Annotated in this window: 46 protein-coding genes and 5 pseudogenes (1 of these 51 cut by a window edge); 26 read left to right on the top strand and 25 right to left on the bottom strand. The window is 70.0% G+C overall.

Features of this window, described 5'->3' with window-relative positions:
* Both ACNPQM_RS20035 and ggt read left to right on the top strand, forming a co-directional pair.
* On the top strand, positions 1-1,685 hold the 3' portion of the coding sequence (locus tag ACNPQM_RS20035) for a S8 family serine peptidase (RefSeq protein ID WP_418085085.1). The gene continues 2,539 nt to the left of window position 1, outside the view; 1,685 of the gene's 4,224 nt are visible here — the last part of the coding sequence; its start codon lies beyond the left edge, outside the window; it ends in the stop codon at positions 1,683-1,685.
* 469 nt (positions 1,686-2,154) lie between these two features.
* On the top strand, positions 2,155-4,014 hold the full coding sequence (gene ggt / locus ACNPQM_RS20030) for a gamma-glutamyltransferase (RefSeq protein ID WP_358861748.1): 1,860 nt from the start codon (positions 2,155-2,157) through the stop codon (positions 4,012-4,014).
* 385 nt (positions 4,015-4,399) lie between these two features.
* Here the strand turns inward: ggt and ACNPQM_RS20025 are convergent, their stop codons facing one another.
* From ACNPQM_RS20025 to ACNPQM_RS20015, 3 genes are all read right to left on the bottom strand, one after another.
* A complete protein-coding gene (locus tag ACNPQM_RS20025; protein ID WP_418085084.1) occupies positions 4,400-4,900 on the bottom strand; it encodes a nucleoside deaminase in 501 nt (166 codons plus the stop codon).
* Between the two features lie 139 nt (positions 4,901-5,039).
* Positions 5,040-5,510: a cyanase gene (gene cynS, locus ACNPQM_RS20020; protein WP_358861742.1), complete on the bottom strand. Its 471-nt coding sequence runs from the start codon at positions 5,508-5,510 to the stop codon at positions 5,040-5,042.
* Positions 5,511-5,631: 121 nt separating this feature from the next.
* Positions 5,632-6,225 (bottom strand): carbonic anhydrase, encoded by a 594-nt coding sequence (locus tag ACNPQM_RS20015; RefSeq protein WP_418085083.1) that lies wholly within the window; start codon positions 6,223-6,225, stop codon positions 5,632-5,634.
* 124 nt (positions 6,226-6,349) lie between these two features.
* On the opposite strand from ACNPQM_RS20015, the gene cynR reads away from it, so the two are divergent.
* The gene (gene cynR / locus ACNPQM_RS20010; protein WP_418085082.1) at positions 6,350-7,258 is read left to right on the top strand and encodes a transcriptional regulator CynR; all 909 of its coding nucleotides are present in this window, start codon (positions 6,350-6,352) and stop codon (positions 7,256-7,258) included.
* A 405-nt stretch (positions 7,259-7,663) separates the two neighbouring features.
* The gene (locus ACNPQM_RS20005; protein WP_418085081.1) at positions 7,664-9,922 is read left to right on the top strand and encodes a M4 family metallopeptidase; all 2,259 of its coding nucleotides are present in this window, start codon (positions 7,664-7,666) and stop codon (positions 9,920-9,922) included.
* Between the two features lie 2 nt (positions 9,923-9,924).
* Here ACNPQM_RS20005 and ACNPQM_RS20000 read toward each other — a convergent pair whose 3' ends face one another.
* On the bottom strand, positions 9,925-10,200 hold the full coding sequence (locus ACNPQM_RS20000; protein WP_418085080.1) for a hypothetical protein: 276 nt from the start codon (positions 10,198-10,200) through the stop codon (positions 9,925-9,927).
* Positions 10,201-10,322: 122 nt separating this feature from the next.
* On the bottom strand, positions 10,323-11,732 hold the full coding sequence (locus tag ACNPQM_RS19995) for an FtsW/RodA/SpoVE family cell cycle protein (protein WP_418085079.1): 1,410 nt from the start codon (positions 11,730-11,732) through the stop codon (positions 10,323-10,325).
* 736 nt (positions 11,733-12,468) lie between these two features.
* Between ACNPQM_RS19995 and ACNPQM_RS19990 the strand changes: the two genes are divergently transcribed.
* Positions 12,469-13,125, top strand: a complete 657-nt coding sequence (locus tag ACNPQM_RS19990) for a TOPRIM nucleotidyl transferase/hydrolase domain-containing protein (protein WP_418085121.1) — start codon at positions 12,469-12,471, stop codon at positions 13,123-13,125.
* A 271-nt stretch (positions 13,126-13,396) separates the two neighbouring features.
* Here the strand turns inward: ACNPQM_RS19990 and ACNPQM_RS19985 are convergent.
* A pseudogene (locus ACNPQM_RS19985) lies at positions 13,397-13,927 on the bottom strand (RNA-guided endonuclease InsQ/TnpB family protein); the annotation flags it as partial.
* Positions 13,928-13,944: 17 nt separating this feature from the next.
* Here ACNPQM_RS19985 and ACNPQM_RS19980 point away from each other — a divergent pair.
* The 4 genes and pseudogenes from ACNPQM_RS19980 (at position 13,945) to ACNPQM_RS19965 (ending at position 18,455) form a co-directional block, all read left to right on the top strand.
* Positions 13,945-14,850: a helix-turn-helix domain-containing protein gene (locus ACNPQM_RS19980; protein ID WP_418085078.1), complete on the top strand. Its 906-nt coding sequence runs from the start codon at positions 13,945-13,947 to the stop codon at positions 14,848-14,850.
* Positions 14,851-15,319: 469 nt separating this feature from the next.
* Positions 15,320-15,697 (top strand): annotated as a pseudogene (locus ACNPQM_RS19975) (IS1380 family transposase); the annotation flags it as partial.
* A 112-nt stretch (positions 15,698-15,809) separates the two neighbouring features.
* Entirely contained in the window at positions 15,810-16,940 is a 1,131-nt protein-coding gene (locus ACNPQM_RS19970; protein ID WP_418085077.1) for a serine hydrolase domain-containing protein, read from the top strand.
* Between the two features lie 91 nt (positions 16,941-17,031).
* A pseudogene (locus ACNPQM_RS19965) lies at positions 17,032-18,455 on the top strand (IS1380 family transposase).
* A 123-nt stretch (positions 18,456-18,578) separates the two neighbouring features.
* Here the strand turns inward: ACNPQM_RS19965 and ACNPQM_RS19960 are convergent.
* Complete coding sequence (locus ACNPQM_RS19960; protein WP_418085076.1) at positions 18,579-18,875, bottom strand: penicillin acylase family protein; 297 nt, start codon at positions 18,873-18,875, stop codon at positions 18,579-18,581.
* Positions 18,876-18,927: 52 nt separating this feature from the next.
* Between ACNPQM_RS19960 and ACNPQM_RS19955 the strand changes: the two genes are divergently transcribed.
* Positions 18,928-19,650 carry a VOC family protein gene (locus ACNPQM_RS19955; protein WP_418085075.1) on the top strand — a complete coding sequence of 241 codons (723 nt, stop codon included), beginning with the start codon at positions 18,928-18,930 and terminating at the stop codon, positions 19,648-19,650.
* A gap of 77 nt (positions 19,651-19,727) precedes the next feature.
* Here the strand turns inward: ACNPQM_RS19955 and ACNPQM_RS19950 are convergent, their stop codons facing one another.
* Positions 19,728-21,059, bottom strand: coding sequence for an RNA polymerase sigma factor (locus ACNPQM_RS19950; RefSeq protein WP_418085074.1), 1,332 nt, complete (start codon positions 21,057-21,059; stop codon positions 19,728-19,730).
* A complete protein-coding gene (locus tag ACNPQM_RS19945; protein WP_418085073.1) occupies positions 21,032-21,451 on the bottom strand; it encodes a YciI family protein in 420 nt (139 codons plus the stop codon). The genes ACNPQM_RS19950 and ACNPQM_RS19945 overlap by 28 nt, the downstream gene beginning before the upstream one ends.
* A 133-nt stretch (positions 21,452-21,584) precedes the next feature.
* On the opposite strand from ACNPQM_RS19945, the pseudogene ACNPQM_RS19940 reads away from it, so the two are divergent.
* Positions 21,585-21,991 (top strand): annotated as a pseudogene (locus ACNPQM_RS19940) (zinc ribbon domain-containing protein); the annotation flags it as partial.
* A 34-nt stretch (positions 21,992-22,025) separates the two neighbouring features.
* Here ACNPQM_RS19940 and ACNPQM_RS19935 read toward each other — a convergent pair.
* On the bottom strand, positions 22,026-23,519 hold the full coding sequence (locus ACNPQM_RS19935) for an MFS transporter (RefSeq protein ID WP_418085072.1): 1,494 nt from the start codon (positions 23,517-23,519) through the stop codon (positions 22,026-22,028).
* 257 nt (positions 23,520-23,776) lie between these two features.
* Between ACNPQM_RS19935 and ACNPQM_RS19930 the strand changes: the two genes are divergently transcribed.
* Both ACNPQM_RS19930 and ACNPQM_RS19925 read left to right on the top strand, forming a co-directional pair.
* Positions 23,777-24,148 carry a YciI family protein gene (locus tag ACNPQM_RS19930; protein ID WP_418085071.1) on the top strand — a complete coding sequence of 124 codons (372 nt, stop codon included), beginning with the start codon at positions 23,777-23,779 and terminating at the stop codon, positions 24,146-24,148.
* Positions 24,145-25,410, top strand: a complete 1,266-nt coding sequence (locus ACNPQM_RS19925) for an RNA polymerase sigma factor (protein WP_418085070.1) — start codon at positions 24,145-24,147, stop codon at positions 25,408-25,410. Before ACNPQM_RS19930 ends, ACNPQM_RS19925 begins: the two co-directional genes overlap by 4 nt.
* A gap of 50 nt (positions 25,411-25,460) precedes the next feature.
* On the opposite strand, the pseudogene ACNPQM_RS19920 reads toward ACNPQM_RS19925, so the two are convergent.
* Positions 25,461-25,628: pseudogene (locus ACNPQM_RS19920) on the bottom strand (nucleoside deaminase); the annotation flags it as partial.
* A gap of 175 nt (positions 25,629-25,803) precedes the next feature.
* Positions 25,804-26,718, bottom strand: a complete 915-nt coding sequence (locus ACNPQM_RS19915) for a class II fructose-bisphosphate aldolase (protein ID WP_418085069.1) — start codon at positions 26,716-26,718, stop codon at positions 25,804-25,806.
* Between the two features lie 338 nt (positions 26,719-27,056).
* On the opposite strand from ACNPQM_RS19915, the gene ACNPQM_RS19910 reads away from it, so the two are divergent.
* The 7 genes from ACNPQM_RS19910 to ACNPQM_RS19880 all read left to right on the top strand — a co-directional run bounded on the left by ACNPQM_RS19910 (position 27,057) and on the right by ACNPQM_RS19880 (position 36,437).
* Positions 27,057-28,013, top strand: a complete 957-nt coding sequence (locus ACNPQM_RS19910) for a GlxA family transcriptional regulator (protein ID WP_358862728.1) — start codon at positions 27,057-27,059, stop codon at positions 28,011-28,013.
* 103 nt (positions 28,014-28,116) lie between these two features.
* A complete protein-coding gene (gene gap, locus ACNPQM_RS19905; protein WP_418085068.1) occupies positions 28,117-29,115 on the top strand; it encodes a type I glyceraldehyde-3-phosphate dehydrogenase in 999 nt (332 codons plus the stop codon).
* 282 nt (positions 29,116-29,397) lie between these two features.
* Positions 29,398-31,080 (top strand): NAD-dependent malic enzyme, encoded by a 1,683-nt coding sequence (locus tag ACNPQM_RS19900; protein WP_418085067.1) that lies wholly within the window; start codon positions 29,398-29,400, stop codon positions 31,078-31,080.
* Complete coding sequence (gene fumC / locus ACNPQM_RS19895; protein ID WP_418085066.1) at positions 31,077-32,540, top strand: class II fumarate hydratase; 1,464 nt, start codon at positions 31,077-31,079, stop codon at positions 32,538-32,540. The genes ACNPQM_RS19900 and fumC overlap by 4 nt, the downstream gene beginning before the upstream one ends.
* A 428-nt stretch (positions 32,541-32,968) precedes the next feature.
* On the top strand, positions 32,969-34,186 hold the full coding sequence (locus ACNPQM_RS19890) for a hypothetical protein (RefSeq protein ID WP_418085065.1): 1,218 nt from the start codon (positions 32,969-32,971) through the stop codon (positions 34,184-34,186).
* A 65-nt stretch (positions 34,187-34,251) separates the two neighbouring features.
* A complete protein-coding gene (gene argG, locus ACNPQM_RS19885) occupies positions 34,252-35,697 on the top strand; it encodes an argininosuccinate synthase (protein WP_366137716.1) in 1,446 nt (481 codons plus the stop codon).
* A gap of 158 nt (positions 35,698-35,855) precedes the next feature.
* Positions 35,856-36,437 (top strand): hypothetical protein, encoded by a 582-nt coding sequence (locus ACNPQM_RS19880; protein ID WP_418085064.1) that lies wholly within the window; start codon positions 35,856-35,858, stop codon positions 36,435-36,437.
* 62 nt (positions 36,438-36,499) lie between these two features.
* On the opposite strand, the gene ACNPQM_RS19875 is transcribed toward ACNPQM_RS19880, so the two are convergent.
* The 3 genes from ACNPQM_RS19875 to ACNPQM_RS19865 form a co-directional block, all read right to left on the bottom strand.
* A complete protein-coding gene (locus ACNPQM_RS19875; RefSeq protein ID WP_366137717.1) occupies positions 36,500-37,018 on the bottom strand; it encodes a hypothetical protein in 519 nt (172 codons plus the stop codon).
* Between the two features lie 399 nt (positions 37,019-37,417).
* The gene (locus ACNPQM_RS19870; RefSeq protein ID WP_418085063.1) at positions 37,418-37,885 is read right to left on the bottom strand and encodes a lamin tail domain-containing protein; all 468 of its coding nucleotides are present in this window, start codon (positions 37,883-37,885) and stop codon (positions 37,418-37,420) included.
* A 418-nt stretch (positions 37,886-38,303) separates the two neighbouring features.
* Complete coding sequence (locus tag ACNPQM_RS19865; RefSeq protein ID WP_418085062.1) at positions 38,304-39,290, bottom strand: ArsR/SmtB family transcription factor; 987 nt, start codon at positions 39,288-39,290, stop codon at positions 38,304-38,306.
* Positions 39,291-39,412: 122 nt separating this feature from the next.
* Between ACNPQM_RS19865 and ACNPQM_RS19860 the strand changes: the two genes are divergently transcribed.
* Positions 39,413-40,369, top strand: a complete 957-nt coding sequence (locus tag ACNPQM_RS19860) for an SMP-30/gluconolactonase/LRE family protein (protein ID WP_418085061.1) — start codon at positions 39,413-39,415, stop codon at positions 40,367-40,369.
* Between the two features lie 102 nt (positions 40,370-40,471).
* On the opposite strand, the gene ACNPQM_RS19855 is transcribed toward ACNPQM_RS19860, so the two are convergent.
* The 4 genes from ACNPQM_RS19855 to ACNPQM_RS19840 are packed head-to-tail and all read right to left on the bottom strand — an operon-like array spanning position 40,472 to position 43,995.
* Positions 40,472-41,242, bottom strand: coding sequence for a type 1 glutamine amidotransferase (locus tag ACNPQM_RS19855; RefSeq protein ID WP_418085060.1), 771 nt, complete (start codon positions 41,240-41,242; stop codon positions 40,472-40,474).
* Positions 41,239-41,982 (bottom strand): amino acid ABC transporter ATP-binding protein, encoded by a 744-nt coding sequence (locus ACNPQM_RS19850; protein WP_418085059.1) that lies wholly within the window; start codon positions 41,980-41,982, stop codon positions 41,239-41,241. The genes ACNPQM_RS19855 and ACNPQM_RS19850 overlap by 4 nt, the downstream gene beginning before the upstream one ends.
* A gap of 1 nt (position 41,983) precedes the next feature.
* Entirely contained in the window at positions 41,984-43,096 is a 1,113-nt protein-coding gene (locus ACNPQM_RS19845; protein WP_418085058.1) for an amino acid ABC transporter permease, read from the bottom strand.
* Entirely contained in the window at positions 43,093-43,995 is a 903-nt protein-coding gene (locus tag ACNPQM_RS19840; RefSeq protein ID WP_418085057.1) for an ABC transporter substrate-binding protein, read from the bottom strand. Before ACNPQM_RS19840 ends, ACNPQM_RS19845 begins: the two co-directional genes overlap by 4 nt.
* A gap of 190 nt (positions 43,996-44,185) precedes the next feature.
* Here ACNPQM_RS19840 and ACNPQM_RS19835 point away from each other — a divergent pair, with 190 nt between their 5' ends.
* Both ACNPQM_RS19835 and ACNPQM_RS19830 read left to right on the top strand, forming a co-directional pair.
* Entirely contained in the window at positions 44,186-45,226 is a 1,041-nt protein-coding gene (locus ACNPQM_RS19835; protein WP_418085056.1) for a LacI family DNA-binding transcriptional regulator, read from the top strand.
* Between the two features lie 230 nt (positions 45,227-45,456).
* Positions 45,457-46,200 carry an SAM-dependent methyltransferase gene (locus ACNPQM_RS19830; protein WP_418085055.1) on the top strand — a complete coding sequence of 248 codons (744 nt, stop codon included), beginning with the start codon at positions 45,457-45,459 and terminating at the stop codon, positions 46,198-46,200.
* A gap of 135 nt (positions 46,201-46,335) precedes the next feature.
* Here the strand turns inward: ACNPQM_RS19830 and ACNPQM_RS19825 are convergent, their stop codons facing one another.
* Positions 46,336-47,352: a serine hydrolase gene (locus ACNPQM_RS19825; protein ID WP_418085054.1), complete on the bottom strand. Its 1,017-nt coding sequence runs from the start codon at positions 47,350-47,352 to the stop codon at positions 46,336-46,338.
* A gap of 107 nt (positions 47,353-47,459) precedes the next feature.
* The gene (locus ACNPQM_RS19820; RefSeq protein ID WP_418085053.1) at positions 47,460-47,591 is read right to left on the bottom strand and encodes a hypothetical protein; all 132 of its coding nucleotides are present in this window, start codon (positions 47,589-47,591) and stop codon (positions 47,460-47,462) included.
* A gap of 123 nt (positions 47,592-47,714) precedes the next feature.
* Between ACNPQM_RS19820 and ACNPQM_RS19815 the strand changes: the two genes are divergently transcribed.
* Positions 47,715-48,011, top strand: coding sequence for a hypothetical protein (locus ACNPQM_RS19815; protein WP_418085052.1), 297 nt, complete (start codon positions 47,715-47,717; stop codon positions 48,009-48,011).
* Positions 48,012-48,026: 15 nt separating this feature from the next.
* On the opposite strand, the gene ACNPQM_RS19810 is transcribed toward ACNPQM_RS19815, so the two are convergent.
* A complete protein-coding gene (locus ACNPQM_RS19810) occupies positions 48,027-48,512 on the bottom strand; it encodes a lamin tail domain-containing protein (protein ID WP_418085051.1) in 486 nt (161 codons plus the stop codon).
* Positions 48,513-49,297: 785 nt separating this feature from the next.
* Between ACNPQM_RS19810 and ACNPQM_RS19805 the strand changes: the two genes are divergently transcribed.
* Positions 49,298-50,317, top strand: coding sequence for an alcohol dehydrogenase (locus ACNPQM_RS19805; RefSeq protein WP_418085050.1), 1,020 nt, complete (start codon positions 49,298-49,300; stop codon positions 50,315-50,317).
* 466 nt (positions 50,318-50,783) lie between these two features.
* Here ACNPQM_RS19805 and ACNPQM_RS19800 read toward each other — a convergent pair whose 3' ends face one another.
* Both ACNPQM_RS19800 and ACNPQM_RS19795 read right to left on the bottom strand, forming a co-directional pair.
* A complete protein-coding gene (locus tag ACNPQM_RS19800; RefSeq protein WP_418085049.1) occupies positions 50,784-52,628 on the bottom strand; it encodes a glycoside hydrolase family 15 protein in 1,845 nt (614 codons plus the stop codon).
* A gap of 184 nt (positions 52,629-52,812) precedes the next feature.
* Positions 52,813-53,871 carry an NAD(+)/NADH kinase gene (locus ACNPQM_RS19795; protein ID WP_418085048.1) on the bottom strand — a complete coding sequence of 353 codons (1,059 nt, stop codon included), beginning with the start codon at positions 53,869-53,871 and terminating at the stop codon, positions 52,813-52,815.
* A gap of 345 nt (positions 53,872-54,216) precedes the next feature.
* Between ACNPQM_RS19795 and ACNPQM_RS19790 the strand changes: the two genes are divergently transcribed.
* Positions 54,217-54,372: a hypothetical protein gene (locus ACNPQM_RS19790; RefSeq protein WP_418085047.1), complete on the top strand. Its 156-nt coding sequence runs from the start codon at positions 54,217-54,219 to the stop codon at positions 54,370-54,372.
* A 413-nt stretch (positions 54,373-54,785) separates the two neighbouring features.
* On the opposite strand, the gene ACNPQM_RS19785 is transcribed toward ACNPQM_RS19790, so the two are convergent.
* On the bottom strand, positions 54,786-55,412 hold the full coding sequence (locus ACNPQM_RS19785) for a hypothetical protein (RefSeq protein ID WP_418085046.1): 627 nt from the start codon (positions 55,410-55,412) through the stop codon (positions 54,786-54,788).
* Between the last annotated feature and the right edge of the window lie 1,676 nt (positions 55,413-57,088).

Raw genomic sequence — 57,088 nt, 5'->3', positions numbered from 1 at the left:
ACAACGGCACCTCCTGGCGCCAGTTGGGGCGTCTGCCCGTCGCGGACGGCACGGGCCCGCTCGTGGTGGACGCGAAGAATCCCGACCGCTGGTGGTACGCCGTGAACAGCGTTCGCGACGGCAGTCGCCGGGGCGCCATCCTGCGCACCGATGACAACGGGCGGACCTGGCGCACGCTCGACGTCCCGGACACCCGCATCGCGGCGCTCGCCGCCGATGAACAAACCCGCACCCTGGTCGCGGTCACCTCGGACGCACTGCTGGTCAGCACGGACGCGGGCGACCACTGGACGACGTATCCGACCGGCGTCACCGGCGGCATCACCGCCGCCGTCGTCACCGGTGACACCCTCTATATGACGACGTATCACGGCGTCTGGGTCCGCTCCGGCATCGGCTCGGGAAACCCCGGCGAGGCACGCCTGCTCTTCGACCCGGCCGGCGAGACCGTCGGCGGGCTGGCCGCCGACTCCTCGGTCGTGGCGGTGTATGTCCCGGGCCGGGGAGTTGTCGGTTCCCGTGACGGCGGGGAGACCTGGACCACCCTGCTGTCCATGACGAGCGGCGGCCTCCGCCTGACCATCTCGGGTGACGACCTGTACCTGAGCACGCTGTCCGGCAGTGGCCGTCTCAGCCGCGACCACGGGCAGACGTGGACCACGGTCGCCGCGCCGTCGCGCGCAGCGGTACCGATGGACTACGACCGTTGGGCCGACGGTTCCGTCACCGTCTCCATGGAGCAGGACGGTCTCTATCGGGGTGCCGCGGACGGCACCGGATACCGGCGGATCGGCGTCCAGGGACTGACCGTCAACGATCTCGCGGTCAGTGACGGCCATCTGCTCGCCGCCACCGACAGCGCGGTCTACCGCACCGCCCTTCCCGTCGCGAGCCCGGGGTGGGGCCAGTCGGGCGGCGAGGGCATGAGGGGCGTCACCGTCCCGCAACTTGCCGTGTCGGCCAAGGATCCGAAGGTGGTCTGGAAGGTGCGGCGCACCGCGTTCGGCTCATTCACCGTCGAGCGCAGCGGCGACGGCGGTGCCACCTGGGAGGAGAGGGGCAGTTCGTCGGAGGTGCCGACGGCGCTCCTGGTCCACCCGGCCGACCCGAACCGGGTCATGGTCAGCTTCCAAAGCCTTCTGGGCCGGGGGCTGTTCGCCACCAGCGACGGCGGCGCGACGTGGAAGAACCTCTACCACGAGCGTTCCTTCGCCACTATCGCGGGCGATCCCGCAAATCCGCTGCGCCTGTGGCTCGGCAACACCGCCGGTCTCTACCGGTCTGACGACGGCGGGGTGACCGTCACCAAAGTCGTAGACGGTCCGGTGACCGCGATCGACCTCGACGGACGGCGTCTCGTCGTCGGCGGCGAGAGCGTCCGCGTCAGCACCGACGGCGGCCGGACCTTCCGCACCGCGGACACCGGCGCTCTCGCGATCCATGTCTCCGACCTGCTCCGGGTCGAGGACACGCTCTACGCGGCCACCACCAGCTCCGGGGCCAGCGGCCTCCTGCAAGGCGGCCGCGGCGTACTGCGCAGCACCGACCACGGTCTGAGCTGGCACAACATCTCAACCGGCCTGCAGAACACCGACACCACCAAACTGGCCGCGAGCCCCGACGGCCGCACGCTCTACGTCGGCACTGTCGACGGCGGCGTGCACCGTCTCGACCTGCGTCACTAATCACTACGGACCGGGCGCCCGGACGGAACCTGTGTCCGGGCGCCCGGTCCACGCGTTGACGGGGCCGGTGGATCAGCGCTACGACCACGACGGCCGGGCCGCCCGGTGTGGGGGGCTTCAGCGGCGGTTTCGGTGCGGCATCCGGACCGGCTGGTGTTCCAGGGCGCGCATGCAACATCAGGCGCGGACGTCATCGGCAGCAGTCCGCAGCATCGCGAGGACGTTCGTGACGGTCGGACAGGCCGGACGGAGCAGCACAAGCGGTCATCATGCCGTCCTCACTGACGTAACTGTCACTGGGATGACCTGGGCAGACGCGGATTCCGTCAAGCGCAGGGCCGTTGAACCGCACTGGTTACTGCCGAGGAACCTCAGATGTTCCGCAAAGATCTCCAAGATCCATTGCCGATGAGACCGGCTGTTGCCAAAGTGCCAGCAATCACCCTCGCCCGACGCCCTCGGAGGCTCGATGATCGCCCGCCGTGCCCTGGTGTCTGCCGTGTCAGCGGCAGCCCTCGCTCTTCCTCTGCTCCTCCCCACCGCAGCCGCCGGCTCATCCCCGGCAGGCGGTGTCGCAGCACCCTCCGGCTCGCGTCTCCAGCCGCCGCCCAAGCAGGCCGTCGCCACCGGCAGCGGGGGCGCAGTCTCCAGCGTGAACCCCTACGCCTCGCAGGCCGGCATCGAGGTGCTGCGGCGCGGCGGCAACGCGGTCGATGCGGCGGTGGCGACCGCGGCCGCGCTCGGAGTGGTCGAGCCGTACTCGGCAGGCGTAGGAGGCGGCGGCTATTTCGTGTACTACGACGCCGCCAAGAAGAAGGTGCACACCATCGACGGCCGAGAGACGGCCCCGGCCCGGATGCACTCCGACTCCTTCATCGACCCGTCCACGGGCAAAGCCATCCCGTTCCAGGAAGCGGTCAACTCCGGCCTGTCCGTGGGAGTTCCGGGCACCCCGGCGACCTGGCAGAAGGCCCTGGACGACTGGGGCACCGTCTCGCTCGGGCACGCACTGCGCCCGGCCACCCGGATCGCCGACGCCGGCTTCGTGGTCAACGACGAATTCCGCGCCCAGACGGCGATGAACGAAGCCCGCTTCCGGGACATCACCTCGACCTCCGAGCTGTTCCTGCCGAACGGTGAACTCCCCGTGGTCGGCAGCCGTTTCCGCAACCCCGACCTGGCCCGTACGTACCGGGAACTGTCCCGCAAGGGCATAGGTGCGCTCTATCACGGCGACATCGGCCGTGATGTGGTGCGCACCGCCCAGAACCCGCCGGTGGCCGCGGGCTCCGACCGTACGTTCTGGCCCGGACTCATGGAGCGGCGCGACCTCGCGAACTACGCGGTGGTGCGCCGGGACCCGACCCGCACCACCTACCACGGGCTGGACGTCTACTCCATGGCGCCGTCCTCCTCCGGCGGCACCACCGTCGGCGAAGCGCTCAACATCCTGGAGAACTTCCCTCTGTCGTCCGCCGACCGGGTCCAGGCGCTGCACCACTACCTGGAAGCCAGCCGGATCGCCTTCGCCGACCGCAACCGCTGGGTGGGCGACCCCGCCTTCTCGGACGTGCCCACGAAGGCGCTGCTGTCCAAGGAGTTCGCGAAGGACCGGGCCTGCCTGATCCGGCCCGACGCGACGCTGACCAGCCCGCTGGCCCCGGCGGACCCGCGCGGCGCGACAACCGGCTGTGTCCGGGGGAACGGCACTCAGGAGCCTTACGAGGGGCCCTCGACGACCCATCTGGTGACCGCCGACCGTTGGGGCAACGTGGTCTCGTACACCCTGACGATCGAGCAGACCGGAGGCTCGGCCATCACCGTGCCCGGACGTGGCTTCCTGCTCAACAATGAGCTCACCGACTTCGACTTCACTCCGCTCACCCCCGGGGTACCCGACCCGAATCTGCCCGCGCCGGGCAAGCGTCCGCGCAGCAGCATGTCGCCGACGATCGTGCTGCGGGACGGGAAGCCGGTGATCGCGGTCGGTTCGCCGGGTGGCGCGACCATCATCACCACGGTGCTGCAGACTCTCGTCAACCGTTTCGACCTGGGCATGTCGCTGCCCGATGCGGTCGCCGCTCCGCGGATCTCGCAGCGGAACCGGACCACGACCGACGCCGAACCCGCCTTCCTCGACTCACCCGAGCGCACCGCGCTCGAAGGCCTCGGCCAGCACTTCGTCCTGGCCCCACAGACCTTCACCCCCTCCCCGGAGATCGGAGCGGTGGCCGCACTGGAGTTCCAGCGCGACGGGAAGGTCACGGCGGTCGCCGAACCCAAGCGGCGAGGTGGCGGCTCGGCCATGGTGGTCAACGAGAGCCGTTGACACGGCGGACGCTGCATCACTCGGGCCCCGCGCAACGCCTCGGTGCTTACGGCGGGCGTGTTTCGAAGGGAGCGTCGTCCGCCGGTAGGGCGGGCCAGGCGGCATCCGGTGCGTGCGATCGCGAGGCGGAGGCTCGCCCCGATACGGCCAGTATCGGGGCGAGCTCGACAACGCAGCGAGCGTGCGCCAGGCGCCGCCTGGCAGACGGGCTTTCGAAACACGCCCTAGGACTGGTCCGAGAGCCAGGCGGGCCGGTCAGCGCCCCACGGGTGCGCCTCCTCGAGCTGGGAGGCCAGGCGGATGAGCAGGTCGTCGCGGCCGTACGCGGCGGCGAGCTGAACGCCGATCGGGAGGCCCTGGGCGTTGCGGTGCAGAGGCAGGCGCCTCAGCCGGCGGTCGGGACGCCCGCGACGCGGCGCTCGCCGCCGTTGCGCTGCTGCCAGAACCGGTACACCTCGACGGCGTCCTCGCGCTGCTCGTAGCGCATCGGCAGCCGGCGCTCCTGCCAGGGCTTGGCGAACTCGTCGTAGAAGGTGTCCAGCTCGAAGTACTTGCGGTCGTCCACGTAGTGGGGCTCGTAGGCGTCGCGGGTGGTGAGGAAGACGACCTCGTCCGGCGAGCAGTAGTACAGCGAGCCCAGGCACATCGGGCAGGGGTGGGCGAGCACGTAGATGGTGGTGCCGGTCAGGTGCTCGGTGCCGAGCTTGGTGCAGGCTTCGCGGATCGCGAGGATCTCCGCGTGCGCGGTGGGATCGCCTGTCTGGGCGACCTTGTTCGGGCTCTCGGCGAGGATCTCGCCGTCCTTGACGATGACGGTCGCGAACGGGCGGCCGCCCTCGGCGACGTTCTGGCGGGCGATGTCGATGGTGCGCTGGACGAAGTCCATGAAAGATCCTCCAAAGACAAAAGGGGATGCGAGGCCCCGGCAGGCGGCTTCGCAGGGTTCGGGGAACGGGGCGGGGCGGGCCGGAAGACTGTTTCCGGCCCGCCCCGTTGCCGTCCGCGTGACGCGGTATCGGCGCCGGTCAGAAGGGCTTGGTCGGCAGGTACTTGCCGTCCAGGGTGATGACGGCGCGCTCGCCGCCCTCGGGGTCGGCGACCTTCTTCACGTCGAGCTTGAAGTTGATCGCGGAGATGATGCCGTCGCCGAACTCCTCGTGGACCAGGGCCTTGAGGGTGGTGCCGTAGACCTGGAGCATCTCGTAGAAGCGGTACATGGTCGGGTCGGTCGGGATCCGGTTCGGCATCGAGCCACGGACCGGGATGGTCTGCAGCAGCAGCGCCGCGTCGTCATCCAGACCGAGCAGCTCGGCCACGGCCCTCGCGGAGTCCTCCGGCAGCGGGTGCTGACCGAGGACGGCGGCGGTGGTGAAGGCCACCGACAGGCCCGAGGCCTCGGCGATCTGCTTCCAGGACAGGTTCTTGACGGTCTTGGCCTCCACGGCCTTGGCCGCCAGGGCCTCACGAGCGGTCTGCTCGAACTGGGCGTGCACCATGATCAATACGTCCTTTCAGGGGACCACTTCACCGGGCGGGGGTGGGGGTGAAGTGGCGGGTGGGTGGGGGTGGAAGGGGCTCCCGGCGGGCTGACGCGGGCGGGAGCCCCAAGCCGGGGGGTCAGGCCGCGAGCGCGGCGCCGGTGGCGGTGGCGGTCAGGTCCTCGACGCGGCCGGTGGGGATGTCGTAGACCCAGCCGTGCAGGGCGACCTTCCCTTCCGCCATTGCCTTGGCGACCGAGGGGTGGGTGGCCAGGTTCGCCAGCTGGGCGAGCACGTTCTGCCGCACCAGGGCGGGCACGTCACCGTCGTCGGCGGTACGGGCCATCGAGGCGTCGGCGAGCCGCAGCCAGTCGGCGACCGCCGGGGCACCGCTGAGGTCGTGGCCCTCGGCCAGGGCGGTCATCGCGCCGCACGCGGAGTGACCGCAGACGACGATGTCCTTCACTCCCAATGCGGCAACCGCGTACTCGATGCTCGCCGCGACCCCGTCGGCCCCGGGGGTGTAGGCGGGCACCAGGTTGCCGGCGGTGCGGATGACGAAGAGGTCACCCGGCTCGGTGCCGGTGATCAGCTCGGGAACGACGCGGGCGTCGGAGCAGCTGATGAACAGCGTGTGCGGGCTGTGATGCGTGGCCAGATGGGCGAAGAGCTCCGCCTTGGCCGGGAAGACGTCCCTCTGGAAACGGGCGACGCCCTCGGTGAGGTCCTGCATGGTCACTCCCCTCGGGTGGTGATCGGCCCTGTGAGCTGGTGAGATCCACCATGCATGACCTGTGCCTATAGTGTCCAAGAGCCGTTGACCATATAATCTATTGCTCACATCTATAGTTGTTTCCATGGCTGTTCTCGAACTGCGTCATCTGCGCTATCTGCTCGCCGTGGCCGAACACGGCAACTTCACTCGCGCCGCCGAGGAGCTGCACATCTCGCAGCCCACGCTCTCCCAGCAGATCAAGCAGCTGGAGCGGACCCTGGGTGTGCAGCTGCTGGACCGCACCGGCCGCACGGTCCGGCTCACCGACGCCGGCGCCGTCTACACCGACCACGCCCGGCGCGCACTGCGCGACCTGGCCGCTGCCGAACGCGCCGTCCACGACGTCCAGGACCTCTCCCGCGGCCACCTGCGCCTGGGCGTCACCCCCACCTTCACCGCCTACCTGATCGGCCCGCTCACCGCCGAGTTCCACGCCCGCCACCCCGGTGTCAGCCTCACCCTGGCGGAGATGACCCAGGACCGCATCGAAGCGGCCCTGCTCGCCGACGACCTCGACGTGGGCATCGCCTTCGCCGGCGCCCACCTGCCCTCCATCACCGCCGCCTCGCTGTTCACCGAGACCCTCAGCCTCGTCACCGGCACCCCGCGCGCCCAGGCGATGCCCAAACCCCTACCGGTCCGCGCCCTCAAGGACGAGCAACTCGCCCTTCTCAGCGGAGACTTCGCCACCCGCAGCCACATCGACACCTACTTCACCCGCCACCGGACCGCCCCCCGCGTCACGATCGAGGCCAACTCCATCCAGGCCCTCACCGAAATCGTCCAGCGCACCCCGCTCGCCACCGTCCTGCCCGACGCCATCACTCACGACCACCCCCACCTCTCCCCCGTCCCGCTCGACCCGCCCCTGCCCACCCGCACCGTCACCCTCCTGCACCGCGAGGGCGCCTACCAAAGCGCCGCCACCCGCGCTTTCACCGAGCTCACCCACGACCTCGTCCGCACCCGCGGCTACGCCCCGCCCCTGTGAACTGCCCGCCCCGGGGCGGGGTTCTTGCGGGAGAAGGCCCCTGACGGACCGGATCCGGAGGCCGGTCGGCGCAGCGCCGACGTGAAGGCGGGCCCGGCGGTGCGGAAGATCCGGCGGGGGCCGGAGTACTGCCGCGGCACCACCGTGCGCGACGACCAGGACCGGAGGGAAGCACCCGGGCTGTCGGAATCCGGATGTCAGGAACCCGACACCATCAAGGACGTGACATGCACAGGTCGACAATGGCAGGCTCTTCTCCGGCCGCGCGGGGCTGGACGTTCCCCACAGGGATCTCGCACCGCTGCGGTCATGTCCTCCTCACCGCACCACCAGCTCTACTCGGGCAGTACCCCCTGCCCGGGCTGTCACCGGCCGCAACCCCGGCCGCCGCAGAAGGAGTTCCGAGTGAGAACGACCCCCCGCAAAGCTGTTGCCGCGAGCGCGCTCATCGCGGCCGCCGCGATGATCGCCGTTGCGCTCCCCACGCCCGCCACCGCCGGCACCCAGGCCGACGCGCCCAAGGCGAAGGCCCGGGCCGGCGCGATGCAGGTCCAGCTCAGCGCGAGCGAGCGCGCCACGCTGCTCGCCGACGCGCAGGCCACCGTCGCCACCACCGCCAAGACCCTGGGCCTGGGCGGCCAGGAACAACTGCTGGTGAAGTCCGTCCTGAAGGACGCCGACGGCACAGTGCACACCCGCTACGAGCGGACCTTCGCGGGCCTGCCGGTCCTCGGCGGCGACCTCGTCGTCCACGCGGCGGCGAACGGTGCCGTCAAGAGCGTCAGCAAGGCGACCAAGGCGACGGTGAAGGTCACCTCGACCACCGCCGTGAAGAGCGCCGACTCGGCGAAGACCTTCGCGCTCGACCGCGCCAAGGCCGAGGGCGCCACCGCCCCGAAGGCCGGCACCGTCCGCAAGGTCGTCTGGGCCGCCTCCGGCAAGCCCGTGCTGGCCTGGGAGTCCGTGATCGGCGGCGTGCAGCACGACGGCACCCCGTCCGAGCTGCACGTCATCACCGACGCCACCACCGGTGCCAAACTGTTCGAGTACCAGGGCATCGAGACCGGCACCGGCACCGGCCAGTACAACGGCCAGGTCACCCTCGGCACCACGCTGTCGGGCTCGACCTACGAGATGACCGACGGCACCCGCGGCGGCCACAAGACGTACGACCTGAACGGCGGCAGCTCCGGCACTGGCACGCTGTTCACCGACGCGGACGACGTCTGGGGCAACGGCCTGCCGAGCGACCGTCAGACCGCCGGTGTTGACGCCGCGTTCGGCGCCCAGGCCACGTGGGACTACTACAAGAACGTCCACGGCCGCAACGGCATCAGGAACGACGGCGTCGGCGCCTACTCCCGCGTGCACTACGGCAACGCCTACGTCAACGCCTTCTGGTCCGACTCCTGCTTCTGCATGACCTACGGCGACGGCTCCGGCAACACCAAGCCGCTGACCTCCCTCGACGTGGCCGCCCACGAGATGAGCCACGGCGTCACCTCCAACACCGCCGGCCTGATCTACAGCGGCGAGTCCGGCGGCCTCAACGAGGCGACCTCGGACATCATGGCCGCGGCCGTCGAGTTCTACGTGGACTCCGCGACCGACCCGGGTGACTACCTGGTCGGCGAGAAGATCGACATCAACGGCAACGGCACCCCGCTGCGCTACATGGACCAGCCGAGCAAGGACGGCACGTCCAAGGACGCCTGGTACTCCGGCATCGGCGGCATCGACGTCCACTACTCCTCCGGCCCGGCCAACCACTGGTTCTACCTGGCCTCCGAGGGCAGCGGCGCCAAGGTCGTCAACGGCGTGAGCTACAACAGCCCGACCTCCGACGGCCTGCCCGTCACCGCGATCGGCCGCGACGCCGCCGCGAAGATCTGGTACCGCGCACTGTCGACCTACATGACCTCCTCCACCAACTACGCCGCCGCCCGCACCGCCACCCTGCAGGCGGCCGCCGACCTGTACGGGCTCGGCAGCGACACCTACAACAACACCGCCAACGCCTGGGCCGCCATCAACGTCGGCAGCCGCATCGTCCAGGGCGTGACGGTCACCGACCCCGGCCTCCAGACCACGCTGGTCAACAAGTCCGCGAGCCTGCAGATCCAGGCCACCAGCACCAACCCGGGCGCGCTGACCTACACGGCCACCGGCCTGCCGGCCGGCCTGTCGCTCGACGCCTCCACCGGCCTGATCTCCGGCACCCCCACCAAGCTGGGCACCAGCACGGTCACGGTCACGGTCACGGACTCGACCAACGCCTCCTCCACCGCGACGTTCACCTGGAACGTCGTCAGCGTGATCAAGACCTTCGAGAACACCACCGACGTCGCCATCCCCGACGGGGGCGCCGCGGTCTACTCGGACGTCAACGTCACCGGGATCGCCGGCAAGGCACCGAGTGCCCTCAAGGTCGACGTGGACATCAAGCACACCTGGCGCGGTGACCTGGTCATCGACCTGGTGGCCCCTGACGGCACGCTGTACCGCCTGAAGAATTCCAACATCAACGACTCGGCCGACGACGTGCTCGCCACCTACACCGTGAACGCCTCCAAGAAGACCGCCAACGGCACCTGGAGGCTCAAGGTCCAGGACATGTTCCGCGGCGACAGCGGCTTCATCGACAGCTGGAAGCTGAACTTCTGACCTCAACAGCAGCACACTGAGGCGGCGGGACTCCTCCCGCCCGGGCCCGGCCGGCCATGACCGGCCGGGCCCGAACGCTGCTCCGGGCTGCGGGCCACGAGACCCGCGACGAATTGCAGATCCACCTGGCCCCTGTGCTGCCGGGCGGTGGAGTGCGGCTGTTCGGAGTGCGGCTGTTCAAGGAGATGGGCGACCGCACCCGCGAGTTCGAGACCACCAGGGTCATCGACCTCTCCGGGGGCGCCCACCTCCGGCTGCGCGACTGCGGCTACGGCCATCAGCGACCTCCAGGCTGGATGCGGCTGCGCGCCGTGAGCGAAGGCCGACGGTCCCCCGCGCGCCCCACTGCAACCGGAAGCCGAACCAGTCCACCTGTCGCGGAAGAACACGCTGGGCTTGTTCACGGGCGCATTGTTTGGGGCATCTCGGGGGCGGGCGCGGGGCGGCGTGCGGTGTCGCTGATGCGGATCAGGATGCCGATGAGGGCCCAGTTGGCGATGACGGAGGAACCGCCGTACGCCAGGAACGGCATCGTCATACCGGTCAGCGGGATCAGGCCCATCACACCGCCGGCGACGACGAAGACCTGCAGGGCGAACGCGCCCGACAGGCCGATGGCGAGCAGTTTGCCGAATGGGTCGCGGGCCGCGAGGGCGGTGCGTAGGCCGCGCTCCACGATCAGGCCGTAGATCAGCAGGATTGCCATGCCGCCCGTCAGGCCCAGTTCCTCGGCGAAGGTGGCGAGGATGAAGTCGGAGTTGGCGGCGAACCCGATGAGGTCGGAGTGACCCTGCCCGAGGCCGGTGCCAAGAGTGCCGCCGGAGCCGAACGCCCACAGCGCCTGCATCGACTGCTCGGAATGACCGGCCACGCCCTGGTGGCTGAGCGTGTATTCGCGCATGGGGTCGAGCCAGGCCTGGACACGTTGCTGGACATGCGACTCGAAGGAGGCGACGCCGACGGCGCCGGCCGCGGACATCAGCAGACCGAAGACGATCCAGCTGGTCCGCTCGGTGGCGACATACAGCATGATGACGAACATTCCGAAGAACAGCAGCGACGTGCCGAGGTCGGTCTCGAAGACCAGGATCAGGATCGAGAGGAACCAGATGACCAGGATCGGGCCGAGGTCGCGGCCGCGTGGCAGGTACAGGCCCATGAAGCGGCGGCTGGCCAGAGCCAGCGCGTCGCGCTTGACCATCAGGTAGCCGGCGAAGAAGACCGCGAGCACGATCTTCGCGAACTCACCGGGCTGGATGCTGAAGCTGCCGACGTGGATCCAGATCTTGGCACCGTATATGTCGGCGCCCAGGCCCGGGACCAGCGGCAGCAGCAGGAGGAAGAGCGCGCCGACCATGGAGATGTAGGTGTAGCGCTGCAGGACGCGGTGGTCCTTGAGGAATATCAGCACCACGATGAACAGCGCGATGCCCATCGCCGTGTACATCAGCTGCCGTGGCGCGGCTGTTCCCGCCTGCTTGATCGACTGCAGCAGCTTGGACTGGTCCAGTCGCCAGATGACGACCAGGCCGAGCCCGTTCAGCAGCGTGGCCAGCGGCAGCAACAGCGGGTCCGCATGCGGGGCGGACTTCCGTACGACGAGATGGGCGACGCCGGCCAGTAGGCCCAGGCCCAGGCCGTAGCTCAACAGGCCGGACGGCACTTGGCTGTTGACGGCCAGGCCCACGTTGGCGTAGGCGAACACCGGGATGACTACGGCGAACACCAGCAGCGCGAGCTCGGTGTTGCGCCGGCTCGGCGCGCCGATCGTGTTCGTGTGGTGCGTCGACGTGTTCGATGTACTGGTCATCGTGTGACGGGGCCTCTCACGGCTTGCGTGCTGCTGACCGCACAGCGAGGAGACGACCTTCTGCTCTCCTGCGACAGGCCGGGGCCGGAGCCGGGCCTGGGAGTGGGTGCGGTAGTGGTCTGGGACGGCGACGTCGAAGTCAGCGGAGTCGGCGGCGCTGTTGCCTTGATATCGCCTTAGACGTGAAGGAAGCGTGTGTGGTTCCTGTGGTGCCTGTGGCACCACAGGCCTTGCCCTGGCCCGTCCTGGTGTTGTTCTGGGACTCGGTATCGTGCTGTCGTTCCCGGCCCTTGCGAGTCCTTCGAACCGTTCCTGTCCAGTGCGCATGGGTGAGCCCTGGACCCACTGCTGTGTACTGGGCGCATCCGGAACCGTGTTGGATGCTCTGGGTTCCCGCTTTCGCGTCCCGTTCGGTGACGGCTCTCCAGGGGGCCGGTCCGTGGCACTCCGCCGTGCCGCATCGGGCAGTCGCCATGCGCGACTTCAGCAGCCGGCGATGTCACAGCTCTACGCCGCACCGGACCGCAGTGCGCACTACGTCCTCCCCCATGGGAAGGGGTGAGGTGCCCAGGGTCGACCTGCGCGCGTCGCGCTGCGGGCCACGCAGGTGGCAGCGAAGAAGAACGGCGGCTACGCGAAGCCGCACCTCCTCCGATTTCTTGAGTCGTCGCCCCAAAAAACGTGCGTGCGTACGGGGTTTCGGCCGTGCCAGGATGGCGTGGGGAAGCGAGGTCTCGTGGACGAGTTGAGGCGTTTTGGCCTGGCGCTGGTCGCGTGGGCGGCCGGCGGAGCGGGGGCGGGTGCGGCCGCCACGGTGGCGCGGGAGCTGGCCGGCTGCGGTGTGCGCATGGTCGTGCTCGTCGAGGGGAGCAGTGATCAGGTCGCGCTCGAAGCGCTGGCCACGCGCTACGGCCGCGATCTCGGTGCGGAGGGCGTTGTGGTCGTACCGCTCGGAGGTGCGATGAGCATCGGGCGCTTCCTGGACGTGTGCGGTCCTCCGGGGCTCGGCCTCCCGCTGGCCGGTCTCTGTGACATCGGCGAGGAGCGGCACTTCCGGCGTCACCTGGAGCGGGTCGGACTCGGGTCCGGTCTCACGCGCGCGGGACTTGAGACACTCGGTTTCCATGTGTGCGTCGCCGACCTGGAGGACGAGTTGATCCGTGCTCTCGGGGCCGAGGGTGTGCAGCAGGTGATCGAGGCCCAGGGTGAGATGCGCCCCTTCCACACCTTCCAGGGCCAGCCGGCCCAGCGGGAACGGCCTGTGGAGCACCAGCTGCGACGCTTCATGGGCACGCACAGCGGTCGCAAGGCGCTCTACGCGCAGGCGCTGGTCGCGCATCTGGACCCCGGGCGCGTTCCCCGGCCTCTGGAGCGCCTCCTCGCGCACGTCTGAGACGGCCATCACCATCGCCGTCGCCGTCGCCGTGTGCGGCCCCCTTTCAGAGGATCGGCACCGGCGGGACAGCCCTTAGGGTTGCCGATGGCGGTCGGATAGGGGGAGCTGAGCGTTGGACGGGCCGGCGAGTGTGGACAGCGAGGTGCTCGCCGCTGTGCGAGCGGCGGACGGGGCGGCGTTCGCCGGGCTCGCCGAGCGGCATCGGTGGGAGTTGCGGGTGCACTGCTACCGGGTGACTCCTCCCCCTCGTAAACGAGGGGGCTTCTCGCTATGCCGGTTGGGCTTCGCGACGGACCAGCCCGGCCCGTAGGACGTTCAGGGCGCCCACCGTGTCCGCATGCGCGTGGTGGCCGCACGAGACGCAGTGGAACTTCTCCTGGGTGGGCCGGTTCTCCTTGGCGGTGTGCCCGCACCGAGGGCACCGCCGGGAGGTGTTGCGGGGGTCCACGGCCACCACTTCCCGTCCGGCGCATTCTGCCTTGGCGGTGAGGATCGTCAGGAACACCCCCCATCCGGCATCAGCGATCGAACGGTTCAGCCCGGCCTTCGCGGCGGCCCCGTTGGGCAGGAAACTGCCCGGCGTCGCGGGATCCGGCTTCGGAGCCGGGGCCTTGCTCATGTTGCGGACCCTTAAGGCTTCGTGCGCGATGAAATCGTGGTCACGCACCAGGTTCAACGCGGTCTTGTGCGCGTGGTCCAGGCGCTGACGGCGGACCTTGCGGTGCAGCCGCGCCACCACCTCTACGACCTTACGGCGACGCCTGCTGCCGCGCTTGCACCGGGCGAGGGCTTGGCCGGCTCACGTAGCATGGGCGGATGCGGACTTTCATGCATGGTGCGGCTGCGTGGGACGTCGCGTGCCCGCAGCGGCCCAGCAGGGTGGCCGGTCTCACCATGGCCGGGTTCAGTGTCCGTGACCTGGACACAGTCCGGATGGTCCCGCACCCGGCGGTGACGCTGCTCCTGGAGTTCGGCGCCGCTTCGCCCGTCCTTGACTGTGCCGCCGGGCAACAGCGACGGGGAAGCATCGTCGCCGGGCCCGGGCTCGGGTCCGGAGGCGCGATCCGGGCGCGGGGAGAGAACATCGAGTGCGTGCAGGTGCGCCTGTCCCCGGTGATCGCACGCGCGGTTCTGGGCGCCTCCCCCGCCGACCTCGACGGCGCCGTCGTGTCGCTGGGCGACCTGTGGGGCCGGGAGGCGTCACGGATCCGCGAGCAACTCGGCGATGTCTCGTCGTGGCAGGATCGCTTCGCGTTGACGGACGCGCTGCTCGCCCGCCGGTATGAGGCGGGCCCGCCGGTGGACCCGGAGGTGGCCTGGGCCTGGCACCGGATCGCTGTCAGCCGTGGCCTGGCCCGGGTCGACGGACTCGCGGCCGAGGTCGGGTGGAGCCGTAAGCGGCTGTGGTCCAGGTTCCGGTCGCAGCTCGGCCTGCCGCCCAAGCGCGCCGTGAAGCTGGTCCGCTTCGACCATGCCGCCCACCGCCTGGTCGCGGGTGAAGGCGCGGCCCAAGTCGCGGCCGACGCCGGCTACGCCGACCAGTCCCACATGCACCGGGACGTCATGGCGTTCACCGGGGTGACGCCCGCGACCGTGGCCGGCGAGCCGTTTCTCGCCGTTGACGACATCGCATGGCCCAGCCGCGGAACACCCGCCAAGCCTCACGTCTCCAGGGATCTCCGGCTCGGGCGCCGGCCGGAGGCGAGACGGCTAACGCTGTGAACGTCGCCGCAGTCACCTGCGCTGGGCGGGTCCGGCACCGCTCAACGGTCGAGGGCGCCGGCCGTACCGGTCAGACCGCGATGTACCTTCTTGCTCTTCGGTAACAGCGGTTCCAGCGCTGCCCATTGCGCGTCCGTCAGATCCCCACATGCCACGAACCGAGATCATCCCACGCTCAAGATCCACTTTCGATACACGCCCTAGCCGTGACACCCCCAGCGGTCGCCGCGACCGGCGACCGAACGGTGCGTCAGTGGGTAGCCGCCGCCGGGCGTGTTTCGAAAGTCCCGCCTGCCGGGCGGCGTCTGGCCCGCCCTACGGGCGGACGACGCTACTTTCGAAACACGCCCTAGCCGTTTCACTTGCCACGGTGTCCCGATCTTGAGCGGGAACGCGAAAGTGCCTTCTGAGCTGGGACGATGAGGTAACTCTAAGGTCTCCGTCGTTCCAGCAGGAAGGCACTTTCTGCGTGCACACTACCGGGTCGCGTCCCAAGCCGGTCGTCTCGTCCGACGGGCGCGGGGTGATCAACCACGCTGGGTCCCGTCTGCTGGCCGATCTCGCCGATGCCACCGGCCTGACCGCATCCTTCACCGACGCGCTGCGTCGGCTGCGGCCACGCGGCAACAGGCACGCCCCTGGAAGAATCGCGGTGGATCTGGCGGTGATGCTCGCCGACGAGGGCGAGGCCATCACGGACCTGGCTCTACTGCGCGATCAGGCCGAGGTGTTCGGTCGGGTGGCCTCCACTGCGACCGCCTGGCGGCTGCTGGCCGGCATCGATCCTGCCGCCCTCGCGGCACTGCGGGCGGCCCGCGCCGCCGCCCGCGAAGTCGCCTGGATGCAGGCCCCAGCCCCCGGCAGCGACGAGGCGGTCCGAGAGCGGAACATTTCTTCAAGACGGCTGGCTGTGCGGTTGCGATGCTGGCGGTCAGGCCTCGTCATGAAGGAGAACGCTCATGTGGTTAAAGCGTTGTGTCGCTCTGGTCATCGCTGCGCTGATCGGAGTTGCCACCTCGTCGTCAGCGCGCGCGGTGGGTGAACCGTCCCGCGATGCCTGGTTGCGGGCAGAGATCCAGAGTCTCGTCAATGTCGACGGCGTTCCCGGCGTAGCTGCGGTCACGAGCCACGACCGGCAGCCAGTGCGGCGGATGGCTGCAGGTCTCGCGGACATCCCCGCGGACCGGGCGATACGGCCCAACGACCAGTTCAGGATCGCTTCCATAACCAAGACCTTCGTGGCCACGGTGGTATTGCAGCTGGTCACGGAGCACCAGCTCGCACTCGACCAGTCGATCGCGGGGCTCCTGCCTGAACCGGTACCGCACGCCGACCAGATCACCGTGCGGGAACTGCTCAACCACACCAGCGGACTCTACGATTACTCGGAGACTCCTCACTTCGACCCCGGCGCCACCTACACCCCCGCGCAGCTCATCGCCTTGGGCGTAGAGCATTCGCCGTACTTCACACCTGGGAGCGGCTTCCACTACTCGAGCACCAACTACATCGTCCTCGGCGAGATCGTTCATCAGGTCACCGGTCACGCGATCCAGGACGAAGTGCAGACGCGTCTGATCCACACCCTCCACCTGAGCAGTACGACCTTCCCCACCACGACCACGGTTGCCCCCCGGCAGGCACGCGGCTACGTTTTCGCTGCTCCTCTGCCGCCTCGTTCCGGTCCCGCACTCGACGTGACCACCCGGACAAGCGCCAGCGCGGCCGGGGCGGCGGCAGCGATGGTGTCGACAGGCGACAACGTCGAACGGTTTCTTGGAGCGCTGCTCGGCGGGGAACTCTTCTCGCAGCACCTGCTTACAGAGATGAAGCGGCCCACGCCAGGAGCCGATGCGTTCTTCGCCGGTGCCGGTGTCCCCGGCCTCAGCTACGGCCTCGGCCTGATGATCGCATGGACTCCGTGCGGAACGGCCTACGGCTCTTTCGGAGGCATCGACGGGTACACCTCCATCGTGATGCAACTCGGCCATCGCCGGGTCGCGCTGCTCATGAACACTGACTCTCTGGGGCCCTCGCTGCGCCAGCAGACGCTCTCTATCGCCGAGCAGGAGCTCTGCCGCGCCAGCTAGCCTCCGTGTTTCACTTGCGGTGGCGTCCGAATCTTGAGCGGAAACGCGAAAGTGCCTTCTGAGCTGGGATGATGAGGCTTGTCTAGGGCTTCTGTCACCACAGCAGGAAGGCATTTTCTGCGTGCACACTACCGGGTCGCGTCCCAAGCTTGTCGTATCAGCCGACGGTCGTGGGGTGGTCAGCCATGCCGGGTCCCGTCTGCTGGCCGATCTCGCCGATGCCACCGGCCTGACCACGGCCTTCACCGACGCGCTGTGCCGACTGCGACCGCGCGGCACCGGTCACACCCCCGGCCGGATCGCAGTGGACTTGGCGGTGATGCTGACCGACGGCGGGGAGGCGATCGCTGACCTGGCCCTGCTGCGTGATCAGGCCGAGGTGTTCGGCTCGGTCGCATCCGCTCCCACCGCATGGCGACTACTGGCGAACATCGATCCGGCCGCACTCGACGCTCTGCGCGCGGCTCGTGCCACCGCCCGCGAGATCGCCTGGCTGCAAGCCGACGAGAGCCGGGAGGCAATACCGGCCTCACACGCAGGCGGACGCGAGCTGCCGGGTCTGGTCCTGGACATCGACGCCACTCTGGTCACCTGCCACTCCGAGAAGGAAAACACGGCGCCGACCTACAAACACGGCTTCGGCTACCACCCGCTGCTGTGCTTCCTCGACAACACCGGCGAGGCCCTGGCCGGCCTGCTGCGGCCCGGCAACGCCGCGGCCAACACCGCCGAGGACCACATCACCGTGCTCGACGCCGCACTCGCCCAGCTCCCCGACGCCCACCGCCACGGCGCCAACATCCTCATCCGCGCGGACAGCGCCGGATCCGCCAAAGCGTTCCTGGCCCACATCCGCAGCCTCCGCTCGCGCGGGATCCACACCTCCTTCTCCGTCGGATGGTCCATCACCGAACCGGTACGCCGAGCGATACGCCAACTGCCCAACCAGGTCTGGCACCCTGCCCTCGAACAGGACGGCACTCTACGACCAGGCGCCCAAGTCGCCGAGCTCACCGACCTGGTCGACCTACCGGGCCTGCCCGGGAACACTCGGATCATCGTCCGCCGCGAGCGCCCACACCCCGGCGCCCAGCTGTCCCTGTTCGATCTCGACGAGGGCATGCGCCACCAGGTCTTCCTCACCGACACCCCCTACGGCGAAGGCTCATTGCAACACCTGGAAGTCCGCCACCGCGCCCACGCCCGCGTCGAGGACCGCATCCGCTGCGGCAAGACAACCGGCTTCGGCCGCTTCCCATCCCGACACTTCCACGTCAACCAAGCGTGGCTGGAGCTGTCCCTGACCGCCCTCGACCTGCTCGCCTGGACACGCATCCTGCTGCTGGGAGGCGAACTGACAGCCGCCGCGCCGAAGAAGCTCCGCTACCGGCTGCTGCCCGCATCACCCGCGGCGGCCGCCGCATGCGCCTAAGGATTGCCGCGACCTGGCCCTGGCGAAACGAACTGACCAGCGCATTCGCCCGCCTAGCGGCACTGCCACGGCCAGCCACCTGAACCTCGGCACCGTCCCTGCACACCCACGACCGAGGAACCCTGGAGAACCCGACCGGTGCGTCGGGCCTCGACCATGCCCACCCGGCAGCCAACAACCAGAACCCCCACTACACGGCCGTCACATCAACACAGCCACCCGAAGCGAAACGCGGAGGCTAGTGCTGCCTGAAACAGGTTCACCGGAACGCTTTGGAGAACGATTCGTTCGAGGCGGTGGCGACGGTGTTCTTCTCTTCCGGCGAGCTGCTCGGTCGCGGCGCGGGCCGCTGCCGCCAGCCCCAGGTGGCAGTACGCGGTGTCCCACGGCACGGCGGTGCGCCCCCACACCTCCGCGGCCCGTCCGCTTCCGGTGCGGCGCACGAGGTTTAACCGGAAGCCACGGTCATACCTCTTCGTGTAGCCTCCCTGGGCTGCGCCCACGGGAGGGACGAGGCGCCGTATCGACCGTCAGTGGATCGGAGATGCCCGGGGTATGACCAGTCAACTGTTCGCGATCTGCTTCAATGCGAGCCGGCCATCGAGCCTGGCGCGGTTCTGGTCCGGGGTCCTGGACTGGGAGTTGGCCGGCGGTTCGGACGACGGCGTCGCGATCCTGCCTCCTGATCCCGGCGGTTTCCGCATCCGTTTCCTGCCGAGCCAGGAGCCGAAGACCGGCCAGAACCGGGCGCATTTCGACCTGACGAGCACCTCCCCGGAGCAACAGCAGCAGACGGTGGCCAGGGCGCTGGAATTCGGCGGGAAACACATCGACGTGGGCCAACTCCCCGAAGAGGGGCATGTGGTGCTCGCCGATCCGGACGGCAACGAGTTCTGCGTCATCAAAGCGGGCAACAAATTCCTCGCCGACACCGGCTTCATCGGAGCGGTGGCCTGCGACGGTACGCAGAAAGTCGGCTACTTCTGGAGCGAGGCGCTGCAGTGGCCGCTGGTCTGGGACCATGACCAGGAGACCGCGATCCAATCGCCGAACGGCGGTACGAAGATCACCTGGGGTGGTCCTCCGGTGGCGCCGAAGACAGGCACGAACAGGCTGTACTTCGAGCTGGCGCTCCCCGCCGACGCCGACTGGGAAGCGGAGGTCGACCGCCTGATCTCGCTCGGCGCGACGCGCACCGACATCGGCGAGAACGACGGCGGCCGGGTGCTGATGCTCGACCCCGACGGCAACGAGTTCTCCGTACAGAAGCCTTGGTAGCGGGGCTTCTGTACGGATGGGCCGTATTCGGTCCTGTCGATCGGCCGGGCGAGGCGGCCGCATGGTGCGGGTGGACATCACTCCAATGCAGCCGCCTTGCGCAGCAGCACTGACCGCTCGCGGGCGTTGCGACACAGCCGGGCGGCAAGCTCCAGCTCAGCCCGGGCCTCGGCGGTCCGGCCGAGCCGGACCAGCAGTTCGCCGCGCACGCTCGGGAGCAGGTACGACCCCGACAGGCGGCCGGAGACGGCCAGTTCGTCGACCATGCACAGCGCCTGCTGCGGCCCGCTTGCCATCGCGACGGCCACGGCCCGGTTGAGCTCGACCACGGGTGAGGGGGCCACGCGGCCGAGCGCCTCATAGAGAAGCACGACACGCTCCCAGTCGGTCTCCTGCACCGAGGGTGCCGTCGCGTGGCAGGCGGCGATCGCGGCCTGCAGACCGTACGGTCCAAGGCCCCGCCCGACAGCCGTGGCCCGGCCGAGCACGGCCAGACCGCGACGGATCGCCGACCGGTCCCACAGACGCCGGTCCTGGTCCTCCAGGAGCACCGCCTCCCCGTCGGGCCCGGTACGTGCCGGAAGGCGCGCGGCGGTGAGCTCGAACAGCGCGAGCAGTCCGTACACCTCCGGCTCAGCGGGCAGCAGGGCAGCCAGCATCCGGGCCAACCGAACAGCCTCGTACACGAGATCGGGGCGCAGCAGGCGGTCACCGGTCGTCGCCGTCGAGCCCTCCGTGAAGATCACATACAGGACGCTCAGGACACCGCCGAGCCGCTCGCGCCGCTCTTCGGACGGCGGCAGCTCGAACGGCACTCCCGCCGCGGCGATCGTCTTCTTCGCCCGGGTGATCCGGGCCTGGACGGTCGCAGTGGGCACGAGGAATGCCCGGGCGATCTCCTCGCTGGACAAGCCGCCCACCACGCGCAGTGTGAGTGCCACCCGGGCCTCGGGCGAGAGCACCGGATGGCAGGCGGTGAACATGAGCGCGAGGACGTCGTCGTCGACCCGGTCGGGATCCCACGGCAGGTCGGCCGGCCGGCCGAGCGCGGACACCGTGCCCGAGCTGAACTCGCCCTCGGCCAGCTGGCCCGCGAGCATGGCGTACCGCTCGTCGAGTGCCGACTTGCGGCGGTAGGCGTCGATGGCCCGCCGCCGTGCGGTCGTCAGCAGCCAGCCCACCGGGTTGGTCGGTGCACCGTTGCGCGACCAGGTGACGAGTGCCTCCGCCAGCGCCTCCTGCGCGACATCCTCGGCGAGCGCGAAGTCCCCGGTGTAGCGGGCCAGTGCACCGACGATCCGTGCGGACTCGATCCGCCAGAGGGCCTCGACGGCCCGCCGCGCCGCCTCGGCGCCCGGCGGGCCGTCGGCGGCCGCGGGCCTCAGAGCTGGCCGGTCCGCTCGCGCCACGCCCGCTCCTTGATGATCCACTCGTTGTCCTGCGGGAACTCGTCGATGCCCGGCACGCGGCGGATCTCGCACTTCGAGCCGGTGATGGCCGGGAGCCGCTTGGCCCATTCGACAGCCTCCTCCTTCGAAGCGACGTCGATCACGTAGAAGCCGCCGAACAGCTCCTTCGTCTCGCCGTACGGACCGTCTGTGACCACCGGGGTCTGTCCGCTGAAGTCGACCACCACTGCCTGGGACGGGTCGTCCAGCCCCTCGGCGGCGACGAGCACGCCTGCCCTGATCAGCTCCTCGTTGAAGCGGCCCACCGTCTCGAGCATCTCCTCGAAGGGTGTCTCCATCATCTTCGCGACGGATTCGTCCGTGCCTCGCATGATCAGCATGTATTTCGCCATCTTCGGTCTCCTCGATACAGCGGTCGCCTCTCGACCCTCTCTATCCCAGGTCGAACGGCGTAGTCGCGGATCGACACAGCAGACGGCCGGGACTCCACCCACGACTAACTGATCGTTTCAGAATGAGTTGAGCCTCACCATCACGAACATGGTCAAGTCGGCCAAGGGAACCATCGAGGAGCCAGGGAAGAACGTTGCCCAGAAGTCTGGGCTGAACCGTTCCATCAGCGGCAAGGCATGGGGCCGGACGGTCACCATGCTGACGTACAAGACCGCCCGGCTCGGCGGCGCCCTGCACAAGGTCCCCGCCCCGGCACCTCCCAGCGCTGCTCAGCGTGCGGATTCACCACGCCCGGCAACCGGGAGAGCCAGGCCGTGTTCGTGTGCAAGAACCCGGACTGCGGCTGGTCGGGCAACGCCGACCACAACGCAGCCCGGAACGTCTTGCACCTGTACCGGATGGGCCTCGCGCTCATCCCGGCTGCCGGGAGGGCAGTCGTCAGGCGCGCGAAGCGCGTCAAGCCCGCTGCCGCAAGGTAAGCAGGAATCTCCTGGCTTCAGCCGGAAGAGCACTTCAAGAGTGAGTCACCTCGTAGTCAGGGAGTGCGGCCTGAGTGGTCCGCGTTGCCGGGCGCATGGTCAGGATCAGTACAGCCAGCCCGGCGAAGATGACCGCGGCGACGACGCCGGTGACGTGCAGACTGGCGGTGAACGCCTCCCGCGCGGTGTGCAGCAGTTGAGCGCCCTGGCCGGCGGGAAGGTGCCGGCTGGCGGCGACCGCGCCGGCCAGCGAGTCGGACGTGCCGTCCATCCGGCTGCGGTAGACCACTGCGGCCACCACTCCGAGCAGCGCGAAGCCGAGCGAACCGCCGAAGTAGTTGCCGGTCTCCGACATCGACGCCGCCGAGCCGGCGCGCTGTGGCGGTACGGACCCGACGACCAGCCCGGTGCCCAGCGCGAACAGCGGGCCGGTGCCCAGCGCCAGTACGGCGATGCCGGTCATCACCAGTGGCAGGGCGCTCGCACCGTCGACGCCGACCAGCAGCAGGCTGCCCAGCGCCGACCCCGCCAGCCCGCCGGCGATCGCGGTCGTCTGCTTCATCCGCCGGGCCAGCGCCGGCGCGGCCATGGTGCCGATCGCGACGCCCAGGCCCATGGGTGCGAACAGCATCGCCGACACGACCGGAGAGAAGCCCAGCACGCTCTGCAGGTACTGGGTCACCAGCAGGCCCGTACCGGCCATGGCGATGCCGGCGAAGACCAGCGCGACGAGTACGGCCGTGAACGGGCGGTTGCGCAGCAGCCGCAGGTCCAGCAGCGGCGTCTGAAGCCGCAGTTGCCGGCGTACGAAGAGGCATCCGATGGCCGCGCCGACAACGAGGGCCACCGCGGGTACGGCCGGCGCGCTCTGGAGGGTCAGCTGCTTGATGCCGTAGACCATCAAGAGCACCGCCGCGAGCGAAAGGCCGACGCTGACGGGGTCCAGCCGGCCGGCCTGGTCGTTGCGGAACTCCGGCAGCAGGACCGGCCCGGTGAGCAGCAGCAACGCCATCGCCGGCACGGCGACCAGGAACACCGATCCCCACCAGAAGTACTGGAGCAGGAATCCGGCGAGTACGGGTCCCAGCGCGCCGCCGGTGAACTGGCAGGTCGCCCAGATCGCGATGGCCTGCCCGCGCTGCCGTTCGTCGCGGAACATGTTGGTGATCAGGGCAAGTGTGGACGGCGCCAAGGTCGCACCCGCGACACCCAGCAGCGCACGCGCGATGATCAGCATCAGCGGGCCGGCCGCGAAGGCCGCCACGACCGACAGCACCGCGAACGCCGCTCCGCCGATCATCAGCAGCCGCCGGCGGCCGATCCGGTCGCCGAGCGTACCCATCGTGATGACCATGCCGGCCACCATGAATCCGTAGCTGTCACTGATCCACAGCTGCTGGACGTTGCCGGCACCCAGGTCGGCGCTCAGCCGTGGGAGCGCGAGGAGCAACGCCGTCATGTCCATCGCGACCAGCAGTGTCGGCAGCGCCAGGACGACCAGTCCCAGCCATGCCCGGTTGACCTGCATATCCGAAGCTCCTTGTTCTCTCGATGTTTCGCCGGTTGGTCGGAGCGGTCGGCGCCTTCTTGACATCGGTACGGTCGGAAATCTCGCGTGTCTGCCACGGTGGGGCGTCACCGGACGTGGCGGCCTCGCGGTCCGGGCGGTGCGACGGCGACAAACTCATGCGAATTTTTCGGCGGGGGACGTCAAGACGGCGACGGCGGCTCCGACCAACCGGTCGAAGGGCCCGGCCGGGGCCCGCGAACCACAAGGAGTACGAGATGCAGTTCCTGATCAGCATGCACATCAACCCGGCAGTGCTGGACGCGCTGACCGACAAGGAGAAGGCGGCGATCGGTGAGGGCCACGGCACGTTCATCGAGGCGCTGAAGAGGTCCGGCGAGCTGATCACCACGCAGGCGCTGGTCGACCCGTCGCAGGCCGTCGTGGTGACCGTACGAGGCGGCCAGCCGGTGGTGACCGACGGGCCTTTCCTGGAGTCCAAGGAGTATCTGGGCGGCTTCTACCTGATCGACTGCGAGAACAAGGAGCGGGCGATCGAGCTGGCAGCGCAGATCCCGGACGCCGCGATCGAGGGTCTGGGGATCGAGGTGCGGCAGGTGATGTTCGCTGACGGACAATTGGAGGCATGACAGCACCAGCACCCGTCATCGAGGACCTGCTGCGTGAGCTCACGCCGCAGGTCCTCGGCACGTTGGTACGTCGGCACGGCCAGTTCGAAGGGTGTGAGGACGCCGTGCAGGAGGCTGTCCTCGCCGCCACCGTGCAGTGGCCGGCCGAGGGAGTGCCGGACAATCCGCGCGGCTGGTTGACGACGGTCGCGTCCCGGCGGCTCATCGACCAGATGCGCAGTGACCACGCGCGCCGCGAGCGGGAGTCGGCGACAGCCACCGAGGTGGTGCCCGAGGACGTACCGGACACCGACGACACGCTCGTCCTGCTGTTCCTGTGCTGCCATCCGACGCTGACCGCGGCCTCTCAGACCGCCCTGACGCTGCGCGCGGTCGGCGGCCTGACCACTGCCGAGATCGCCCGCGCGTTCTTGGTGCCGCAGGCCACGATGGCGGCCAGGATCAGCCGGGCCAAGCAGCGCATCAAGGCCGCCGGCAGCTCGTTCGCCCTGCCGGACGGCGCGGAGCGCGAGGCGCGGCTACCGGTCGTCCTGCACGTGCTCTACCTGATCTTCAACGAGGGCTACACCGCCTCCTCGGGCAGCGAACTGCACCGTGCCGACCTCGCACACGAGGCGATCCGGCTGGCCAGGATGGTGCACGCGCAGCTGCCCGAGGACGGCGAGGTGACCGGGCTGCTCGCGCTGATGCTGCTGACCCACGCCCGCCGTCAGGCACGTACGACGGCGGCCGGCGACCTGGTGCCGCTGGACGAGCAGGACCGTACGAAGTGGGACCGCGGGCTGATCGGCGAGGGCGTCGCGCTGGTCAAGGCGTCGCTGGCCGGCCCGGCGCTGGGGCCCTACCAGCTGCAGGCCGCCATCGCCGCCACGCACGCCGCCGCGGCCACGGCCGAGGAGACCAACTGGCGGCAGGTGCACACTCTTTACCTGATCCTGGAACGGATCGCTCCCAACCCGATGGTCACCCTCAACCGGGCGGTCGCGCTCGCCGAGACCGAGGGCCCGCCGGCCGGGCTGGCCCTGCTGTCCGCCTTGGACAATGACGAGCGGATGGCCGGGCATCACCGGCTGCTGTCCGTACGGGCGCATCTGCTGGAGAAGACCGGCGACACGGCCGGGGCGTACGAGCACTACCGGCGCGCCGCGAAGTCCACTGCCAGCATCGCCGAGCAACGCTACCTGGAGTCCCGGGCCGGCCGGGTGGCACGCCTTTGCACCACAGGTGTTGCGGTCAATACAGTGCCGAGTCACAGCCCGTGAGCCTCGAGGACTTTGTTGCGAGTCCGCCTCGGGACCGTCAGCCGGCGCTCTCAGTCACGGCGGTAGTAGGCGTCGATGGGGGCGCGTGCCTCGTCGAACAGGGTCGGGCCGTCCTGCGCCACCGTCGGCCAGGCTCCTGAATTCGGGTTGAGTTCGATGAGTTGCTCAGTGGAGAGCGCGTAAACGACACGGCCGAGTCCGGAGCGGACGATGCCGCCGGGCTCGGGCGGTGGCTGCGCCCACGCAGAACGCTCGGCTGGAAACCCCAGCCGAGCGCCTGCATGAACTTCTCACGGGGTGACCAGCCGACCACGTGTGACAACGGCCGACGGTACTGATGTCCGGCGCAGGACATGAGCGCCTGTCGCCAGGGGCGAGCCGGTCCGTCAGGCGTCAATGCCGTCCGGCGTGGTGCTTTGCAGCAGGGGAGCACGGGCGCGGCCCGGTGTCCGGGCCCTCCAGGGTCTGGATGATGCGGGCGACCACGTCCGCCATCGCCCGGCGGGCGGCAGCGAGGCAGGCGGCCGGGTCCTGCGTGCCACTCGCCGCGAGCCCGTCGCGCAGCGCCCGCGTCATCGCGGGGTCGAGAGCGCGCCCGAAGCCGATCTTGGCCACGTCCGCGACGACCGCTGCCCTCAGTTCTTCCGGGTTCGCCGCGGACAACTCCCGAAGGACGAGGGGCACGTTCACCGCTGCCCGCAGCCCGGCGAGCAGCGAGCGGTGGTCATCCGCCGTGCAGGTGCCGAAGGGGTGGCTTTCGCCGCTGAGCACAAGTGCGTCGGCGCCGGTGGCGTCGGCGAACTCCTGGGCCGTCCCGGGGGCGAGGTGCGCTCCGTGCGGACAGGGCGACGTGCCGGTCCGTGCGGCGCGCGGGCCCTCGCGGCCGCCGGTGTCCGTCAACTCTGCCTCCGCCCAGAGCCCCTGCTCGTGCGCCCACGAGACCGCGTCCCGGGTCACGGCGACGGCTCTGGCGTAGGAGAGGTGACCGGCGTCGTACATGATCGAGCCGAAGCCGCAGTGCGCTGCCTGGGCGAGCAGTGCGGTCCTGCGCACCTTCGTCAGGTGGAGTCCGACCGGCACGGTGGCAGTGCGCGCCATCTCGGCGGCGGCCCGGGCGAGTGGCGCGAGGTGCCCGCCGTGATGGTCCACCGCCGTCTCGCCGATCTGGATGATCACACCGCTGCCCGCCAGTTCCGCCCCCGCCACGATTGCCTGCAGGTGCTCGAACGTGTGGGCGTCGAAGGCGGCGACAGGGCGGTGGTGCGCCCGGCCGTCGGAGAGCATCGGGCCGATGGCTGCGAGCGTCAAGGGAGCCTCCAAAGCAGCACGTTGGGTGCCCCGGACTGCAGGGCGCGGGTATTCATGATTACACGTGCTCGCAAAGGGTGGTATTCACGCATGAGTGTGCACCCATGGTGGGTGGGACGGTCGCAGACGAGGTGACAGGCAGGCCGGATCAGCTGGCGGGGCGGTAGGAAAGTGGGGTCGGGTGCGGCATTGGCAGCGGCTCGGGCGGAGTCCATGGCTTCTGCCCATGCGTGATTGAAGTTGCGCAATAAGTGTGCGGGGCACGCGTTTTTGAGCATCAGGCGGTTGGGTGACCCGGTGTATCGAGCCAGGCGGCACCCCCGCGTACCCTCTTTCCCGTGCCAGCCTCCCGCCTTCATCGCGTCGCCGTCCTTGTGCTCGATGGTGCGAAGCCGCTCGATGTCGGCATTCCTGCGCAGGTCTTCACGACCCGCGCGAGCATGCCGTACGAGGTGCGGGTGTGCGGCGCGGCGCCCGGCCTCGTGACCGGCGGGGAAGGCCTGTCGTACTACGTCACCCACGGGCTCGACGCGCTTGCGTGGGCCGACATCGTCTTCGTCCCCGGCTACCGGTTCCCGGACCGCGACGACCCGCCGCAGGCCGTCATTGACGCGCTGATCGCCGCCCACGACCGGGGTGCGCGGCTCGCCGCCATCTCGACGGGCGCGTTCGCGCTCGCCGCCACGGGCCTGCTCGACGGCAAGCGCGCCACGACTCACTGGCATTACACGCGGGCGCTTGTGGCGAAGCATCCGCTCGTTCAGGTCGACGAGAACGTCCTGTTCGTCGACGAGGGCAGCGTGCTGACGTCGGCCGGCGCCGCCTCGGGCATCGACCTGTGCCTGCACATTCTGCGCGGCGACCTCGGTGTTGCCGCATCGAACTACGCGGCCCGGCGCCTGGTCGCGGCCCCCTACCGCAGCGGCGGCCAGGCGCAGTATGTGCCGCGCAGCGTGCCCGAGCCGCTCGGCGAGCGGTTCGCCGCCACCCGCGAGTGGGCGCTGCACCGGCTCGGCGAGCCCCTCACCCTCGAGGCGCTCGCCCGGCATGCGACGGTGTCGCCCCGCACGTTCTCGCGACGCTTTGTCGAAGACACGGGGTACACGCCGATGCAGTGGGTCATGCGTGCCCGGATCGACGTGGCCCGTGAACTGCTCGAGCGTTCGGAGCGAAGCGTCGAGCAGATCGCCGCCGACGTCGGTCTCGGCACCGGTGCGAATCTGCGGTTGCACTTCCAGCGCATCCTCGACACCACGCCGAGCGAGTACCGGCGCACCTTCACCAAGGGCGAGTAGCCCGTCCTCACGTGGCGAGATCCTTTTGAACCATGGCGTTCACGCCGCTGTCGCGGGCGGATGCCGGGCGCGAACCTGATGGCGAACAGAAGGGACATCGCTCATGACTCGCATCGCTATCAACGGATTCGGCCGTATCGGACGCAATGTGCTGCGCGCGCTGCTCGAACGCGGCGACGACCTCGAGGTCGTTGCCGTCAACGACCTCACGGAGCCCGCCACTCTTGCACGGCTGCTCGCTTTCGACACCACGGCCGGCCGGCTGGGTCGCCCGGTGACGGTCGACGGAAGCGCGCTCGTCGTCGACGGCCGTCGCATCGCGGTGCTCGCCGAGCGCGAACCGGAGCAGCTGCCGTGGGCCGAGCTCGGCGTCGACATCGTGCTCGAGGCGACCGGCCGCTTCACGTCGGCCAAGGCCGCCCGCGCCCACCTCGACGCGGGTGCGAAGAAGGTGCTCGTCACCGCACCGTCGGACGGTGCTGATGTCACGCTCGCGTTCGGAGTCAACACCGACGCGTACAACCCGGACCTGCACACGGTCATCTCGAACGCCTCGTGCACGACCAACGCGCTTGCGCCGCTGGCCGCGGTACTCGACGAGCTCGCCGGCATCGAGCACGGCTTCATGACGACGGTGCACGCCTACACGCAGGAGCAGAACCTGCAGGACGGTCCGCACCGCGACGCCCGCCGCGCCCGCGCCGCCGCTGTCAACATCGTGCCGACCACGACGGGTGCCGCCAAGGCGATCGGCCTCGTGCTGCCGAACCTCGACGGCAAGCTGTCGGGCGACTCGATCCGCGTGCCGGTTCCGGTGGGCTCGATCGTCGAGCTCAACACGACCGTGACGCGCGAGGTGACGCGCGACGAGGTGCTGGCGGCGTACCGTGCCGCAGCACAGGGGCCGCTGGCCGGCGTACTCGAGTACTCGGACGACCCGCTGGTCTCATCCGACATCATGGGCAATCCGGCCTCGTCGATCTTCGACTCGGCCCTTACCCGCGTCGACGGGCGCCACGTCAAGGTGGTCGCCTGGTACGACAACGAGTGGGGCTTCTCGAACCGCGTGATCGACACGGTCACGCTGCTCGCCGGTCGCTGAGCGGACGCCTGGACGGCCCCGACCGCCACAGACCGCGCTGCCCGGCACTTCCTGTCGGCGCTCTGGTGCAGCGAGTGTCCGGATCGCCCCGGCTGCGGTGGCTGGGGCGATCGGTGCCGTGCGGCGGGACGTCAGTTCTTGACCGGACTGCTGCCGGCGCGGTGTTGGCCGCCTCCGCACCTCTGGCCCGCCAAATCGCCGTCGGCTGCTGGAGTATCTACGCTTGTTCTGGGGGCGCAGGGCGCCCGTGCCCGGGCGCGTACCTAGCCGCGGGAGAGATCCATGTCCCAGAGCACGCACCAGCAGCACGGCCGTGGTCTCAGTGTTCTCGACGACCCGGCGCAAAATCGCGGCGTCGCCTACACCCAGGAGCAGCGCAAGGCGCTGGGTATCACCGGGCGGCTCCCCGCGGCCGTACTGAGCCTGGACGAGCAGGCCGAGCGGGCCCATCGGCAGTTGCTGGCACAGCCGGATGACCTGGCGAAGAATGTGTTCCTGGAGGAGCTGCACGACAGCGACGAGACGCTGTACTTCAAAGTTCTGATGGATCACCTCACGGAGTTGCTTCCGGTGGTCTACGACCCCACTGTCGGGGTGGCGATCGAGCGGTACAGCCATGAGTACCGCCGGCCGCGGGGACTGTTCCTGTCCATCGACGAACCGCAGCAGGTGGAGGAGGCGTTCACAGGGCTCGGGCTGGGCCCGGACGACGTCGACCTGATCGTGGTCACCGACGCCGAGGAGATCCTCGGGATAGGCGACTGGGGCGTGGGCGGCATTCAGATCTCGGTCGGCAAGCTGGCGGTCTACACGGCTGCCGCAGGGGTGGATCCGACCCGAGTGATCCCGGTCTCGCTCGACGTGGGAACGGACAACGAGACGCTGCTCAGCGACCCGCTGTACCTCGGCAACCGGCACTCCCGGCGTCGCGGCGCCGAGTACGACGCCTTCATCCGCACCTACCTGGAGACCGCCTCCCGGCACTTCCCGCACGCGCTGCTGCACTTCGAGGACTTCGGGCCCGGTAACGCCCGCCGCATCCTTGAGACGTACAAGGACCGCACGCGGATCTTCAACGACGATCTGCAGGGCACCGGAGCGATCACGATCGGCGCCGTCCTGTCGGCGCTGCGCGTCACGGGCGTGCCGATGCGGGAGCAGCGGGTGGTGGTGTTCGGTGCCGGCACCGCGGGCGTCGGGATCGCCGACCAACTGCGTGATGCGATGGTGCGCGACGGGGCGGCCCTCGATGAGGCCGTCGGCAGGATCTGGCTCATCGACAAGCAGGGCCTGCTCACCGACGGCATGAGCGGACTGCGCGACTACCAGCAGCCCTACGCCCGGCGCGCCGCGGACGTGTCCGGCTGGGCCGTTGACCCGCACGGCGCCCCTTCCCTGCTGGACACCGTACGCAGGGCGCGCCCGACCGTCCTCATCGGCACCTCGACCGCGCACGGCGCGTTCACCCGTGAGGTCGTCGAGGCGATGTGCGAGGCGGCCGAGCGGCCGATCATCTTCCCGCTGTCCAACCCGACCGAGCGCATCGAGGCCATGCCCGCCGACATCATCGCCTGGTCCGGGGGGAAGGCGCTGGTAGCGACCGGCATCCCGGTGGAGCCTGTGGTGTACGAGGGTGTCACCCACACCATCGGCCAGGCCAACAACGCGCTTCTCTACCCCGGCCTGGGGCTGGGTGCCATCGTGTCCCGCGCCGAGCGGGTCACCGACGGCATGCTGCTCGCCGCCGCCGAGGCCGTCACCCGGCAGGTGGACGTCAGCGAGCCCGGGGCGTCGCTGCTGCCCCCGGTGGCCGACCTGCGCGCCTCCTCGGCCGCTGTGGCCGTTGCCGTGGTCGAGGCGGCCCGGGCCGACGGGGTTGCCACCGCCGCCGTCGACGACCCTGTGCAGGCCGTGCAGGACGCGATGTGGCAGCCGGTCTACCACGACGGCGGCGGCGTGTCATGACCGCGCGCCACCAGGAAGCCGCCGGCGCACACCCGCAAACTCCCCCTCGTATCCTCGGCCTGCCGGTGGGGCTGACCGCGACGGGCTCCCGCCGCGAGACCGACTCCATGGGCGAGATCGAGGTGCCGGCCGACCGCTACTGGGGTGCCCAGACCCAGCGGTCGCTGCTGCACTTCTCGATCGGCGACGACCGGATGCCGAAGGCCGTCTACCATGCGTACGGCTACGTGAAGAAGGCTGCGGCGCTGGTGAACGGGCGGGCGGGCAGGCTGCCCGGGTGGAAGGCCGACCTCATCGCCCGGGTCGCGGACGAGGTGACCGGCGGTCAACTGGATGAGCACTTCCCGCTTTTCGTCTGGCAGACCGGTTCCGGCACCCAGTCCAACATGAACACCAACGAGGTGATCAGCAACAGGGCCATCCAGCTCGTCGGCGGGGAGCTCGGTTCCAAGAGCCCGGTCCACCCCAACGACGACGTCAACATGGGGCAGTCCTCCAACGACACCTTCCCCACAGCCATGCACATCGCCGCCGTTCTCGAGATCGAGGACCATCTGATCGCGCAGGTGCGGCGACTGCGGGACGCCGTTGACGCCAAGGCCCGTGCCTGGCACGACGTCGTCAAGATCGGCCGGACCCATCTGGAGGACGCGGTCCCGCTGACGGTCGGCCAGGAATGGTCGGGCTACACGCACCAGCTGGACGACGCGCTGGAGCGAATCCGCGCCACACTGCCCGGGCTGTACGAGCTGGCCGCGGGCGGCACCGCCGTCGGCACCGGGCTCAATGCTCCTGACGGTTTCGGCACGGACATCGCGGCGCAGATCGCCGAGCTGACCGGCCGGCCGTTTCGGACCGCGCCGAACAAGTTCGCCGCGCAGGGCGGACTGGACGCCATGGTGGCGGCCTCGGCCGGTCTGCGGGCGCTGGCCGTACCGCTGATGAAAATCGCCAACGACATCCGGTGGCTGGCCTCCGGGCCGCGCTGCGGGTTCGGCGAACTCGTCCTCCCGGCGAACGAGCCGGGCAGCTCGATCATGCCCGGAAAGGTGAATCCGACACAGTGCGAGGCCATGGTGATGGTCTGCATCCAGGTCCTGGGAGACGACTCGGCCGTCGCCTTCGCCGGCACGCAGGGCAACTTCGAGCTGAATGCGATGCGCCCCGTCATCGTCAACAATTTCCTGCACTCGGCAAGGATTCTCGGCGACGCCTGCGGCAAGCTCCGCGAGTTCTGCATCGAAGGGATCGACCTCGACCGGAACCGGATCGGTGAGTTCGTGGACCGCTCCCTCATGCTGGTCACTGTCCTCTCCCCGGTGCTCGGCTACGACCGGGCCTCGGCCATCGCGCACAAGGCCGACCGCGAGGGCACCACACTGCGCGAAGCCGCCCTCGCCAGCGGCTACATCACCGCGGACCGGTTCGACCGCATCGTGCAGCCGGAGCAGATGGTCTGACCGGCGGCGGGGGCGCGTTCCTGCACGTCCGGGCGCGGTCCCTGTGCGTACGTCCAGCGCGACCACATGGTCGGTCCAGGGCGGTGGCGTGGGCTGCAAGTGGACGCCGTCGAAGCAGACGAGGGTGCGGCGGGCCCGGTCCGTGCAGCCACGGTGGATCTTGAGGCGTTCGCCGGCACCGGAGTCGGGCAAGGCGGTCGCAGTGACGCCCTATGGCAAGGACAACCGGTGCGTACCCACGATCACCGGCACCACCTCGGCCCGTTTCTTCCTCGGCGGTCAAGCTGGTCGGCTCGCCGGTCCCGGACCACCGGTGCGTCCTCGCGGCCACCGGCCATCGGCATGGGGTGTGCGTCGGCGACGCGCACATCCATTACGGGACGCCGGCTGTCACGTATGTGCTGACGAGAGCAGGAGTGAGGGAGCGTATGAGGGGCGGGACCGGGGACACCGTCCGCGCGGGAGTGTGCCTGCTGCTGGCCGCCGTGCTGCTGGGGGCGGCCTGGCTGCTCTGGCAGGAGGCGGAACGGCTGCGCGCGGACGACGTGGACTTCGCGAAGGTGGCGGTGGTCGAGGACGGGCACCCCACCGGCCGGCTGAAGGTGTGCGGGGACCGCTATCGCAAGCCGTACTGCCTGCAGCGGGAACGCGTCACTGTGCGGGACACCGCCTACAAGCTCAAGCGCACGTCCACGGTGTACACGCTGGAGCTGACCCGGGCGGACAAGCGCGCGATGGAGCTGAGCTACCGCGACCACAACTCGCACGAGGAGCGGGACTCGGTGTACGGGCGGGCACGGGCCGGGGAGCCGGTGACCTTGTTCTGGTGGCGCGGCTCGGTGCGGATGGTCCGGGCCGGTGAGGGCGACGACACCGCCACCGTGCACACCGGCCACTACCCGGGACGGCTCTTCGCCGGGCCCGCCGCGCTGGCCTCCGCGCTGTGCGGGATCGGCCTCGGGCCGCTGTGGGCGGCGCTGTGGCTGCCGCTGCGCGGGCGGCGCAATCCGCTGACGATGGCATGGCAGTGGGTGGCGCCGGCACTCGCACTGGGGGCCGCGGGTGGTGTCGGCGCGCTGGTGGCGCTGATCGCGCCGCGGCCCGAAGCGGTGGTGCGGGGCTTCGCGGTGGCGGCGGTGGCACTGCTGGTACCGGCCCTGCTGGTGCTGCGGTGGTGGACGCGGACGCGGCCGCCGCGCAAGTGCGAGGTGGAGCCGGTCGAACCGGTCGAGGTGCACGCGGTGGACGGTGCCGTCGCCGGCACGGGCCCGTGGAAACTGGACATCAACGGCCCGCTGTACGTGGGGCCCGGGGTGCTGGGCACGACCCCCGACCCCTGCGCGAAGGTGGCGTTGAAGCCGCTGCCGGGTCCGCTGCGGGTGCTCGACGTACGGCCGCCGCTGCGCAGTGATCCGCGGGCGGTGCGGCGGTACTCGATGACCCCCTACCTGGACGCGGAAGCGCGCGAGAGAAGAACGAACGGCCGGTACCGGCAGGCGGCAAAACAGGCGACCCATCCGCTGGTCGCCGTCTGCGAGGTACTGGACGGGCCGGGGCGTGGCTCGCGGGTGCTGATAGGGGCACCGGAGCAGGACATGCCCGAGGTGCTGGGAGCCATCGCCGCGCACGCGCGGCGATGGCTCTGAAGCGGTGCCGGCCGGACCCGGCAAGCCATCTTGCATAATCATGCGAATGCATACATACTCTTCCTATGTCTAAGGTTCTCACCTCACTGCCCACCGGCGAGCGCGTCGGCATCGCTTTCTCGGGCGGCCTCGACACGTCCGTCGCGGTCGCGTGGATGCGCGACAAGGGTGCCGTCCCGTGCACCTACACCGCCGACATCGGCCAGTACGACGAGCCCGACATCGCCTCGGTGCCCGGCCGCGCGAAGGCCTACGGTGCCGAGGTCGCGCGCCTGGTCGACTGCCGGGAGGCGCTGGTCGAAGAGGGCCTGGCCGCGCTCGCCTGCGGCGCGTTCCACATCCGCTCGGGCGGCCGTGCCTACTTCAACACCACGCCGCTCGGCCGCGCCGTCACCGGCACCCTGCTGGTCCGGGCGATGCTCGAGGACAACGTACAGATCTGGGGCGACGGCTCGACGTTCAAGGGCAACGACATCGAGCGGTTCTACCGTTACGGCCTGCTCGCCAACCCCCACCTGCGCATCTACAAGCCGTGGCTCGACGCCGACTTCGTCTCCGAGCTGGGCGGCCGCAAGGAGATGTCGGAGTGGCTGGTCGCCCACGGCCTGCCGTATCGCGACAGCACCGAGAAGGCGTACTCGACCGACGCCAACATCTGGGGTGCCACCCACGAGGCCAAGACGCTGGAGCACCTCGACACCGGCGTGGAGACCGTGGAACCGATCATGGGCGTGCGGTTCTGGGACCCCTCGGTCGAGATCGCCGCCGAGGACGTGACGATCGGCTTCGACCAGGGCCGCCCGGTGACGATCAACGGCAAGGAGTTCGCCTCCCAGGTCGACCTGGTGATGGAGGCGAACGCGATCGGCGGCCGCCACGGCTTGGGCATGTCGGACCAGATCGAGAACCGGATCATCGAGGCGAAGAGCCGCGGCATCTACGAGGCACCCGGCATGGCGCTGCTGCACGCCGCGTACGAGCGCCTCGTCAACGCGATCCACAACGAGGACACCCTCGCCCACTACCACAACGAGGGACGGCGCCTCGGGCGGCTGATGTACGAGGGCCGCTGGCTGGACCCGCAGGCGCTGATGGTCCGCGAGTCGCTGCAGCGCTGGGTCGGCTCGGCGGTCACCGGCGAGGTGACCCTGCGACTGCGGCGCGGTGAGGACTACTCGATCCTGAACACCACCGGCCCGGCATTCAGCTACCACCCGGACAAGCTTTCGATGGAGCGCACCGAGGACTCGGCGTTCGGCCCGGTGGACCGGATCGGCCAGCTCACCATGCGCAACCTCGACATCGCCGACTCGCGCGCCAAGCTCGAGCAGTACGCCGGCCTCGGCATCGTCGGCACGACCCACCCCGCGCTGATCGGCGCCGCCCAGGCGGCGACCGGCCTGATCGGCACCATGCCGGAGGGCGGTGCCGAGGCCATCGCCTCCCGCGGCGAGGTCTCCGGCGACGACGAGCTGCTGGACCGCGCCGCGATGGAGTTCGGCACCGACTGACCGGTGCGTCGGCCCGCTCCGGACAGGGGATCGGAGCGGGCCGAGCCCGGTCGTATCCGGCAGGCCGGGCCCGCGTTTGTACGGGTTCTGCCTGCACGGTTTCGTCACGCCGACCGGGAGACCCCCGGGCATGCTGAACACGCTGGATACCCTCCAGCATGAAGATCATATTGAGCAGTCTCGCGGCCGGGTTGGGATTCGGGGCGGCCACCTCGCTCATCAACGCGCTTTCCTCCCCGTACGGGGAGCTCGGCGCCCCGCTCACGGGGACCGTTTGGGCCGGCGCCGCCAAGGTGCTCAGCCTGCTGATGGACGCAGGCTGGTCCTGGGCCGGGCTGGCGGTGGCGATGGGCTGGGTGGCCGGAACACGGGCCTTGGGCGCGTTGGCCGGGGCCCTGGCGCTGTTCGCCGCCACGGGGGCGTACTACGTGACGGACGCCCTCGTCTGGGGGGCCGGCACGGATATGGTCAGGTGGTGGGTGGTGGGTCTGCCGTTCGGGTTGGTCCTGGGTGCGGTGGGTTCAGCCATCAGGCGTCCTGGATTGACCGGCCTGCTGGCAGCGTTGACAGTGCCGGTGGGTGCTGCCGTGCAGATGGTCGTCCTGCCGCCCAGTCCGCACCTCACCCTGACCCCGTCGATGGTTCTCGCCGAGGTCATCGTCTGGACGGCTTCCGCGCTGGGTGCCGGATGGGCTGTCTGCCGTTTCTGGGCCACGAAGCGTGCAGGCACGGCCGGGTAGCGGAACCACCTCCCTGGTCACGGGCAAGCCGGCCGGCGGTCCAGCGGGCTCACGCGTTTCTTCTACTCCTCGATATCGCCGATGGCGGCGCGGAGGTCGTGCAAGCCCTGCAGGATCGCGATGACCGATGCCTCCGTCCGGTCGAGAGCTCGCCGGGTGGCCCGAATGTCACCGCGCTCGAAATAGAGCTGGGCGCTGAGTGCGTCCGTAGCCGCCACCACGGCCGCCCAGGACGCCGCCCGGTGAGGAGGCCCCGCCTCCTCGGCTCCCATGAGCTGCACCGCGGTGAGCTGCAACCGGTTCGCCAGCACGATGGACGAAACCTGTGAGTCGGGTCCTGCCTGCTCCGTCCATCCGAGAAGCGCTTCGGCGACGTCCTGCAGCGGTTGCCCGCCCCTGCCGGTCGAGGCGGTGATTTCCAGTTCTGTCTTGGCCAGCAGGGCGCCCAGCAGTCGCAGCCGGTCCTCGGCCTGCGGGCCCTGGGGCCACACGTCCGGATCCAGTACCGGTTCAGCCCCCAGGGCGACGAGGGCTGCGTAGATCTGCTCCGCACTCACCGGGTGCACGCTTCTGATGCTCACCCTCTCAGCTTCACCGCACGAAGGAGGCAGTGCACGCACCGCTCGCCGGTCTTCGTCGAGGACATCGCGATGGTGGGTTCAGGGCAGCGGCGGCTCAGAGCGCCTTCAGGTACGTGGCGTCTGCTTCCGGACTCGGGGCGTGGCACCCGTGACGTTCCCCTCCTTACAGGTGTTGGGCCCTGCGGCGTGCGCATCTTCGATCCCTCGGATGCGTACGCCTGGGCCCTGGGCCCTCAGACCAGGGCCCTGCAGCACCGTGCCGGGTGGTGGGAAGCCGGGGACCCGGGCGTATGAGAGCGGCGTGCCACCGCCCTGTGCGGGTGGTGGCACGCCGGACCAAAAGGGTTGCACCCCGGGGGCGGAAGGTGCGCCCTTGGTCAGTGACGGGACAGGTGCGGGTCAGCGGCGGTGGCCCCAGGAGTGGGTGTCCACGGTGCGGCCGCGGTTGTCGCGCAGGGTCGCCTCGTCGGCGTAGTTGCTCCAGATGTAGTCCCGGCTGCCCTGGTAGACGTCCCGGCGGGTGTCACGGCCGGCCCCGGTGTGGACCCGGACCGTGGCGCGGCCGGCCAGGCGCAGGTCGCCGAAGCGGTACAGCTTGCCGCTCCGGTCCGAGAGCGACCATCCGTCCAGGTCGACCGCGCGGCCGCCGGTGTTGGTGACGTCCACCCACTCCCGGTTCAGCGAACGGTTCGACCAGTCGTCACGGCCGGGGCTGTCGTACTGGATGTCGCCGAGGACAACGCTGGAGTGCAGCTGGTGGCGGCCGTGGTCGCTGTCGGCGGATGCCGGCATCGCCGCCACGGCGACGACGGAGCCGGCTGCCACAGCGGTAGCGGCGATGCGGCGGACGGTACGAGAAGCAGACATTGATGTCCCCTCAAACAAGGGCGCCCAGGGCCCGGTCACGGGCCATGCTGCGCGGTGCGGTACCCGGCCGCCTCAGGCCGAGAACCCAAAGACTGGAGCACCTCCCCCGCCACCGACAGCGACTCCAGTTCGTGTTACTCAATGCAGACATTTCCGTAACTTGCGATTGCGCTGATCACACATCCCGCCCGGGCATAGTCGGGCGCCCGCCCGCACTGCTCGTGGCGGTCGTGGCGCGCATCGTCGTCCCGGTCCGCCGGGTCCGCAGGCGGCCACGCCATCGGAACGGCATGCGCCCGGGCCGAGCGCCTGCGCTGCCGTCCTTCGGCCCGGGCGCAAAGCCGCCGGTGTCTGCTGGTGAGAAGTGGGGGCCGACGGGCGGCGGGCTGCTGTCGCCGCCTCCGTGCCGGGGCGGGCCTCAGAACGACGGCTCCTCACCCGCCAGCAGGGCCCGTCCGAGCGGGGTCAGGCTGTGCAGGACGGACAGGCCCGTCCGGGCGGTGTCCACCAGTCCGGCGTTGCGCAGAACAGTGGCGTGCTGGCTGGCCGCCGCCAAGGAGATCCCGGCACGTCCGGCGAGCACGGTCGTGGTGGCCGGGACGCGCAGGACGGTGAGCACAGCTGCCCTTGTCCGGCCCAGCAGTGGTCCCAGCACGTCGCACGAGAAGGCCGGCTCCTCGGCGAGAAGCATCGGATGGACCAGGACCGTCGACTTCTGCGGCCGGTACATCACCATGGCGCCCGGTGCGAACCAGGACGGTACGAGCAGCAGTCCGCGGCCGCACAGCGCGATGTCGTGCCGGGACGCCGACGGGAGAGTCAGTACGGGCGCCTGCCAGCTCCATGTGGGGCTGAGCGTGGTGAGCAGGGCGTCGACCCCACCGCGTAGCAGCATCTCGGCGCGCACCGCCCGGTCGGTCATGGCATCAGCCCTCAGCCGCGGCCACAGCGGGGCGACCGCCGAGGTGAAGTACCCCTTGAGGTCGCGCTGCAGGGCGCGCCGCGCCGCCGGTGAGCCGTTCGCGAGCTCTCGTGCCCACCGGCTCGGCTGCTCCAGGCCGCCGTTGGGCCCAGGTGTGTCCGCCAGACCCAGGTCCAGGGCCAGCTGTTCGGCGGGGGCTGCGGTGACGAGGTCGAGTGCGGTGGCGAAGTCCCGGGCCGTCGGCTGTTGAAGGAAGTCCGGCAGGAAACCGTTGCGGGGAACCAGGTCGAGCAGGACACCGGGCCGGGGGCGGGTGTCCTGCATCGCTTTGTGCCACTGGCCGAGGGCGGGGCGTGCGGGGCCCCCGGTGGGGGTTGCGCCCCGGAGACGACGCACGCTGAGTGCCGTTTCCAGCAGGGCGTCGGGAGTCTGGGCCACCGTGACCCTGCGCAGGTCGGCGTCGGTGAAGTGTAAGCGGATCACGCCGCCTGATTATCGGTGCGGTCATGCCTTTCCGCGAGAGCCGAAAGGCGATGCGGCCGGATCGTGTATCGGCCAGGCTCCTGTGCGGCACGCCGGTCCACGAACTCCTGGAGGTCCCCACGATGCGCGCCACTTCACGATTGCTCTGTCTTCTCGCCGCCGTCCTGGCGGCCGTCTTCGGCGGTACGCCCGAGGGGGCCGTCGCCCGCCCGCTGCCTCGCACCTACGTCGTCTCCGACGCCCCCGGCGTCCTGCCGGAGGGGATCGCCGTCGACCGGGACGGCACCGTGTATGTGTCCTCCGACGGCACCGGCGCGCTGTACCGCGGCCATGTCCGCGACTCTCGTCTGGATGTGTTCCGTGCCGAGGGAATCGAGAGCCGCCCCAGTTCCCTCGGCGTGCACACCGACAGGCACGGGTGGGTGTTCTCGGTGGGCGGCGCTGTCCTGAGCGTCCACGACCGCAACGGGAGGCTGCTGGCCGAGCGTACGGCCGAGCCCGGTCCGCTCGGCCCGCCGCATCTGAACGACCTGGTGATCACGAAGGACGCCGTCTACGTCACGGACTGGGCCAATCCGGTGGTCCTGCGGGCCCCTCTCCACAACGGCCGCCCGGGGCAGCTCGAACCGTGGCTGGACATCCGGTCCGCGTTCCCGCAGTTCCCGGCGCAGTACTGGCTGCTCAACGGCATCGTGGCGGACCGCTCGGGCAAGACCCTGCTGGTGTCGTCCAACGGAACCGAGGCGGTCTGGCGGGTGGACACCGCGACGCGCGTGATCGATCAACTGGATTTGGGTGGTGAGTCGTTCGGGGCTGACGGGATGCTGCTGTCGGGCCGGACGCTGTACGCCGTGCTCAACTACGGTGCCCCGCACGGCGTGTACATCGCCGAGCTGGACGCGCAGCTGCGCACGGGAACGGTGACCGAACGGATCACCGGCGAGCCGTTCGACCTGCCCACCACGCTCGCCCGGCACGGCTGCCGGCTGTACGTCGTCAACAGCCAGCTGGATGACCCTCCGGGCTCTCCTCCCTACACGGTCAGCGCGATCGATGACCCGACCTGTCCGCGCCGCTGACGGGTGCTTGCCGCACGCCCCCTGTCGACCCGTTGCCCGGCGGGGAGGACCGGTTGGGCCGACCATGCCGGCAGCCCGACCGGTCCGGCCGTCATCTGGCCCTCATGGCCGCCGCTTTGCCGCAGTGCGCTGTCGGGCGGACGGGCCCGGACCGTCGGCAACCATGGACCCCCACTGCTCGGCGAGAGCCCCCCAGAGGGTGCGCAGCCGCTTCTCCTCGCGCTCCACCTCGGCGACGACCTCGCCCGGTTCAAGTCCCAGGGCGTGCAGCGGACCGACGTCCTGCGTGCCCCAGGTGCGTATGTCGTCGGCCAGCACCTCGGGGTGGAACTGAACACCCCACACGGCGGTGCCGATCCGGTACGCCTGGTGGGTGCAGCGCTCGCTGGTGAGCAGCGCAACGGCACCCTCGGGCAGCGTGGCCGTCTCCTCCCAGTGCCACTGCACCGCGCGCAGCCACCCGTCCTGGTTCACGAGTCGTGCGAACAATGGGTCCATGAAAGCTTCTTGATGGATTATCAGATCATTGAGTCCGACCTCGGGCAGGGCGGCGTGCCGGACCTCGCCTCCGCAGGCCACCGTCAGCAGTTCCATGCCCAGACAGATCCCCAGCGTGGGGAGGTCCCGGGTTACGGCCTGCCGCAGCAGTTTGCGCACCTGCGGCAGCCAGGGCGCCTGCTCCTCGTCGTAGGGGCCCATGGATCCGCCGAGGACCAGCAGCCCGTCGTATGCGTCCAGGGTTCGGGGCAGCGTGTCGCCCGTCCAGGGGCGACAGAGGTCGATCACCAGGCCCTGTTCGGCGAGGCGCTCGCCGAACTGGGCCGGGCCCGTGCCGTCCTCGTGTTCCACGACGAGCACTCGCGCGCCGCTCACAGCCGACCTGCCTCGACGATGCGGCGCAGGAAGGCGCGGGTGCGCTCCTGCTGGGGGTCGCCGAAGATCTGCTGCGGCGGCCCTTCTTCCAGCAGTACGCCTTGGTGGAGGAAGCACACCTTGTTCGACACCTCCCGGGCGAAGCCCATCTCATGGGTGGCCAGCAGCATGGTCATGCCGCCCTCGGCCAGTTCGCGGACGATGGCCAGTACTTCGGCGACGAGTTCGGGGTCGAGGGCCGAGGTGATCTCGTCGAGCAGCAGTGCGCGGGGGCCGGTGGCCAGGGCGCGTACGATGGCCACCCGCTGCTGCTGGCCGCCGGAGAGCCGGTCGGGCATGCTGTCGGCCTTGTCGGCCAGGCCGACCCGCGCGAGCAGGGCGCGAGCCTGTTCCTCGGCCTCGGCGCGCGGTATCCCGCGCACCCGCATCGGTGCGAGGGCGACGTTGCGCGCCACGCTCATGTGCGGGAACAGATTGAAGTGCTGGAAGACCATGCCGACATCGCGGCGCAGCCGGTCCACATCGGTGCCGCGGCCGGAGGCGACATCACCGCCGACCCGGATCTCGCCCCCGCTGATCTCTTCCAGGCCGTTGATGCAGCGCAGCAGGGTGGACTTGCCGCTGCCGGAGGCGCCGATCAGGGTCACCACCTGGTGCTGGGCCACGGTCAGGTCGATGCCGCGGAGCACGGGGGTCTGCCCGTAGCTCTTGTGCACCTTGTCGATCTCGATGAAGGCCATGTCAGGCTCCCTTGCCGCGGCGCTGCTCGCGTGCCACGAGCCGGTCCACCAGCCGGGCCTGCGGGATCGTGATGAGGATGAAGAGCGCCGCGACCACGGTCACCGAGGACAGGTTGAAGTGGTTGGACGCGAAGATCTTCGACTGGTTGAAGGCGTCGATGGTGCCGATGACATTCACCAGCGCGGTGTCCTTCTGCAGGCTGATGAAGTCGTTGAGCAGCGGCGGTACGACGCGGCGGGTGGCCTGCGGCAGCACCACATGGCGCAGCGTGGCGCTGCGCGAGAGGCCGAGTGAACGGGCCGCCGCGCTCTGGCCGGGCGCGATGGACTCGATGCCGGCCCGGAACACTTCGGCGACGTACGCGCCGTAGGTGAGGGTGAGCGCGAGGATCGCGAACCACACCGGGCTGAGTGAGCTGAGCACCGGCACCTCGGCGAGCGGCAGTCCGAAGCCGATGAGGTAGATGACGATGATCGCCGGTACGGCGCGGAAGCCGTCGATGTATGCCGTGGCGAGCAGTCGCAGCGGGCGGCCGGTTCGCCCCGGCGCCATCCGGGCGAGAGCGAGCGTCAGTCCCCACACGAGGATCAGGATCTGCGCGGCGACGGCGATGAAGAGGTTGGTGCCGAACGCGGAGGCGGTCTCCCGCAGGCTGATCCCGATCACTTCGCCGTCGAGGAAAGTGCGCTGCACGGCACGGTCATTGGCGAACAGGAACCAGACCGCGCCGAGCAGGACGACCGCGGCCAGACACCAGCCCAGTACGGTCCGGGCGTCCTCGCGGCCCTCGGACGCGGCCCGCCGGGCGTCGGCCCGTCGGTCCTCGGACCAGGCCGCGGCGGCCGCGCGGCCCGAGCGCACCGCCCGCAGCGCGGGCCTCAGCAGGGTGAGCACGGCGGCGGTCACGAGGACCGTACCGACGACGACCGGCAGGCCGGAGCCGGGCAGGACCTTGCTCACGGACCGGGCAGTGGCGGCGGTCAGTGCCACGGTGACCAGGACGGCCGCCACCGCGGCGGCCGCGAGCGGCAGTGCCGGCCGGGGTGGGGTGGCTTTCGGCGGCTCGGTCCGCCCGGCCTTCAGCACAGTCAGCAGATCGGTGGGCACGGTCACTTGGCGCTCCACACCGGGATCGCCGCCGGGTCCCCGCCGAAGGCCTGGGCCAGGTAGGTGGAGGAGAGCTTGTCGAGCGTGCCGTCCTTCTTCATCGCGTCGATGGCCCCGTCGAGGGCGGCGGAGTTCTTGCCGCCCTTGGGGTACAGCGCTCCGTACGACTCGCCGGTGTCGTACTGTCCGATCACCTTGAGTTTGCCTTTGGACTCCTGGGCCTTGCCGAGCACGATGGCGACATCGGTGAGCGCTGCGTCGATCTGGCCCGCCTGGAGCGCGGCCTGCACCTCGACGTCGCCCGCGAACACCTTCGGCTGGCTCTTCGGGTGGAGGCGGTCGCGGACGAAGTCGGCGCCCGTGGTGCCCTGTTTCACGCCGAGCCGCAAGCCTCCGATGTTGTCCTCGGTCACCTCGGACCCGGACTTGACCAGCACGCCGATGTTGGAGGAGAAGTACGGCGACGAGAAGTCCACCACCTTGCGGCGGGCGTCGGTGATGGAGATCTCCGCGAGCGCCATGTCGAAGTCCTGGGTCTTGCCCGCGACGAGCGCGTCGAAGGACACATTGCGGACGGTGAGCTTGGACAGGCCGGCCCGGTAGGCGAGATTCGCGGCCATGCAGTACTCGTATCCGCTGTTGATCCGACGCACGGTGTCGCCGTTCCACCAGCCGGGGCTGGGAAGGTCACCGACCACGGTGAGCGTGCCCTTCTCGACGGTCTTGAGGTGGATCGAGCCGCGGGTGCCGGTCACCTTGCACGTGCCGTAGGCGCGGGACCCCTTGGCGTCCGTGGTGTGGGTGGTGGAGTCTCCGCCGCCGGCCACGGAACCGCCGCAGGACGTGAGGGCCGCGAGCAACACGGCGGTCAATGCGGGCAGGGCAAACGTACGGACGCTGCGCATGGAGCTCCTAGAGGAGAGGTGCCGGGAAACGGTGGCGCCACACTGCCCAAAACGTTTTTGTACGTCAAGACCTCGAGGTCAGCGAAAGAAAAACGTTTTGGGTTCGAGGGTGCGGACAGGCCGTTCTCTGGCACTCTTGAAGCCGCCGCGCGTTGGAGCTCGGTGGATGACACGGAGGGGCGACCAGAGCATGACCAGCCGGAAATCGACACGGGCCGGGAAGGCCGGTCGGCGGATCGGCATCCGCGACGTCGCGCAGGCCACCGGCCTGTCCATCACCACCGTGTCCCACGCCCTGCACGGCAAGGGCCAGATCGCCCCGGCCACCCGCGAGCGCGTCCGCCGCGCCGCCGAGGAACTCGGCTACCGCCCCGACCCCGTGGCCCGCGGACTGGTGTCCGGACGCACCGGCATCCTCGGACTGGCGGTAGGACATATGTCGGACCGCCCGTGGACCGGCACTTACCGCCCGTACTATGCGGCGTTCTCCGCCGGCGCCACCATGACCGCCGTCGAGCGGGACTACGCCCTCGTCGTCGTCCCGAGCGATCCGGCCTCCGGGCTGTGGGCCCGCGTCCCCATGGACGGCCTCATCATCGTCGACCCGGTACGCGAGGACCCGCTGCTCGCGGACTGCGCGCGCCGCCGCATGCCGGTGGTCACCGACGGCCGTCCCATCGATCCGGGTTACGAGGATGTCCCCACCGTGGAGAGCGACTTGGAGCACGGCATGGCCGAAGTCCTCGGCCACCTGCGGGACTCCGGCGCCAGACGGGTCGGTCTCCTGTCGGGCCCGGAACCCGACGCGTACACCCAGGACTGCGAGCACCTCTACCGCACGTGGTGCGCCGCGGCCGGCTGGCCGGCGCTCGTCGAGGCACCGGCTGCCTCCGAGGATCCGGTGGAGGCGGCGCTACGGCTTCTGTCCGGCCCCGACCGCCCGGACGCGGTCCACGGCCTCAACGAGACATACGGCCAGGCCCTGGTGATCGCGGCCCGGCGGCTGGGCCTGCGTATCCCCGACGACCTGATGGTCAGCGTGATGCGCGAGAGCGACCAGTCCTGCGGCACCGAGGACTGGGATGTGCCGCTGACTGCGCTGAGCCTGAACGCGCGACGCCTGGGCGCCGAATCCGTGACGATGCTGATCGATGCCCTGGACGGAAAGGCACCGCGGAATGTGGTGGTGCCGTGCACTGTCGTGGTCCGCAGGTCCACACTCCGTGCGTAAACGGTTCCGGGCCCGAACACGGCGCGGACCAGGTGCCGTTGATGCGGGGCAAGGGGCGGCAGCCGGTGTTCCTTCGGCGTGACGCGGGCAGGGCCTGCCGTGCCGGGGCACGGGCGGCGTGCCGCCTGCCACGCTGTGACGCTGCCGTGGATCGACGGTTGTCGCGAAGGGCTCCAGCCCGGGGACGAAAACGAGGTGCGCGCTGCCTGCATCGTTGACAAGCTGCGCCGGTGAACCGTGAACAGATCTCCAGAATCGCCCACGCTGATCACCCGATAAAGTCTCCGCTCGACGACGACTCGGTGCGCCGGCTGCTGGAACGGGGGCTCCCGCGCGGCGGCGAGCGGGTGCTCGACCTTGGTTGCGGGGGCGGGGAATGGCTCCTGCGCGCCCTGCTCACGCGCCCGCGCCTGCACGCCGAGGGCGTGGACATCTCCGAGGACGCCCTGGCACAGGCCCGCCGGGCCGCGAGCGACCTCGGCGTCCAGGAGCGCCTCGTCCTCCATCACCAGGAGGCCGGGGACTTCGTCTCCTCGCAGTCGTTCGACCTGGTGCTCAGCGTCGGGGCCGCGCATGCCTTCGGTGGCTTGCTCCCCACTCTCGCAGCGGCACGCAAGCACCTGGCTCCCGGCGGCCGTGTCCTTATCGGTGAGGGGTTCTGGGACCGTGCCCCTTCCCAGGAGGCCATCGAGATGCTCGGGGACTTCACCGACCTGGCGACCACCGTGGACCGCGTCGCCGCCGACGGGTGGACTCCTGTCGACGGGCACGTCAGCACGCGCCGTGAACTGGACGACTACGAATGGTCCTGCTGGGGGTCCCTGGCCTCATGGGCCCTGGACCACCCTGCCGACCCAGACAGCTCGCACGCGCTCACAACAGCGACCGCTCGTCGCTCCGAATGGCTGCGCGTCTACCGGGACACCTGGGGCTTCGTCTGCCTGATCCTGCGCCGGACGTCCGACTGCCCGTGAACTCGAGCAGCTCGCCGGACCGTTGAAGGTGCTGTCCCAGCGATCCGCCTTGCAGCTGCGGGCTGTCGCTGCTGGTGGTGGGCAGCAGCGGGCGCACGCATGGCCTGGCTCGCCGCCGCGGTGGCAGTTGCGGGGTCAGGCCGTCGTGTCCATGGCCTGGACGGCCGCCTTGGCCGCCTTCTCCACCAGGTGGACACCGTCCGCCATGCTGACGCTGCCCCGCGACAGCACCGCGACCAGGCGGTCGTGTCCGTCCACCCGGACCACACCGATGCTGTTGACGTCCCAGCGGGCCGTTGCGGTCCGCTGCAGCCAGCCGTTCTTCAGGCCGGTGACGGGGCCGGCCGCCGAAACGCCCCAGTCCTGGCCTGCCGCTATGCCGCCCATGAGGCTGCGCACGTAGGCCCGGGACGCCTGGTCCAGTGGGGAGTCGGTGCCGAAGACGGCGCTCAGCAGGGCGAGCTGATCGGTCGCGGTGGTCTGGGTGAGCCCCCAGTGCCCGTCGCCGCCACCGGTCGTGCCGGTCAGTCCGAGCCTGCGGTTGGCGGCGTTCAGGCCCGGCGCCTCGCCGATCACGCGCCACAGCGCGTCGGCGGACGCGTTGTCACTGATCCGGATCATCGACGCGGCGGACGCCTTCTCCTGCGCCGTGAGCCCGCGGTGCTGGTCCTGGGCCTTGAGCAGCAGGGCCGCCAGGATGTCGACCTTCACAATGCTCGCGGTGTCGTACGTCGTCCCCGCCCGCACGCCGTACCGTGCCGTGCGCCCGTCGGCCGGATCGAGCACCGCGACCGAGAGCGAGGCGGGGCCGGCCGCCACGACCGGCGCGAGCCGCCGGGACAGCGCCTGGTCAGGAGCCACACCGGTCCCGGCGGTCCGCAGGGCCGCCAGGGACACCGACGGCGGGTGCGCCACCGCGGCAGACGCGGTCGCCGGCGCGAGGACCGCGGCCGGCCGGGCGATGCCGGGCACCGTCCCCGCCGTCGGGCCCGGCCGCGGGACGGTCCGCGCCCTGTCGGCCCCGGCCGCGTCGGCAAAGCCGCCCGTCGCCGCCCCGCCGGCCATGACAAGCGCGAGTGCGGCCAGGGCGTAGCGCGAAGAGTGGCGCCGGGCGAGCGTGACGACCAGCGGAGCGAACACATGGCGAGACATGGCGCGAGGATAAAAAGACCATCCGTGAAATAGCTATGGCCCACGTAACAGCTGCGTGACACGGCTCGTGATTCCGAACACATCACCCATAAATGGACTCTGCGGAATTAGCGCTCAATGAGGTAATTGATGAACTTTTCGTGCGGGTCCAGCCGCTCATGGCGCCATGACAGGCGCGCCGCCGTCGAGTCGGTGAGCGCGGCCGACCAGTCGGTGGCCGCGGCTTCGCCGGCTGGCACGTCCCGTGGCGCCGCCGGTCCCGGTTCCGTCCGCGGCCTCGTCGGCCACGTCGACACCGCGGGCGGCCGGGGCCGGACAAAAACACGCCGGCAACGAGCAGCTCGCAAAAGCCCAGGGGGGTGATGGCACAAGCCAAGATCACCCTTTTCCTGAACGGCCAGGACCGGCCGGGCAGGAGGTGTGCCACCAGTACCGCGGTGCCGGCCTCGCTCGGTCAGCGGTTCCTGGACCGCAGTGGGCACTTCTCGGTGGCGGATGCCATGTGCGGCAAGGGCCGGCAGGGAGCCCGCGGTGGCGGCGGCGAGAACCCGGCGGCCGCCGACATGCGACAGCGGCGTGCCACCGCCCTGTACGGGTGGTGGCACGCCGGACCAAAAGGGCGGCACGCCGGGGTCAGAAGGTGCACCCTTGGTCAGTGACGGGACAAGGGCGGGTCAGCGGCGGTAGCCCCAGGACTGGGTGTCCACGGTGCGGCCGTCGTCGTCGCGCAGGGTCGCCTTGTCGGCGTAGTTGCTCCAGATGTAGTCCCAGCTGTTCTGGTAGACGTCCCGGCGGGTGTCACGGCCGTGCCCGGTGTGGACCCGGACCGTGGCGTGGCCGGGCAGGCGCAGGTCGTCGAAGCGGTAGCGGTTGCCGTCGCGGTCCGAGAGCGTCCATCCGTCCAGGTCGACCGCGCGGCGGCCGGTGTTGGTGACCTCCACCCACTCCCGGTTCAGCGAACGGTTCGACCAGTCGTCACGGCCGGGGCTGTCGTACTGGATGTCGCCGAGGACAACGTTGGAGTACGAGTGGTGGCGGCCGTGCCTGTATCCGTGGCCGTGGTCGCTGTCGGCGGAAGCCGGCATCGCGGCCACGGCGACGACGGAGCCGGCTGCCAGAGCGGTAGCGGCGATGCGACGGACGGTACGAGAAGCAGACATTGATGTCCCCTCAAACAAGGGCGCCCAGGACCCGGTCACGGGCCATGCTGCGCGGTGCGGTACCCGGCCCCTCAGGCCGAGAACCCAAAGACTGGAGCACCTCCCCCGCCACTGACAGCGAATCCGGTTCGCGTTACTTAATGCGGACATTTCCGTAACTCGCGATTGTATTGATCACACATCCCGCCCAGGCGTGCCCCTGACATCGACTGGCGGGTCCACGCACCCGCCGCACAACCGGGGACGAGCCTTTTCCAGCCCCCGCACACCCCGCCGCACTGCCCCGCACGCCACTCGTCCAGCAGCACACCTATCGGTAACAGCCACAATGCAGTGCAATTCAGACACATATCGCGTGGCCGAACACCCGCCCGCAGAGGCCGGGTGCGTCGACGGTGCGCGCCAGGCACGCACGCGGCAGGGGCTGCTGGGGCCGGTGCCGGACACGCTCCGAGTCCCCCGGCCCGGGCCTGGCCGACCGCGCAAAGCCGGCCGGTCCTCCCCGGCACGACCACCGCCGCAGCCGCAGCCGTCGTGATCCGGTTCCGCGCACGGCCGGCCGGACGGAACCCGGATCGGCACCGGCATTCCTTTTCCGGGAGTTCTTCGTGCGCCCGGCTTCCGGGCCCTTCAAGAGATCGGGAATATCCTGAACAGTGATCTCTTGACCGGTTATGTCCACCGGAAGTCCGTTCCCTGGAACAGTCGTACGAACCTTGGTTTCGACCAGCCTTCGACCGGTCTCGCACTTCCCCCTGTCCCCTTGCTCTACAACGGAGAGTTCCATGAACACGATGCGTGTCGCCCAGGTCAGCGCCGCGGGCGGGAGGTTCGAAATCGTCGAGCGGGAACTGCCGCAGCCCGGCCCCGGCCACGTCCGGATCACCGTCGAGGCGGCGGGCATCTGTCACAGCGATGCGGGCTTCGTCCAAGCCGGCTTTCCCGGCGTGCAGTTCCCGCTGGTCACCGGCCACGAGGTCGCCGGGCGGATCGATGCCCTCGGCGAAGGCGTGAGCGGATGGCAGGTCGGCGACCGCGTCGAGGTCGGCTGGTTCGGTGGCCAGTGCGGCCACTGCGTGCCCTGCCGTGAAGGCGACTTCATCGACTGCCAGAACCTTCAGGTTCCCGGCTGGGCCTACCCCGGCGGCTACGCCGACGCCATGGTGGCCCCCGTAACCGCGCTCTCGCGCATTCCTGACGGGTTGCCGGCCGTCCTGGCCGCGCCGCTCGGCTGCGCCGGCGTCACCACTTTCAACGCTCTGCGGCACAGCTCTGCCCGGCCTGGTGACCTCGTGGCGGTCCTCGGTGTCGGCGGCCTGGGACACCTCGGAGTCCAGTACGCCGACCGGTTCGGCTTCGACACCGTCGCCATCGCCCGCGGCCAGGAGAAGGAGCCACTGGCCCGGGAGCTCGGCGCCCGGCACTACATCGACAGCAGCGCCGTCAACGTCGCCGAAGCCCTTCAAGCGCTGGGGGGCGCCCGCGTCGTGCTCGCCACGGCGGCCAACTCCGACGCGATGTCTGCCACCGTCGACGGCCTGCGTCACCGTGGGCAGCTGATCGTCATCGGCGTCACCCCCGAGCCGCTGCAGATCAGCCCGCTGCAGCTGATCGGGGGAAGCCGCTCCGTCCACGGCCACCCGGCCGGCACCGCCCAGGACGTCCAGGACACGATGACGTTCAGCGCGCTCGCCGGGGTGAAGCCGATGGTGGAGACGGTGCCGCTGGAGGAAGTCGACGAAGCCTTCCAGCGGATGCTCAGCGGCGCGGCCCGTTTCCGCATGGTGCTCACCACCGGCAACTGACCACCGCCTGCAACCGGGTGCGCAAAGCGGACCGGCGAGCCTCGGCGCGCGCGGGGACGGCGGACGTGGACCTCGGTGCCGCCGATGCGCAGGTCCACACCCTGGGCCCCGGCGTAGGCGAGCAGGTCTTTCAGGGTGCGGATGCGCACACCCGGGCAGCCGGGGAGGCGAAGCGGCGGGCGGCGAGGAGGGGGACAGGCCGCACGGGCCCAGCCAGTCGGACGCTTTCCCCGAGCGCACCCGGCGCCTGCCAACGCCCATGAAGAGGCTTTTTTTGTGGCTGCGGCCGGTGTCGGCTCAGCTCGGCCAGGTAGTGGCGTATGCCTCGATGGCGTCCCGCTGGTACTGGGCCAGGCCCGGCGTACGCCTCGTACGCCGGGCGCCACTGCTCGTTGTCCACGCAGGACCGCCTGAATTTCGCGGTGGGTGCCCCGGTGTGTTCGGGCGTCCCCAGGGGCCGGCGGGTTCAGCCGAGGGCGCGGTCGAGGTTGAAGGCGGCGCTGATGAGGGACAGGTGGGTGAAGGCCTGTGGGAAGTTGCCGAGTTGTTCCCCGGTCGGTCCGATCTCCTCTGCGTACAGGCCGAGATGGTTGGAGTAGGTGAGCATTTTCTCGAAGGCCAGGCGGGCCTCCTCCAGGCGGCCGGCCCGGGTGAGGGCTTCGATGTACCAGAATGAGCAGATCGAAAAGGTGCCCTCGGTGCCCAGGAGGCCGTCCGGGCTGGCTCCCGTGTCGTAGCGGTAGACGAGCGAGTCGGCGACCAGCTTCGCGCCGAGGGCGTCCAGCGTCGCGAGCCACTTCGGGTCGACCGGGGAGACGAACTTGACCAGGGGCATCATCAGCACGGAGGCGTCGAGGACGTCGCCGTCCAGTTGCTGGACGAAGGCGCCGGCTTCGGCCGACCAGCCGCGTCTCATGATCTGCCGGTAGATCGCGTCACGGCTCTTGCCCCACCGGACAAGATCGGCAGGCAGGCCGCGCCGGGTCGCCATGCGCATGGCCCGCTCGATGGCCACCCAGCACATCAGGCGCGAGTACAGGAAGTCCCGTCGTCCCCCGCGGATCTCCCAGACGCCTTCGTCCGGCTGGTCCCAGTGGTCGCAGACCCAGTCCACCACGGCGCCGACCTCGTCCCAGCGGTGGCTGCTGATGGGCTGCCCCCACTTGTCGTACAGGTAGACGGAGTCGATGAGCGCTCCGTAGATGTCCAGCTGGAGCTGGGTCGCGGCGGCATTTCCCACCCGCACCGGAGAAGACCCCAAGTACCCCTCGAAATGTGAGAGTTCACGCTCGGGAAGCTCGCGGCGTCCGTCGATGCCGTACATGATCTGCAGCGGCCCGGTGGCCTCGTCCTCGCACATGATGCAGGAGGACAGAAATCCCATGAACGCTTCGGCCTCCGAGGTGAAGCCCAGCCTGAGCATGGCGTAGATGCAGAAGGCGGCGTCCCTGACCCACGTGTACCGGTAGTCCCAGTTGCGCTCGCATCCGATCTCTTCGGGCAGGCTCGTCGTCGGCGCGGCCACGATCGCGCCGGTCGGCGCGTAGACGAGCAGCTTCAGGGTCAGTGCGGAGCGGTGCACCATCTCCCGCCACCGTCCGTGGTAGCGCGAGGCGCCCAGCCAGTGCCGCCAGAAGCGGACCGTGGCCTGGAACTCCTCCTCCGCCTCGCGCCGGGCGCACCCGCGCACGGCGACCTCTGCCCCGATCCGGTCGAGGGCGAAGACCGCGGACTCGCCTTCCAGCAGCTTGAAGTGCGACCAGGCGTCCGTGCCGTCGCATTCGAGCGGCACGGTGGCTGTCAGCGCCAGGGACAGGTTCTTGGATTCGAAGCGCGCCCTGTCGCCCTCAAGGCGTGCGGTGTGCGGCTCGGTCCCGTATCCGAAGCGGGGAGCCACCCGCGCGGTGAACGGAAGCGAGCCCCGGACGCAGAGCAGGCGTCTGATCAGCCGGTGCCGGTGAGCCTCGCCCGATTCATCACCGATGGGCATGAAGTCCTGAATCTCGCCCACCCCGTCCGTGGCGAAGAACCGTGTGATCAGCACATTGGTGTCGGGAAAGTAGAACTGGCGGGTCCGTGCGGGCACGTCGGCGGCCAGCTGGAACGATCCGCCCCGGTCCGCGTCCAGGATGGAGCCGAACACGCTGGGTGCGTCGAATTGTGGGCAGCAGTACCAGTCGATCGTGCCGTCGGTGCCCACGAGCGCGACGGTACGAAGGTCGCCGATCAGGCCGTGGTCGGCGATCGGCAGGTAGCGCGGGGAATCAGCCCCTTGCCCGTATCCACTGCATCCGGCACTCTCGAACGCCATGCCAGGCCTCCCTGCCACCGCGGCACCACCGCCGCGAAGCCGAAAACAACCCTGATAACAGCGTAAATCACCACGTATTTGCGCCTGGCTCGGCTGCTTCAGCCGCCACCACCGTGTGCCGCGCCGCGGATGTGGCGGCGGGTTCGCCGGCCTCGCAGAGCCGGCGAGGTCACCGGTCGTGCGGTCATGCGGCGGGCGGCGTGGGCCGGCGCAGGTGGGCCAGATCGTCGGGTGGCGGGGTGTCGGGCCGGTGGAAGAGCGGGGTCTGGTCGACGGCGGCCGCCGGGGCGTCGGCCAGCTGGAAGCGCTCGCGCAGCCGGTGGTAGAACGCCAGCGGTGCCAGACGGGCCAGGCGCAGCCGGTACGGTGCGCGGTAGGCGGCAACCCAGTCCCCCGGTTCCAGTACTCCGCGTGTCTGCCCGTCGATGCTCACGGCCACCTGGCCGGAATGCGGCAGCACGTGTACCACAACCGCCTCGTCGACCGCGGCGATCACGGTGCGGTCGAAGGCCATGTGCGGAGCGACCGGGGTGAAGACGATGGCGTCGGCGGCGGGGTCCAGAACCGGCCCTCCCGCGGCGAAGTTGTAGGCGGTCGAGCCGGTGGGGGTTGCCACGATCACGGCGTCGGCCGAGTAGGAGGCGAGCAGCTGCCCGGCCAGGTACACGGCCACGCTCGCCTGCCGGTCCCGGGCGAGTTTTTCCAGGACCACGTCATTGACGGCGGTGACGTCCAGGGCGACACCCCAGCCGGCCGTCTGCACCCGGGCGGGGCGCACGGCCGGTGCGGGCAGTGCGGGACCACGCCCGTAGCACAGCACCGTGTCCAGGCCGACGGGCGTCCGAAGCGGGCGCGACGCGCGCAGCGTGAGCACCATCCGCTCCTCGATCACCGCCTGATCCCGGTGGAGAACGTCGAGCGCGTCCTCCACCTGGTCGGTGGTGATCTCGGTCAAAAAGCCGAGCCGGCCCACGTTCACGCCCAGCACCGCCGCCCCGTCCTTGGCGGCGATCCGCGCCCCGCGCAGAAACGTGCCGTCACCGCCGAACGTGATGATCAGTCCGGGGTGGCCCGCCGCCTCGGCCTCCTCCTGGCCGCCGTGCCGCGATTCCCCTTCCCGCCACACGTCGATGTCGGTGCAGGCTATGCCGCGCTCGGCACACCACAGGCGGGCGGTCCGCGCCGCCGCGACGGCGGCGGGCCGACCTTGGTGGACAACCAGGCCCAGCCGATTCAGAGGCATCACTTCTCACCGTAGACCGCCCCGGCACGCCACGCAGATCGCAACGGATCTTCCCCGGGCCACCGGACCGGCCGGTGGCGTCCCGCTCCTGCGCGGATCAGGAGGAGACGTGGACACGGACCGGTCAGGCCTGCGTCGCAGCGCCGACCGCTGCGGCACCGGCCTCGGGTTGCCGTGGAGCCCGCGCCCGGTCTTGCTCCACGCGGTCCAAGAAGAACTCTTCCTGGCCTCCCGGTGCCGGAAGTCTCGCGCACCGCATGCCGCACCGAACGGCATGCGCAGCGGCCACATAGCGTAGCGTTACGCTCATTTTGTATGCATGTGTTGCGACTTGTGGAGGCAACCATGCTCCCCACCGACGAGTACCCGAATCCGTCGCAGGCCGAGGGCGAGTGGCTGAAAGGGGACATGAATCCGGCTGAGCAGCGGCATCCGGCCACCACACGCACCCAGCCGTCCCAGGCCGAGGGCGAGCGCCGGGCGGAGGACGACGAAAGCTGAAGGCCGGGCCGGCCGCCACGATGCCCATGTGCGGCGTCGGCCCCCGATGAACCCCGGGATCGAGGTGCAGGACGTGATCGGCGCCGAGGACGTCGGCGGGCTGGAAGGGGTCGGACCGCGGGCCGCCCTCGCCGGTGATGGCCGCCGCGTACGCTTGCTGGTCCGGCCTTGCGTGGTTGAGCACCTGACGCACCGTCCACCGGTCGCACGGGATTGCCGCGTCCCCTCGCCCGGCCAGAACGCCCACGCCGCCGCACGCAGGTATATGTGAGCCCGCTCCAGCACCTTGAGGCCATCGATGCGTTCATCGGTGTGCCCCTGCCCCGAGTGTCTGCCGGGGACTGTCTCCGCATGCCGGAAACCCCGGCCCGATTCCGACGGGCCGGGGTTTCCTTGTGGTGCAGGCGGCTCTGTCAGTACTCGCCCTCGTCGCCCCGGTCGTCCTTGTCGAACCCGCCGAAGTGGTCCCGGACCACCCGGAAGCTGCCCACGACACCGTTGCGGACCTTCACACCGCCGCGGATGTGCTTACGGGTGAAGACACCGTTGCTGGTGCTCCAGGGACCGACGGTCGCGACCGGGGAACCGTTGTCGCAGGTCGCGCCCTGGAAGAACTCAACGGTCCGGCGGCTGTCGTTACGGACGTTGAAGCTCTTGGCGCCCAGACCGCTCACCACCGTGATGCAGCCGTCCTCGCCACGGGCGGAGTACGACCGCTCGTTGATGAAGATCCGACCCTCCCGGTGGTGGCGGCGCTCCTTGTGGCCACGCTCGTTGCCGCCGTAGCCGCCGTAGCCGCCGTAGCCGCCTCCCTCGTTCCCCTTGCCGCCACCCTCGTTCCCCTTGCCGCCACCGCCGTTCCCGCCCTCACCACCCAGCGGAGCCGCGTCAGGAGCGGCCTGCTGAAGAGCAGGAGCAGCCTGCTGGTAGGACGGGGCAGCCTGGGTGGATCCGGCAGCCGAGGCATAGGTGATGCCAGTGGTGGCGATGACCGCGGCGCCCACTGCGGCAGCGGTCACGGCGACGGTACGCGTCTTCATGTCACTTCTCCCTTGTCTCTGAGGGGCAGCCGGGCAACCGGCCTGCAATGAACGTACTTATGGCGCCTTTAGCTGTCATATCGGACGTATCGCTAGGGGGCCGACCGGGTGTACGAACGACCCCCACCGCACGCCGATCGGCGCATGACACACCGTCAATCCGTATGAAAGTAAGCTTATTTGGTGCATGATTAGGCCTTCTGGGCGACTTGATGACGCCCGATCACCCTCTCGGCAGCATGAACGCCGGATCCCGCACACCCACACCCCCCTCCCCCGCCGCCCCGAACAACCGCCCTCGCCATCCACCCGCCGCCCCGGCCGCCACAGCGGCCCACCACACCCCTGTTGCTCCGCCGGTGCCGCCACGGCCCGGCAGCCCGCATGTGCGGGGCCGGGAGGGACGGCGATCCCCGGCAGTGCTTCGTGTCCGGCTACCGGGGGCATGGCGAACGCCGGGTCGCAGTTCGGTTCCGGGGCCGGTGTCGACAGAGCCCGGACCGAAGGCACCCGGCAGCCCGGCCGCAGAAAGTACGACCAGTTCGAGAAACTCGCCCACACCCAGGAAGCGTGCGACCGGATGCGGGCCGGCCCTGGACGGCCCACGGCCGGCCCGCCCACGGCCAAGGGCAGCGCCGGGCAGTCACACGACCTGCTTCGTCGCTGCTCCGAGGCCGGACCGGCAGACATCCCGCCCGGCCGGGAGAAGCCGCTCGGCGCGAAGCGGGATTGCGCGGACGCGGGCTCGCCGCAGGGCGCGGCCGACGGGCCGGGGATCCGCCGAAGGGGGCGCGCGGGATATCGGCGGCGTCGCCGACGGCGCCGGCCCCACAGCGGGCCAGGGACCGCGCACCGGCGGGGCCACCACCGAAAACCCTGCGGCATGCTGAGGACGAAGGAATGCCGCGATCCCTTACGGACTGCGGCCGACGACCGCCGCGGCGCCGGGCGGACGTATATATACGCGCATATGCGCGCTGGTCCGGAACGCGACGAAGCCCTGCGGCAGCGTCAGGCCCCCTAAGGGCTGTTTCGGCGGCGGACTCTCGTACAGGCAGTGCTCGCGGGGCGCAGCGGCAGGCACGGTAGCCGCCGGGGCCGGCGGCGCACCGGTGCGGCGCCGAAGCCGGCCGGGGACAGGACGGCCCCCGTTTGAACACTGCGAGCGAAATGACCGGCGCGGGCATGACGCCGGCCGCCGACACCCCCTGGGCGGGCGCCGGGGTGCCACCTCGGGGGCCGTGCGGTCGCGGCGCGCGGTGGCAAGGCCTTCGAGGTCTTCGAGGCCTTGGACCGTCTTCCCCGCCACCGTGCGCCACCGGCCTCAGGCCCGCGGTTCCGCGGGCGAGGAGGGTTCCGTGGCGGAGGACCGTGCGGCGCAGTCGTGACCGTCCCCGGAGAAGGCGAACGCTGCACGGCGGGGTACGCGCCGGGGGCCGCTGCCGTGTGTCGCCGCCGGGCCTGTCACGCGCCGGCCGCCAATCAGGATTCCTTGCCGATACGCGCCAATAATCGCCGCCCCACCGCCAATACAGTGCGTTTATTCGGCATTACGGTGAGCGAATAGGGGTGCCCTTTATATGACGCAGACCACGTGACCCACGCCACTCTTGTGCCTATTTGAGGCATTTGCCGTGTGGGGTGGGCCACGTGACGGGCGTCACTCCGAACCCGAA

Origin of the sequence: Streptomyces sp. NPDC056231, assembly GCF_048270745.1 — a bacterium.
In the GTDB taxonomy this organism is placed as follows: Bacteria; Actinomycetota; Actinomycetes; order Streptomycetales; family Streptomycetaceae; genus Streptomyces.
Note: the sequence above shows the minus strand (reverse complement) of the source record. Positions and strands in the feature narration are given on the sequence as shown.

What these genes read in the sequence shown, in the direction of transcription:
- ggt (WP_358861748.1), top strand. Translation starts at nt 2,155, where the DNA reads ATGATCGCCCGCCGTGCCCTGGTGTCTGCCGTGTCAGCGGCAGCCCTC.
- ACNPQM_RS20025 (WP_418085084.1), bottom strand. Translation starts at nt 4,900, where the DNA reads ATGGACTTCGTCCAGCGCACCATCGACATCGCCCGCCAGAACGTCGCC.
- cynS (WP_358861742.1), bottom strand. Translation starts at nt 5,510, where the DNA reads ATGGTGCACGCCCAGTTCGAGCAGACCGCTCGTGAGGCCCTGGCGGCC.
- ACNPQM_RS20015 (WP_418085083.1), bottom strand. Translation starts at nt 6,225, where the DNA reads ATGCAGGACCTCACCGAGGGCGTCGCCCGTTTCCAGAGGGACGTCTTC.
- cynR (WP_418085082.1), top strand. Translation starts at nt 6,350, where the DNA reads ATGGCTGTTCTCGAACTGCGTCATCTGCGCTATCTGCTCGCCGTGGCC.
- ACNPQM_RS20000 (WP_418085080.1), bottom strand. Translation starts at nt 10,200, where the DNA reads ATGGCCGTAGCCGCAGTCGCGCAGCCGGAGGTGGGCGCCCCCGGAGAG.
- ACNPQM_RS19995 (WP_418085079.1), bottom strand. Translation starts at nt 11,732, where the DNA reads ATGACCAGTACATCGAACACGTCGACGCACCACACGAACACGATCGGC.
- ACNPQM_RS19980 (WP_418085078.1), top strand. Translation starts at nt 13,945, where the DNA reads ATGCGGACTTTCATGCATGGTGCGGCTGCGTGGGACGTCGCGTGCCCG.
- ACNPQM_RS19970 (WP_418085077.1), top strand. Translation starts at nt 15,810, where the DNA reads ATGTGGTTAAAGCGTTGTGTCGCTCTGGTCATCGCTGCGCTGATCGGA.
- ACNPQM_RS19955 (WP_418085075.1), top strand. Translation starts at nt 18,928, where the DNA reads ATGACCAGTCAACTGTTCGCGATCTGCTTCAATGCGAGCCGGCCATCG.
- ACNPQM_RS19945 (WP_418085073.1), bottom strand. Translation starts at nt 21,451, where the DNA reads ATGGCGAAATACATGCTGATCATGCGAGGCACGGACGAATCCGTCGCG.
- ACNPQM_RS19935 (WP_418085072.1), bottom strand. Translation starts at nt 23,519, where the DNA reads ATGCAGGTCAACCGGGCATGGCTGGGACTGGTCGTCCTGGCGCTGCCG.
- ACNPQM_RS19930 (WP_418085071.1), top strand. Translation starts at nt 23,777, where the DNA reads ATGCAGTTCCTGATCAGCATGCACATCAACCCGGCAGTGCTGGACGCG.
- ACNPQM_RS19925 (WP_418085070.1), top strand. Translation starts at nt 24,145, where the DNA reads ATGACAGCACCAGCACCCGTCATCGAGGACCTGCTGCGTGAGCTCACG.
- gap (WP_418085068.1), top strand. Translation starts at nt 28,117, where the DNA reads ATGACTCGCATCGCTATCAACGGATTCGGCCGTATCGGACGCAATGTG.
- ACNPQM_RS19900 (WP_418085067.1), top strand. Translation starts at nt 29,398, where the DNA reads ATGTCCCAGAGCACGCACCAGCAGCACGGCCGTGGTCTCAGTGTTCTC.
- fumC (WP_418085066.1), top strand. Translation starts at nt 31,077, where the DNA reads ATGACCGCGCGCCACCAGGAAGCCGCCGGCGCACACCCGCAAACTCCC.
- ACNPQM_RS19890 (WP_418085065.1), top strand. Translation starts at nt 32,969, where the DNA reads ATGAGGGGCGGGACCGGGGACACCGTCCGCGCGGGAGTGTGCCTGCTG.
- argG (WP_366137716.1), top strand. Translation starts at nt 34,252, where the DNA reads ATGTCTAAGGTTCTCACCTCACTGCCCACCGGCGAGCGCGTCGGCATC.
- ACNPQM_RS19880 (WP_418085064.1), top strand. Translation starts at nt 35,856, where the DNA reads ATGAAGATCATATTGAGCAGTCTCGCGGCCGGGTTGGGATTCGGGGCG.
- ACNPQM_RS19870 (WP_418085063.1), bottom strand. Translation starts at nt 37,885, where the DNA reads ATGTCTGCTTCTCGTACCGTCCGCCGCATCGCCGCTACCGCTGTGGCA.
- ACNPQM_RS19860 (WP_418085061.1), top strand. Translation starts at nt 39,413, where the DNA reads ATGCGCGCCACTTCACGATTGCTCTGTCTTCTCGCCGCCGTCCTGGCG.
- ACNPQM_RS19850 (WP_418085059.1), bottom strand. Translation starts at nt 41,982, where the DNA reads ATGGCCTTCATCGAGATCGACAAGGTGCACAAGAGCTACGGGCAGACC.
- ACNPQM_RS19840 (WP_418085057.1), bottom strand. Translation starts at nt 43,995, where the DNA reads ATGCGCAGCGTCCGTACGTTTGCCCTGCCCGCATTGACCGCCGTGTTG.
- ACNPQM_RS19835 (WP_418085056.1), top strand. Translation starts at nt 44,186, where the DNA reads ATGACCAGCCGGAAATCGACACGGGCCGGGAAGGCCGGTCGGCGGATC.
- ACNPQM_RS19825 (WP_418085054.1), bottom strand. Translation starts at nt 47,352, where the DNA reads ATGTCTCGCCATGTGTTCGCTCCGCTGGTCGTCACGCTCGCCCGGCGC.
- ACNPQM_RS19815 (WP_418085052.1), top strand. Translation starts at nt 47,715, where the DNA reads ATGGCACAAGCCAAGATCACCCTTTTCCTGAACGGCCAGGACCGGCCG.
- ACNPQM_RS19810 (WP_418085051.1), bottom strand. Translation starts at nt 48,512, where the DNA reads ATGTCTGCTTCTCGTACCGTCCGTCGCATCGCCGCTACCGCTCTGGCA.
- ACNPQM_RS19805 (WP_418085050.1), top strand. Translation starts at nt 49,298, where the DNA reads ATGAACACGATGCGTGTCGCCCAGGTCAGCGCCGCGGGCGGGAGGTTC.
- ACNPQM_RS19800 (WP_418085049.1), bottom strand. Translation starts at nt 52,628, where the DNA reads ATGGCGTTCGAGAGTGCCGGATGCAGTGGATACGGGCAAGGGGCTGAT.
- ACNPQM_RS19795 (WP_418085048.1), bottom strand. Translation starts at nt 53,871, where the DNA reads ATGCCTCTGAATCGGCTGGGCCTGGTTGTCCACCAAGGTCGGCCCGCC.
- ACNPQM_RS19790 (WP_418085047.1), top strand. Translation starts at nt 54,217, where the DNA reads ATGCTCCCCACCGACGAGTACCCGAATCCGTCGCAGGCCGAGGGCGAG.
- ACNPQM_RS19785 (WP_418085046.1), bottom strand. Translation starts at nt 55,412, where the DNA reads ATGAAGACGCGTACCGTCGCCGTGACCGCTGCCGCAGTGGGCGCCGCG.